The sequence below is a fragment of the Haladaptatus sp. HS23 genome, from assembly GCF_056892285.1.
In genome coordinates this window covers 286615-343389 of record NZ_JBXGLH010000005.1, presented here as the reverse complement: position 1 = coordinate 343389, position 56775 = coordinate 286615, and the positions used below count along the sequence as shown (strand labels likewise).

The following is a 56775-nucleotide window of genomic DNA, read 5'->3' as shown; positions in this document are numbered from 1 at the left end:
GGTCCGCGGCTTTCGCCGCGATGGCGTCGATAGCGGGACCCGGAATCGTTTGTGCCGCCTCGATTCGCTCCTCGCCGACGGTTCGTCGGTGGAGCATCTGTTCCGGGAAACTGACGAAGTCCGGGTTCCAACGTGCGGCCCTGTCGAGGCTTTCCAAAACGTTGTTCAAATTGTATCCGACCCTGTCTTCCGGCGGTTCCCCGAGTTCGTCGTCGGTCGGCACTTCGAGTGCGACCGAGAGGATGCGTGCGGTTCGCATGGTTTCCGATTCCGCGAAAACGAGTTATAGTTTCCGACGGGACGCCGTTCAGTCGGAGGGCTCCGACGGCGACGATACCGACTCCGGGAGCGGCGTCTCGTACCCACCGCCGTCGTTCCGTTCGAACTCTTCACGCACCGCGCGAAGCGTTTCGGGGTCCGAGAGGAGTTCCGCGGCCGTTCCCGCGAGGACTTTCGCGGCGTAGACCATCCCCTTGGACGCGAAACTCCCGTTGGCGGCGACTGCCTGCCACGAGTGAGCGTTCGTTCCGACGGGCCACGTCGCCGCCCAGAACTGCCCGAGCGGGACGATTCGACTGACATCGCCGACATCCGTGGACCCCGAACGCGTCGTGCCGGCGTCGTACGCGGGGAGGGGTTCGGTGTATAACGCGTGTGAATTCACCTCCTCGAACACGTCCGACGGGAGGTCAGCGAGTTGACCGTCTATCGTCTCCCGCGAGAGCGATTCCTTGAGGTCGGCGGCGAACGCGTGGTCGTCGTCCGTGTACGGAATCGCGTCGAGTCCCTCCATCCGTTCGGACATGACCTCGCCGATGGTCTCGTTCGGGAGGACGCCGTGACATCCGGTGAGGAACTCGCGCTCCACGTCGGTTCGCGTCATCGTCGCCGCGGACTCCGCGATGTCGTCCAGCCACGTCTGGATGTCCTCGACAGTCTCCCGCTCCGGAGCGCGGACGAAGTACCAGACCGTCGCGTTCGCGGGAACGACGTTCGGCGCGTCCCCGCCATCGACTATCGAATAGTGTACCCGTGCGTCGTCCGGGACGTGTTCGCGCATGTACTCCACGCCGGTGTTACACAACTGGACCGCATCGAGGGCGCTCCGACCCGATTCGGGGGACGCCGCGGCGTGTGCTGACTCGCCGCTGAACTCGTATCGGACCGAGTTGAGCGAGAGCGTACTCGACATGAAGGGGGAGTTGTATCGTCCCGGATGCCACGTCAGTGCCGCATCGAGGGCGTCGAAGACGCCCTCGCGGGCCATGAACACCTTTCCGACGAGCGTCTCCTCCGCCGGACAGCCGTAGTACGCGACGGACCCGTCGAGTTCCCCGTCGGCGATGGCGTCTTTGAGCGCGATTGCAGCGCCGACGCCCGCGACGCCTAACAGGTTGTGGCCGCATCCGTGCCCCGGTTCCCCTTCCTCTATCGGTTTTCGCTCCGCGGCCACCTCCTGTGACAGTCCGGGGAGGGCATCGAACTCCCCGAGGATTCCCACGGTCGGTTCGCCGTCACCGTAGCGAGCGACGAACGCCGTCGGCATCTCGCTGATATCTGTGGTGACTTCGAACCCTTCTCCCCGAAGCGCCTCGCGGAGTCGCTCGGACGATTCGTGTTCCGCTAACCCGAGTTCGGGTCGATTCCACAGGTCCCTCGAAAGTTCGGTCAGAAAGTCGCGTTGCTGTTCCACTCGTCGAACGACTGCGTCCGATTCCATGGGATGCAATGACACGACCGGCGAATAAGCCTTCTCCTACCTGCCCACCCACCGACAGAAAGTTTAATTCGACCGGGTGTGGGTATTCGTTCGTCGATGATAGACAGTCACTTTCACCTGTGGACGCAGGACGAGTCTACGCCGGAGAAACGAGCGGAACGAGCGGAACAGATACGCGGCGAGATGGACGCGCTCGGCGTGGATAAGATATGTCTGATAGGGAACGTCGGGACGACTATCGAGGAGTGTTACGAGTCCAACCGAATCGTCGCAAAGTACGTCGAGGAGTATCCAGACCTGTTCTACGGATGGGCGCGGGTGGACCCCGAACTCGGCGAGGAGGCGGTACGGGAGTTTCGCCGGGCAGTCGAGGAGGACGGCCTCCTGGGACTGAAACACCACTTCATGCCGACGACCACCTCGATTTCCGACCCGGCGTTCTTCCCGCTCGCCGAGGCCGCGGTGGACATGGACGTTCCCATCATCGCCCACGTGATGCAACGCCTCGACGTGGACAAGGAAAACTGGGACGAGAGCGAGGCGCACACCGAGGACGTGATGGCGCTCGCACAGCGGTATCCCGACCTGAAACTCATCTCCGCCCACATCGTCGCCGGCGGTGACGCGGAGTACCGAATCAAGAACGTCGAACATCAGGACAACGTCATCCTCGATATCTCGGGCAGCAACTGCGAGACGGACATGATAGAGATGGCCGCCGAGTACGTCGGCGTCGACCGCCTCGTCCACGGGACCGACACGTGGCTCCTCCCCGGCGTCGGGAAAATCGACGGTATCGATTTGACCCCCGAGGAGAAGGCGACCATCGCGTACAACATGGAGAACCTCCTGCCCGATTCCGTCCCCAACAAATACGACGAGGAAGAACTGGCAGAGCGTCGGGAGCAGGCTAAAATCCGGTTCGAAGAACGCGCCCAACCGCGCGAGGAGACCATCGTCACCGTGAACTCCTGCGTCGGCCACTGGCCGTTCCGCTCCCTCGATTCCTCGCCCGACGACCTCGTCTCGCTGATGGACCGAAAAGGGGTGGACCAGTCGCTCGTCTCCTCGTTCGAAAGCGTCCTCTACCGCAACTGCCACGAGGGAAACCGCGAACTCGCGGCGTCACTTCGTGGCTACGAGGACCGACTGATTCCCGTCGCGACCATCAACCCCGACTACACCGCTTGGCGACAGGACTTGGACGAATGTGTGAACGACTTCGGTATGCGCGCCGTGAAACTACTGCCGAACTACCACGACTACGACCTCGACGACCCGGAGACGAAGGCGCTGTTGGACCGCTGTGCCGAACTGGACGTCCCCGTCATCATCACCGCCGTCCTCGAAGACCAGCGCGGCCGTCATCCGCGAGTCCTGTTACGCGGGTACGAAGACGGCGGGTCAAGGTATTTCACGGAGGACCACATCGACGCCCTCATCGACTTGCTCATGTCGTGTCCCGAGACCGACGTCATCGTCGCCGACCTCTGGTCGAACGTCGAGCGCGTCCACCGCGAAACCTGCACGAAACGAAAGGAGGGCGTTCGATTGAAGAACGCGGTTCGAACCGGTCGGACGCTGTTCACCATCGACGACCTCTTCCTCTACTTCACCCATCAAGTGGCCGAAGTCGCGGCAACGGTCGGGCCGGACCATCTCGTCGTGGGGCCGAAACTCCCGCTCAGGATTTTCGACTCCTATTACAACTACGTCGAACATCTCCCCCTGGACGAAGCGGAGACCGACTTGGTGCGGAGCGAAAACGTCCGGTCGCTGCTCGAATGACGGTCGGTCGTGGGTGCGTTCGAATGCTGGTCCGTCGTCCGGTCGCTATTCGAACGACGCTCGGTCATCGAGGAGTCGTCCGAACGACGCTCAGTCGTCCGTCCTGATTTCGTCCAATCGCGGTCCTAACACCGACCGCACCGCGGAAACCTCGTCGCCGATTCGGAGTATCCGATAGCCGTCTTCGATAGCATTCCGCGCCTCTTTGACCCCGTTTCTGATGCCGCCCAGTGGGACGTTTTCGCCGATCGCGGCCGCTCGAACCGTCTCTATCGCGTCAAGTACGGTCGGGTGGGTCGTCTCGAACGGGTGGCCGAGCGAAATGGACAGATCGCTCGGCCCGACGAAGACGAAGCCGAGGTCCGGCACCGCGAGGATGTCGTCCACGTTTTCGACAGCAGTTTCGTTTTCCAGCATGACGCCGATACGGACGGTCTCGTCCTCCCGCGTCGGATACCCGTCCGGCGGGTTCCCCCACCGGGACGAATACCCGGCCGCCGCGCCGCGGTCGCCCGGCCCGCCGTCGTACGCGAACCGCCCCGCTCGGACGACGGCGCGGACCTCCCCTGCCGTTTCGACCCGCGGGACGAGGACGGTTCGAACGCCCGCGTCGAGGACCTTGCGGACGGTGTGTGGCTCCCGTCCAGGGATACGGACGAGTAACTCGGTTTCGGCGAGGTCGGCGGCGCGCACGAGGTGTTCGAGCGCCGCCGCGTCGTCCGCGCTCGGGCCGGTGTGTTCGAGGTCGACCCACACGAAATCGAACCCCAACTGTCCATACACTTCGACCAACGTCGGCGAGATGGCGGTCGCGCGCGCGCCGAGGGCGGCGTCGTTCGATTCCAAACGGTCGTGAATCCGGGTACGGGTACCCATGACACACACAGGCATGGAATGGTCCTAAAGATTGGTTTCTCCTTCGTGTCGTTCGACCAGTACGAAGGGCTAAATGGTGTGGTTTCCCACGTATCCCAATGACCGAGCCAGTGGAAATTCGTTCGGCGAGCGGCTGGGACGAAGTGGAGGAAACCGCCGCCCGTGCCGGACGCGCGTTCCCCGACGAGACGTTCGAACTCTTCCGACGGCGCACGATTGGCGCCCCGTCGTTGCCCCTCGAAAACACCTTGCTGTTGCTGGTCGACGGCGAAATCGCCAGTTCGCTCCAAATCTACCAGCGCCAGTGTTTCCTCGGTGGACGGCTCGAACACGCGGGGGCCATCGGCAACGTGATGACGATTCCGGAATACCGTGGGGAAGGCCACGCCAGTACGCTTCTGCGGTCGGCCGTTTCCTTTCTCGTCGAACGCGGCGTACCGGTTTCGTTCCTCATCGGCGACCCGGGATTCTACTCGCACCTCGGGTGGCGACGGCTTCCGTCCACGAAACGCGTCGCCACCGACCCGCCGACCCTTCCGTCACGCTCCGACGCAGACGCGACGTGGATTCCGTTCAACGAGGACTGTCTCTCCGAACTCGTGGACCTGTACCGTCGGTCGTTCGGCCAACGGGACGGGACGTTCGCCCGCCCGTCCGCGCTCTGGAACGGATGGATATTCCACGAACTGGTGGACCGAGACGACGTTCTGCTCTACGAGGAGGGCGGCGAGGTCCGCGGCTACCTCGCATACTCCGTGACCGAAGGGGCCGCCGTCTGTCACGAAACCGGGTATCTCGGCGCGGACGAGGAACGGTTCCGTGTCGACTGTTGGAACGCGCTCTCCGAGCGCGAGCAGGGACGCATCGTGTGGGAACCACCGCTCGGCGTCCTCTCTGACTCGCTCAACGACGCCGGTGTGTCGCGCTCCGAGGAAACGATGCTCGAGGCCACCGGCGAGGCCCCCATGGTCCGCCTCCACGACGGGTGTTCACTCGACGGAGGGAGAGTCGATTCGACGGGTGAACTGGCGAGTCGGGTCGCCCGCCCGGACTGGTTCTGGTCGACGCTCGATAAGTTCTAACCCTTCCACGTGACGCCGTTCGACCCTCTCACGCCTACATCTATTTATCCGCGCCGTGCACAGTGTCCTCATGGTCAATCGACCGAACATACTGTTCATCATGACCGACCAGCACCGAGGCGACTCCATCGGTGCCGATCCCGCGAGTCCGGTCGACGGTGATGGCAGACCGCTGATTCATACCCCGAACCTCGACAGTTTCATCGGCGACGGCGCGATGTTCACGCGCAACTACTCCCCGTCGCCGTCGTCCATCCCGGCGCGTCGAAGCCTCCTCACGGGTCAAACGGCATACGGAAACGGCTGTCCCGGGTGGAAGACGACCCCGTGGACGTTCGAGACGACGCTGCCCGGCGAACTGTCGAAGGCAGGGTATCAGACGAAACTCACCGGGAAACTCCACTCCATCCCGAACCGCAACCACTGTGGCTTTCAGGACATCGAACAACACGAGGGGTTGTTCGACTTCCCCGACGACGACTACACGAAGTGGATGGAACGCGAGAGCGACGGGAAGTTCGACGAGACGTCCCACGGATTGGGACGAAACTCGTGGGACCCCCGCCCGTGGCACCTTCCCGAACACTACCACCCGACGAACTGGACGACGAACCGCGCCCTCGACTTCCTGGACGAACGCGACCCGACCCGTCCGTTCTTCCTCAACCTCTCCTACGTCCGTCCGCACACGCCGTTCGACCCACCACAACCGTACTGGGACATGTACGCCGACCGCGACATTCCCGGTCCGTATCGGGGCGACTGGGCTGACGAGTTCTACGGCGAGAAGATTCCGACGTATCCGATGGCCCAAGCGTGGGTCGCCGACCTCTCTCCCACCATCGAACACAGGGCGCGAGCGGGATACTACGGCCTCATCACCCACATCGACCAGCAGATAAAACGCGTCCTCGACAAACTGCGGATTCGGGACGAACTCGAGGACACGTTCATCCTCATGTGCGCCGACCACGGCGAGATGCTGGGCGACCACTACCTCTGGCGGAAATCGTACGGCTACGAGGGGTCGGCCCGCGTGCCGATGCTGATGAAGTTTCACGAGTCGATGGATGCCGACCGCGAACAGGTCATCGGCCGGCCGACCGGATTAGAGGACATCATGCCTACCCTGTTGTCGGTGGCGGGTGCGGACGTCCCCGATTCGGTCGAGGGCCGCAACCTGCTCGAACTCGTGGAGAACCCGGACCGAACCGACTGGCGGGAGTGGTACCACGGCGAACACACGCCCGGAACCTACGACGTGGAAAACGCGAACCAGTACATCGTGGACGAGGGGATGAAGTATATCTACTATCCCGTGACGGGCGACGAACTGCTCTTCGACCTCACGACGGACCCCGGCGAGACGGTCGATTTGAGCGCCGACCCGGACGACGAGTCGGTAGTCGAGGAGTGGCGTGGACGGATGGTCGAACAGCTCCGGGGGCGGCCGGAAGGGTTCGTGAAAAACGACGAACTACAGACCGTCGCGCCGGAGACCATGGAAGACGAGTGGATAAACTAGTCAGGAAACCAAATCGAATCCCGCGTCGCGGAATTCGAGTATCGCTTCCGGCGCGATTTTCGCCATCCGAACTTCGTACCCGATGTTCTCCAACTCGGCGAGCGTCGGCACGTAGCCGACGTAGCCGTCCGCGTATCCGGCCAACACGAGCGTTTCGGCCGTCGCGCACGCGGCGAATCGGCGGCCGTGTTCGAGGAGTATCTCCCCCGGAATCCCCAGAATTCCGACCGGACCGACTTCGACGTATCCCACGCTCGCCGGGAGCCGTTTCGCATCCCAGTCGGCGATGGCGAGCAACGACTGGACGTATCGCTGGTTCCACCGCCGACTCGTGATGGCGTCGTCGTTCCCGTCGGCTTCGAGTCGGTCGATTTCGGCTTCGAGGTCGGCTAATCGCACCTCGATTTCCTCGCGCGGCGGGACCGACTTCAGCGGGAGGCGGAGTTCCCGACGGTCGGCGAGGAGTTGCGGGGTGACGATGGCGTCCGACTTCCCTGCTCTCGCGCGTGCGCGAATGACATCTTCTCCGACCGAGGCACCGACCTCCTCCATGTACGAGTACACCACCTCGCCCTCTCGTGGTTCGGACGAGTCTCGCGGGTTGATGTCGCCCGCCGCACCGTTGACGAACAGCACCCGTTCGGCCCCCGTCTTCGCGGCGACGTGGGCGCAGGCGTAGCCCGGCCAATCCGCGGAGAGAAGCGTCTCTCCCGGTGTCGTGCAGACGGGATGGCAGGCGAAGTTGAACAGGACCGTCTCGGTTCCCGATTCGGTCGTCACCACGAGCGCCGTGACCGTCGGGTCGACGGGACCGTGTGGCATCCGAACGTTCCCACCGACACCACCGGCGGCGCGGCGGTTGACCGGTACGTCCGTGTTTTCCGCGCACCCGACGGACATGGTGGCGGGTTCGAGTGCGCCGTGGGCGTCCGTCACGCTCCCGACGATGCCGTTCTCGATTTTCCGGACGGTTTCCGAAACGTCCGCTTCGACCGAAAGCAGCGGGTCGCGGTCGATGACCGGCGCTGGGACGTAGGGTCCGGCGTGGGTGTGGGTCGCGGTCAGGACGAGTTCGTCGAGGTCGATTCCGGCGGCGGACACTCGTCTCCGAACGCGAATCGAGAGTTCGCGGGAGACGTTGAGGAGGTCGACGCAAACGATGCCGACCGTCGTCGCGCCGTCGGACAGAACCAACGCCTTCGCCGACAGCGGGTCGTGAACTCCGGTCGAGAGACCGTCTCTGGCCCCGTAGCCGCTCATCGGGACCGGCGAATCGGGCGTGATATCGCGAGTCGCGCTTCCGGCACGGAACGTCATCGAGAAATCAATCCCACGAGCGCAGTTCGTCGGTGTTTGCCTGTATCTTGCGAATCGCGTCGGCGATGGAGCGGATTCCCGCCTCGTCGGCGAGGAGGACCGTGTGCGAGAAGGCGACGTTCTCCCGGCAGAGGCGCTCCGCGCCGGGGAGGTGGAGCGTCCGGTAGTTCGGGAGCACGGTATCCCGGGGCAACAGCGCCCGAACCTGTTCGCGGTAGAACGCCGGTTGTCGGTAAATCGGCATCTCGTAGCCGTCGCCCACGGGGACGCCCTCCGTGTTCATCGCCTCGATGAACGCGTCACGGCTCACCCCGTCGAAGGCGTCCTCGTCGTATCGGAAGTTGAACAGGCAGTATCCCCGTGCCGTGATTCGCTCGTCCCGCGGCTTGGTGGTGATGCCGTCGATGGAGTCGAGTTCCTCCCGCAGTATCGCCTCGTTTCGCTCCCGTCTCTCGTTTTCCTCGGGGAGCGTTTCGAGTTGGGCGAGCGCGAGCGCCGCCGCCATCTCCGAGAGGCGACCGTTCGAGGAGAGGGTTCGGTGGTGGTACCGCGTCTCGCCCTGCAAGCGACCGATGTTGTGCATCAAGCGGATGCGGTCGGCGATGACGTCGTCGTCGGTGACGACGATACCGCCCTCGCCGCTCGGCAGGGACTTGCTCTCTTGGAAGGAGAAGGTGCCCACGTCACCGATGGCACCGACCTTCCGTCCCTTCCATTCGCTTCCCTGTGCGTGTGCCGCGTCCTCTATCAGGAAGAGGTCGTTGTCCTCGATTATCGGGAGGATTTCGTCGAAATCCATGGGATAGCCGGCGAAGTGAACGCCGACGACGCCGACCGTCCGGTCGGTGATTACATCCTCCAGCGACTCGGGGTCGATGTTGTACGTCTCCGGGTCCGTATCGACGAACCGCGGGACGGCACCGACGTAGGGAACCGCGCTCGCGCTGGCGATGAACGAGTAGGACGGAACGATTACTTCGTCGCCGGGTTGGACGCCGCACGCGCGGAGGGCCAACTCGATGGCGATGGTTCCGTTGCTCACCGCGATGGCGTGTTCGGCGTCGTGATAGTCCGCGAATTCGGCTTCCAACCGGTCGCAGTACGTTCCGCCGCCGTTTCGGCACCAGTTCCCGCTTTCGAGCGCGTCGTTGACGTACTCCCTGCACGTGTCGGTTATCTGTGGCCATTCCGGAATCTGCAACGGTTCGGCCGCTCTCGGCCCACCGTTAAGCGCTAGCTCTGACATCGGACAGATGGACCTCAAAGGGCAACACGATAAAGATTGCCTCGGAAACGGTTTTGTACCCCTCCGCGAGAGGTAGATTCGATGCCAAAATTCGACGTTTCAGTTCCGACGTTCGACGTCTCGGTCCCCGAGGACCGACTCCGTATCCTGATCATCGGCGCGCACATGGACGACCCGGACCTGCGCGCTGGCGGCACGGCGGCGAAGTACAGCGCGCTCGGCCACGACGTGTTGTTCGTCTCGCTCACCAACGGCGAGGCGGGCCACCACGAAATCGGCGGCATCGAACTCACCCGCCGCCGCCGGGCCGAGGCGCAGAACTCCGCCGACGTCATCGGCGTCGAGTACGTCACCTACGACATCCACGAGGGCGAACTCACGCCGTCCATCGAGAACCGAAACACGGTGATTCGACTGATTCGGGAGTACGAACCCGATTTGGTCGTCACCCACCGCCCGAACGACTACCATCCCGACCACCGCTACACCGCCGATTTGGTGCAGGACGCCGCCTACATGGTCACCGTCCCCAACATCTGTACCGGGACGCCGCACCTCACGTACAACCCCGTCATCGCCCATCTCCCAGACGACTTCCGGAAACCGACGCCGTTCGACCCGGACGTCGTCGTTTCCATCGACGACGTCATCGACGAGAAGATGGAGATGCTCCACTGCCACGAGTCACAGATGTACGAGTGGCTCCCGTACAACATCGGAAAGGCGGACGAAGTGCCGGACGACGAGGAAGGACGCCGCGAGTGGTTGCGAAACCGCTACCTGCCCGAGTTCGCCGCCGTCGCGGACCGCTACCGCGACCTGCTCATCGAACAGTACGGAGAGGAGCGAGGACGGGAGGTTCAGTACGCGGAAGCGTTCGAACACTGTGAGTACGGCGGGCAGTTGACGGACGAGAACAAACCGGTGCTGTTTCCGTTCGGCCTCTGAACGGGACTCGGATTCCAGAAAAGCGGCTTACTCAACGGCGACCCACTCGTTCGTCTCAGCGGACTCGTAGGCGGCGTCGAGGATTTTCAATACGTCCAAGGCGGCGTCGAGGCCGACGGGCGGTTCGTCGCCCGACTCGCAGGCGTCGAAGAACTCCTCCATGAACTCCCGTCCAGGACGGCCGCCGTATCCGGGTGCCGGGTCGTAATCGTGGACGATGGTTCGGTGGGGCGTGCTTCCCCACTCGTCGCCGAACGAGTCGAGTTCGACGGTCGTCTCGCCGTCGAAGCCGAACTCGCGCCCCATCGGGTCCCAGATGCTCCGCCCGCGGGTTCCGTAGAGGTTCAGTTGCGTGTCGTACAGTTCCTCGCCGAGGTAATAGCCGCATTGGAGCGTCCCGAGCGCGCCGGACGCGGATTCGAGTTGAACGGCCGCGCCGTCCTCCACCGAGACGCCGGGAGCCCCGTGTGACATTCGTGCGTTCACGCGGATAATCGGCTCTTCGAGGAGCCACGTGAGCAGCTGTATCCAGTGGATTCCGAGCCATTGGAGGATTCCACCGCGACTCGCGTCCGCGTCGAAGATGAAATGCGACGTGTCGCGGTAGTCGAGCTTCGACGCCATGAAACGCGCCTCGAACGCCCGAAGGTCGCCGTAGAACCCGGTTTCGAGGAGTTCGTCCAACTGCTCCGTGATGGGGTGGCCCTGCCACGTGTAGGAGACGCCGACCGTCACGTCCGCGTCCGCGACGTGTTCGATGAGCGATTCGAGTTCGGCGGCGGTGCGCGCGACCGGTTTTTCGGTGTAAACGTGAACCCCTGCCTCGACGGCCGATTCGATGACGCCCGGCGTCTCCCGGTTCGAGAGGCTGATGACGACGGCGTCCACGTCCTCCTCGGCGAGCAGCGTCTCGGGGTCGTTGTAGACGGGGACGTCCCCGAGTCCGACCACGCTCTCCGGGTCGAACATCGGGTCCGGTTCGCACGCGCAGGTCACGTCGACGGGAAGGGTTTCGAGCGTCGCGAGGTATGGTTCGCAGTGGTGGTGGTTCAGCCCGATGTAACCGACGGTTTCGACGCTCATGCGAACGACGGAATGACCTCCTCGCCGAACCGTTCGAGGCAGTCGAGGGTGAGGTCCTGTGGCTGGCCGGGGAACTGACATCGGATGTACACCTGGTCCACGCCGAGGTCCTCGTACGTTCGGAGCTTCTCGACGCAGTCGTCGGGGGTTCCGATGACGAACTTCTCCTCTAATTCGTCGTAGTCGACCTCGACTTCGTGTTCGTCCATGTACGTCTGGCCCCAGCGGGCGTACATCCGGTAGAGCGTCAGCAGGTACGGTTCGATGGTGTCGCGCGCTTGCTCGACGGAGTCGCCGATGAAGCAGTCCCGCATCAGTATCACGTCGTTCTCCGAGCGGTCCATTCCGAACTCGTCCAACGCGTCCTCGTACACGCCGATTTGGTGTTTCAGGTCCTCCGTCGTGGAGGAGGCGCTGGCAATCCACCCGTCGCCGCGGTACGCCGCGCGTTTGATGGCGATGTCTGCGTGGCCGCCTATCCAGAGCGGGATGCCGTTCGCGGGCCGCGGGCTGATGAACACGTCGTCGAACGACCACTGTTTCCCGTCGTGGGTGACGCTTTCCTCCGACCAGAGGCGTTTCAGCAGGTGGAGCGACTCGATGAAGACCTTGCTTCGCCCCTTCGTCGGAACGCCGAACGGTTCGAGTTCGCGCTCGCGGTAGCCGATGGCGGCACCGAAGCGCATCCGTCCGCCGGACAGTTCGTCTATCATGGCGACGTACTCAGCGAGGTGAATCGGGTTGTAGAGCGCGGGCAACATGGCCATCGTGGACAGTTCCAGCGACTCGGTGCGCGCCGCGAGCGCCGACAGCGCCGTGATGGGTTCCACGAACCCCTCCTCGTGGATATGTCGCTCCCCGAGCGATGCACCGTCGAACCCGACTTCCTCCATCAGTTCGGCCTGTTCGTAGAGGTCCGTCGCGTCGAACTTGCTTTCCGGCGTGTAATACTGGTTCAGGAAGACGCCGAACTTCATGGCGACCCTACCGTGTTCGTGAGGGTGCCGACGCCTTCCACTTCGACTTCCACCGTGTCGCCCGGAACCATCTCGCCGACCCCGGCGGGCGTGCCGGTGAGAACCACATCGCCCGGCGCGAGTGTCACGAAGTGAGAGACGTACGACAGGGCCTCGCCCACGTCGAAAACGAGGTCGTCCGTGTTGGACGACTGGACGACGCTTCCGTTCAGCCGCGTTGCGATGCTCACGTTGTCGGGGGCGACCCCCTCGCCGACCGGCGTCACCCACGGACCGAGCGGCGTGAACGTCGCCATGCTCTTCGACCGATACCACGGGTTCGCGGCGTCGAGGTCGTCGTACTGGATGTCTCGCGCCGTCACGTCGTTTCCGGCCGTGAACCCGAAGATGCCGTCCCGCGCTTCCTCTGGACTCGCACGGGAGAGAGCGTCGCCGACGACCACCCCGAACTCGCCCTCGTAGTGGAGGTTTTCGACCTCCGGGTGTTTGACCACGGTCGATTCGTGAGCGGTGAGACTGGTGGGTGACTTGGCGAAGAATACCGGTTCCTCCGGGACGTCGAACCCGCCCTCCTCGGCGTGGCCGACGTAGTTCAACCCGATGCCCACGAGGTTCGTCGGCCGTTCGACGGGCGATTCGAGCGTGACCTCGTCCACCGAAAACTCCGCTCCGGTCGCGCGTTCGAGGAGCGAGTCCCAACCGTCGCCGTCGGCGAGGGCGGCGTCCAGCGACGCCGATTCGGTTTCTATCGTGCTGACGATTCCGTCGTCTACCACACCCAACTGCGTAGTCGACGCAGCTGCGTGCCGAAAGCTACAGATGTGCATGCCGTTCGACTCACCCGAGGAACCCATCGCTAATGTACCTTGTGATGGGTTCGAATACCACGGTCGAAAGAATCAGTTCCTGACCGGTCGGTCGTCGGCGTCGTAGATGGCCGTCTGGAACGTCGAATCCAATCCGGCGGTCAGGCCCCCATCGACTACGAGGTTCGTTCCGGAGACGAATCCCGACCGGTCCGACGCCAGAAACAGCGTGGCTTCCGCGATCTCCCTCGGACGCCCGAACCGACCGAGCGGGTACTGGTCTATCCACTCCTCCCGCGCCGTCTTTTCGTCCTCCTGTTTTTCCTCCGTTTCGGTCATCTCGTCCTCCCGGTTTTGGGTCTCGATGGTGCCCGGCGAGATGACGTTCGACCGAATCCCGTATCGTCCGTACTGCGTCGCGATGTTCCGCGACAACGACAGAATCCCGCTCTTGGCCGCGGAATACGCCGTGAGGCCGATTCCGAAGATTCCGTTCACGGACCCCATGTGAACCATCGACCCGCCGCCGTTTTCGACCATCACCGGGAGGAGTTCGCTCGCGACGAGGTACTGTCCCTTCAGGTTCACCTCGATGTTTCGGTCGAAAACGTCCTCGTCGATTCGGTGGAGGTTGTCGTCCCGAATCATGCCCCCCGCATTGTTCACGAGAACGTCGACGGTGCCGAACTCGCCCAGCGCGGCGTCGACCATCGCCTCGACAGCGGCCGAGTCCGTCACATCGCACTCGACGCCGAATGCGTCTCCGCCGTCATCTTCGGAGATTGCCGCCGCCACCTCGTCGATGTCTTCCTGTTTGCGCGAGCAGATAACGACGTTCGCGCCCGCCGCGGCGAAGTGTTCCGCTATCGCCCGTCCGATACCTTTCGATGCACCCGTGATTACCGCGGTTTTTCCCGCGAGTTCGTGGTCGCTCATGATTCTCATCTGATACAGCCAGGAGCGAGCTAATAACCGTTTCGCACCCCACGGAAAAACGAATCGCGGTTCAGATACGGTACGCGTCGAGTTTGTCGCGGTCGATTTCGACGCCGAGTCCCGGTGCGTCGGGAACGGTCATCGAACCGTCTCCGATGACGAACGGGTCTTCGATGATGTCATCCTCCCAGCCGTAGTAGACGGTGTCCGGCGGGAGCGAAAACCCGGGAATGCCGTACACTGCGTGGAGAATCGCCGCAGTGCGGACCCCGAGGTCGAACGCGCAGTGATGCGTGTACGGCAGTCCGGCGTCCTCCGCGATGCTCGCGGCCTGTCGTAGTCCCGCGATTCCGCCTAACGGCGTCATGTCGAGGACGGCCACGTCCACCGCACCGGTCTCTATCAACCCGCGGAGGTTGTGCGGGATGTAGGTGTCCTCGTTCGGGCCAATGGGTTGATCGATGCGTTCGCGCAGTCGCGCCAGCGAAGTGTGGGAATCGACGCGAATCGGTTGTTCCATGTACTGAAGGTAGATTCCGGCGTCCGACAGCGCCGCGCCGACCCGCACTGCTTGGTCGAGCGTCCATCCCTGGTTGGGGTCGAGTCGGAACTCCAATTCGCCGTCCACCTCGTCGTGCATCGCCTCGATTCGCGCCACGTCCTGTTTCCAGTCCCGTCCTGCCTTCGTTTTCAGGACGCTGTACCCCTCGTCCAATGCTTGGGCCGCCTTCGCCCGCGACTCCTCCGGGGGGAGGATGCCGAGGCAGTAGGCGAACTCGACCGTCCCGGCGCTGTCGTACTCGGTCACGTGATTTCGGTGTTTCCGCGAGGCCGAGTCCGGTGCCGTCCATCCGCCGAGCAGTTCGTAGACCGGCTTTCCGAGCGATTTTCCGACGATGTCCCAGCAGGCGAGTTCGATGGGAGTGAAAAACAGGTCGACGTTCGTGTACTCGATGAACAGGAGACGACGGAGCGATTCGGTTTCGAACGGCGAGTGACCTTCGACCATGGGCGCGATGCCGTCTTCGAGGACGGAGATGGTCGCCTCCGGGGAGAGGAACACGCGCATCTCGCCCCAACCCGAGATGCCTTCATCCGTATCGACGCGGACGAGGATGCGGTCCATGTCGGTCAGTTCGTTGTGGTTCGTCACGTACGGGGCGATGCCACCGTCTTCGAGGTCCACGAGTGGAACGTTCACGGCGAACGCCTCCACACCGGTGATTTCCATGGTTCCGAATGAGCGATAAGGGTCTTAAAACCCGTGGTCGCCACGACCGAGAGCTTCTTTTAACCCCGGCTGAGTACCCTGTACTGACGATGTTTGACTGTCACATACACACGGGGTTGAGCCCCGTTACGCTGACACCGACCAGTCCGCGGGAAGACCGCGATCGGTTCGCCGACTGGCTTCGTGACCTCGCACCGACGCTCGGAATCGACCGATTCTGTGCTATCATGCAGATGATGGGGACCGACGTCGAAACCTGCCGGAAATCGAATCGGACGATGGCGGCACTCGTCCGCGAAAACCCGGATTTGCTACACGGGTGGGCGCGGGTGAACCCCGAATGGGAAGACGCCGCGAGGGAGTTTCGCCGCGCTATCGAGGATGACGGTCTCCTCGGACTGAAACTCACCTACGAGGTGAAATGCGACGACCCGCGGGTGTTCCCGCTGGCCGAGGCGGCCATCGACATGGACGTCCCCGTCAAGATTCACACGATGCAGCGCGTCGAACGGCGCGAGGAACTGCCGAACGAATCGTTCAGCGACGAGGTGTTGGCGCTGGCAGAGGAGTACCTGGACCTGAAGATACTCGCCAGTCACATCGGCGGTGGCGGCGACTGGGAGTATCGAATCAAGAACATCCAGCATCAGGACAACGTCTTCCTCGACATCAGCGGAAGCGTGTGTGACGCCGGGATGGTCGAGATGGCCGCCGAGTACCTCGGAACCGACCGTCTCGTGTTCGGCACGGACAACTCGCTCTACAGTTGCGTCGGGAAACTCCACGGCAGCGACCTGACTCCCGAGGAGAAAGCGACCATCGCGTACAACATGGCGTCGCTCCTCCGCGACGACGACCCGTACGGCTATTCCGACGGCGAACTGGCCGACCTGCGGGAGGAAGCGGTCGAACGATTCCGGGAGTCGGACCGGGAGCGGGCGAGCGGCGACGTCGTGGACGCGAACGCGTTTCTCGGCCACTGGCCGTTCCGCGAACTCGACGCTTCGGTCGAGAGCGTGGTAGAAACGATGGACGAGACGGGAATCGACACGGCGGTGGTGTCGTCGTTGGAGAGCGTCTGTTACCGCGACGTTCACCCCGGAAACCGGACGTTGGCGGCGGCGATAGACGGCCACGAGGACCGGTTCGTCCCGTTCGCGACGGTCAACCCGCGGTACTCGGCGTGGGAGGAGGATTTGGAGGAGTGCGTCGAGGAACTCGGCATGCAAGGGGTGAAACTGCTCCCGAACTACCACGACTACGACCTCGACGGCCCGGCGGCCATCGAACTCGGCCGTCGCTGTGAAGACCTCGGCGTGCCCGTGATGCTCGTGGCGACGCTCGAAGACCAACGGGGTCGCCACCCTCGATTCGAACTCCGGGGATTCGAGGACTTCCGCGGCAAACCCGCACGGTGGCGGGACGAGCAGGTGGACGCCATCGTTTCGTTCCTCCTCGCGTGCCCTCGAACCGACGTCGTCGTCGCGGACGCGTGGCAGGACGCCTATCGAATCAAGACGGAAACGCTCCACGAGCGGCGTGCGATGGTGTCAGACGGCGAGTCCGGCGACCTGCTGTTCGTTCTCGGCGACCTGTTCATCGACCATCCCGGCCAGTTGGCGAAGGTCGTGAGCGAAATCGGGACCGACCACCTCGTCAGCGGACCGGGCGTCCCGTTAACCGTCTTCGAATCGGGTTACGTCGTCCCGTATCTGCCGGTGGACGACGACGCGGCCGACGCCGTCCGAGGTGGCAACCTCAGGTCGTTGCTGGGCTGAGTCCGGGACGCACGTTTATTATCCATGCCCGTCACGGTACGCTGACGACCATGACCCATGCAGACAGCGGTGCGGCGAGCGAGACGAGCAGTCACCCGTGGCGGGTCGGAACCGCGACGGCGACCATCACGCCCGGCGACGAATCGTTGCCGCTCGCGGGTTTCGCGGCCCGCGACGGCCCGATGGAAGGAATCGACCAGGACGTCCACGCGAAGGCCGTCGCTATCGAGGATGCGACGGGAACGCGACAAGTGATGGTGAGCGTCGAGATACTCTCGGTGCGGCCGTCGCTCCGTCGTTGGTTGGCCGAGCGATGTGCCGAGGAGTTCGACCTCCCGCCGGAATCGCTCCTTCTGACCGTGACTCACACGCACTACGCTCCCGCGTACGGCGTTCGGGAGGACGAGTTGGTCGAGGACGCGAACAACGAATCGCTCGAGGACGCTGACGAGGAGTCGCGACGAATCGCCGCGTATCGTGCCGAACTCGAAACGGCGCTCTTGGATGTAGTGGAACGGGCACTTTCGGACCTCGAACCGGCCGAACTCTCCCACACCCGCGGTCGGTGTTCCATCGCCATGAGTCGCCGTCGGCCGACGGAAGACGGCATCGCCTTCTCTCCCTATCCCGACGGCCCGACGAACCACGAGGTTCCGGTCCTCGCCGCCGAAACGGACGACGGGTTGAAGGCAATCGTCTTCGGCTACGCCTGCCATCCGACGTCGGTGAACGTCCACAACCGCGTCACCGGCGACTGGCCGGGGTACGCGATGGAGTTCCTCGAATCGGACCATCCCGACGCGACGGCCGTCTTCCTCATCGGGTGTGCCGGCGACCAGAAGGCGTACCCGCAGGGGTCGCTCACCCTCACGAAACAGCACGGCCGGACGATGGCGAACGCCGTGAACGCGGTCCTCGACGCACCGAGGAAACCCGTCGGCGGACCGCTCGAACGCTGTTTGGAGGCGACCACGCTGTCGTTCACGTCTCCCGACGCGGAGGGGAACGGCGGGGATAAAACGGTGGCGACGAAACCCTACCCGGTTCAGGCCGTCGGGTTCGGGTCGGACCTGACGTTAGTGGCGCTCGCGGGGGAGGCAGTCGTCGGCTACTCCCACCTCGTCGCGGACGAACTGTCGGGGGACGTCTGGGTCTCCGCGTACGCGAACGACGGTTTCGGGTACGTGCCAACCGTCCGCGTCCTGCACGAAGGCGGATACGAGGCCAATCGAGCGTGGGGTAATCCGGGCGATTTCGACCCGTCCGTCGAGGAGCGCGTCGTGGAACACGCCTGCGCGCTGGCCCAACGCGTCGGCGCACGTCGGGAGTAGGGTTCGGCGAGCGGTTTGTGTTCCATGTGAACGAAGCACTTATCATCACGGAACGGGCAATCCACCTACTAATGTCCGGAGATCCCTCGGTAGCGCCGGGTACTCGGTCGGTAGAACGGTCGCGAGAACTGCAAGAGCGGGCCAATCGGGTCGTTCCCGGTGGTTCACAAACCGGGAGCAAGAGTCCGACACAGTTCGTCCAAGGCGTCTCGCCGACCCACCTCGAACGCGGGAAGGGTTGTCGCGTCTGGGACGTGGATGGAAACGAGTACATCGACCACACGATGTCACTCGGGCCGGTGACGCTCGGCCACGATTACCCCGCAGTGACGCGCGCCGTCGAGCGCCAGTTGGCTGACGGAACGATGTTCACGCTGGAACACCCCCTCCACGTGGAAGTCGCGGAACTGTTCACCGAAGTCGTCCCGTGTGCCGAGATGGTCCAGTTCGCGAAGAACGGGAACGACGTGACCACCCTCGCCGCGAAACTGGCTCGGGCGCACACGGGCCGAGACGTCGTCGCGACGTTCGGCTACCACGGCTGGCCGGACGTCTGGATGTCGAGCCATTCGAACCTCGACAGAGGGATTCCGGACGCCGTCGGCGAGTACACGGAGCGGTTCGAGTACAACGACATCGCCAGTTTAGAACGGATTTTCGACGCGCACCCGGACGACGTCGCGGCGGTCGTGATGGTCGCGGCGCACCTCGAAGCGCCGCGGGGCGACTTTTTGGAACGGGTTCGAGAGCTATGTGACGAACACGACACGATACTCGTCTACGATGAGGTTCTGACGGGGTTCCGGTTCTCGCTCGGCGGCGCACAGGAGTACTTCGGCGTCACCCCGGACCTCGCCTGCTTCGCCAAAGGAATGGCGAACGGCTACCCCATCGCCGCGCTCGCGGGGCGGGAGGACGTGATGACGACGCTCGGCGACGACGACTTCATGTTCTCGACGACGTACTCCGGAGAAGCCCTCTCTTTGGCCGCGGCGAAGGCGGCCATCACGGTTCAGCGGTCGGAATCCGTCCACGAACACCTCTGGGAGCAGGGCGAGAAGATACAGAACGGAATCGGTGAGATGACGGAGTCGCTCGGCCTCGACTCCCGCGTTTCGGTCCCCGGATTCGCGCCCCACTCGACAATCGCATTCACGGACGAAAACGGCGACGCGGACACGATGGCGAAGAGCATCTTCATGCAGGAGTGTCACGAACGCGGCGTTCTCTTCGCAGGCAGCCACCTTCCCTGCTACAGTCACGCCGACGAGGACATCGAGGAAACGCTGTCGGTGTACGAGGCAGCGTTGACGACGCTGGCCGACGCCATCGATACGGACGACGTAGCGTCACGCCTCGACGGGTCGCCAGTGGGGGCGACGCTCCGTCAGCGAACCGGCGAAGAGGACTGAATCGGTTCGTCCCGTTGACCACCACGGGTCACACATCAGCGAATTCGTTTCACGATTTTCTGTCGGGGAAGCGTACAAAAAACATATTAATGCGTTTGTGAGTATCTCTCACCGGATTCATGAACTATTACGCTCGCCGTATCGGACAAGCGATTCTCACCCTCATCACCGTGATAACCATCACGTTCGTGATGTACCGGATCCTCCCCGGAGGACCGATGGACGTGATGCGGGCACAACTCATGTCGGCAGGTGGTCTCGGACTCCAGAAATCTTCCCGCAGTATCGAGGAAGTGAATCGACTCGTCCAGATTTACACGAACGTCGAACCGGACGTCCCGATTTACGTGGCGTACGTTCAATATCTGAAATCGATACTCTTCCACTTCGACTTCGGACGTTCGATATTCCTCAACGAACCCGTCTTCGACATCCTCTTTCGGGCGATGCCGTGGTCCGTGTTCGTCAGCGTTTACGGGTTGCTGTCGGGTATCACGATGACTATCATCATCGGCGCGCTGATGGCGTACAAAGAGGGCGGGCGCTTCGACAAGGCGATGACCACCGTCATCATCGTCATGCACTCGATTCCGTACTACGTCGGTGCCATCCTCATGCTGTCGTTCTTGGCGTACGACCTCGGGTGGTTCCCGACCGGCGGGCGGATGAACCCGGCGACGACACCCGGGATGAACGTCCCGTTCATGCTCGGTGTCGTCCATCACGGCGCGCTCCCGATACTTACAGGGTTCATCCTCGGGTTCGGGGGCGGTGCGCTCGGCATGCGCGGGAACAGCATCCGCATCATCGGCGAGGACTTCGTCCGCGTCGCACGACTCCGCGGCATCAGTAGCAACCGAATCGCGACGCGCTACGTCGGTCGGAACGCGCTCTTGCCCATGTACACCGGGTTCATGATGAGCATCGCGAGCATCTTCGGGAGTTCCATCATCATGGAGACCATCTTCCGATACCCCGGCGTCGGGTGGTACACGTTCGACGCGGTGATGAAACGGGATTACCCGCTGATGATGGGGGCGTTCATCTTCTTCACCGTCATTACCATTATCGGGATTCTCGTGGCCGACTTCACCTACGGGTTAGTGGATCCCCGTGTGAACGAAAAAGGAAAGGAGAGTTACTAAAAGATGACTGACAAACCAGAAATTCGATGCGACGGCGGGGAGACGACCGACAACTCCATCTTCGAACTGATAGACGACACGAATACGGAACCGCCGTCGGTTTCGGAACGCGTCTCTCGCATGTTCTACGAGTACGTCGTCGTCACCGGGAAGATCGTCCTCAGCGACGTTCGAACGGTTATCGGACTGTCGATAATCATGGCGATTATCCTGATGGGAACCGTCGGCCCGCATTTTGTGACCAAACCCCTAATCGGCATGTATCCCAGCGACATCGGGCCGTTCCAGAGCACGAAGTTCATACTCGGCACGGACAAGAACGGCCAATCCATCGCTGCTCAGATCGTTTACGCGACGCCTGCCATGTTGAAGATGGCGTTAAGTGGTGCAGTGGTTGCCACCGGAATCGGCGTCCTCATCGGTACCACGGCAGGCTACAAGGGTGGTAAAGTCGATACCGTTCTGATGACGTTCACCGATATCGTGCTGACGATGCCGGGTCTTCCGCTGATAATCCTCCTCGCGGCCATCTACCAGCCGAAAAACCCGTTCGTGGTCGGATTCATTCTCGCCATCGACAACTGGCCGGGACTCGCGCGGAAACTCCGTTCCCAAGTGCTGACCATCCGCGAGGAGTCCTACGTCGAGGCGTCCCGGACGATGGGGTTCTCTTCGAAGGAAATCCTTCGGGGCGACATCGTCCCCCAACTGATGCCGTACATCACCATCAACAGCGCGAACGCGGCCCGTGGCGTCATCTTCGAATCCGTCGGGTTGTACTACATCGGCGTGCTCCCGTTCACGACGGTTAATTGGGGCGTCATGATGAAAATGGCGTACGATAACTTTGCGGTGACCAACTGGCACCTCCGCGGTCACTGGCTGTGGTTCCCGATGCTCACGCTCCTATTGCTCTCGATAGGGCTCATCCTGTTCTCGCAGGGGATGGACCGGGTGTTCAACCCGCGTCTCCGGGCGCGTCACTCGTCCAAATCGCCGGACGATGACGGGGACGAACCGAGTAGCATCGCGCCCTGACGCTTCCCCCCTGGAACGGACTCGTTCTCTTCACCAAACCGACGGGTTTTCGGTACGCGACCGGGTATTCGTTGGTATGTTCGCTGTAGCCACCCCACAATCCGACACTCTTCACCCCCGTTCGCCACGGTGTGCGACCCTCGGGAGGCGACGGACGTGACGACGGACGGTAGTGCCGACGAGTTCTTCGACATCGAGGAGGAGGACAGTTTTCTCTTCCATCTCTGCGAGTACCGGCCACAATTCATCATGCTGTTGGGAATCTGTCTGGTCTTCCTCGCCCTCTCCGCCGTCTCCCTGGTAGTCGTCCGGCCGGGAACGGCCGCCTACGCCGTCACACTGTTGAACATCGCAGCGCTGCTCGTCTTCTCGGCGCTGTTCGGCGGCATGGTTCTCCTCTGCAACCGGATGTAGAAACAACGCCTTTCGATGGCTGTCGTGGTACGGTCGGAATGAAAAGGGATATCGAGTTCGAAACGTGGTGCAGATTACGGCTAACCCATGCAGGGGGATTCCCAGTCGGACTTCGCGCCACCGACCAGTATCACGCCACACATGGAGTACTGGCCCGCGTTGAGGTCGTAGTACTGGTACACGCCCCGCTTGGTGAACGTCTTCGAGACGGATTCTCCGCTCGGTACCTCCTCACTGAACGACCAATCTTCCGCGTCTCCGGTGTACGTGGTACTCTCGATTTGGTGTGCGGAGTCACTCGTGTTCTCCCAGTGGACCGTCCCTTCGACGTTCACTTCGATTTTTCCGGGGGAGAACGCTTCGGCTTGAATTTCGACCGTCTCCTCGCCGCCCTTCTGTTGAGGAACGTCCTCGTTCACCGTCTCCGTCGTTCTGACTTCGTCGAGACTCCGGCCGACACAGCCGGAGAGCGGAAACGCGAGCGCTGTCGCAGCGAGTAACCTCCGTCGATTCATACGGGTATCGTGGTATGATAGCACATTAAGCTTGTGTTCCGCTGGGTGCCGGGTGACTCGCGGCCGACCGGGTCGCACATCATCTCGTGGTCCTACCGGAAGGAGCACGCTCGATGGAGGCATCTTCGCGGGGTAGAAACGTTTATAGGTACCAACTCGGTTGGTTCGGTGTAGCATGAACAACTTAGTCATCGTATCGGCGTTCGGTGCCCTCTTGCTGCTCATCGGCGTGGTAGTAGAGCAAATATTCCACAACGGCATCCTCGCGGGCATGTTCGGAATTTGGGGTGCCACCGCTATCGGAGCGAGTATCCTCGTCTTCGCTGGGTTGCGGCTCGCCCAACTGTACGAGGACCGAACAGCACTCGATTTTCAGTGATAGAATCGTTTACACAAATCCCCGGGGATTGTCTTTCTCAATTGGTATCTCAGTAGAAACATGGTAGATGGATTGAGAAAACCTTATTAATGAGGAACATTATCCATGACTGAGGATGTCAAACAAACCCGCCGGTTCGGGGAAGAGTACGTCTCTCTCCCGACGGCAAATCTTAGCAGCTAGCTCCGGTATCGCAGTCGGCCTCGCCGGATGCTCGGGCAACGAATCGGAAGGGACGTCGACGAACGACGCCACCAGTACGAGCGAAACGAACGACGGGACGACGAACGGTACGACGTCCGGTTCGGGCAAGTTGGTGGACGCGTCGCCGACGCTCACGGTCACCAAACTTCCCGACGAAATCAACTTCAATCGTTACGCACAGAACATCGAGTTCTCGAACTGGCAGTGGGACTACCTTCAGTCGAACTACTACACCAACGAAACCTACAACTGGCTACTCGAGGATTTCAGTTACGACCCGGACTCCTTGGAGATGACGTACAAGTTCAAGGAGGACTTCTACTGGCAGGACGGCACGCAGGTCACGGCGGAAGACTACTACAACCAGCAGGAAATCGCCCGCCTCATGGACCCCGGGGCGAGCGACATCGAGAAGCACGTACTCGAAGACGACTTCACGATGGTGTCGAAGCGGAAGGAGTCGCTCAATCCGATCCTCATCAACGTCGAGGAGGGGCGACTCTGGACGCGGCGTGACCAGAACCGGGAATGGCTCGAAAAGTTCCAGGACGCATCCAGCGACGACAAACGAAAGAGCGTCACCAGTGAACTCATCGAGTCCAAAATCGGCATCAAAGAGTTCGCCGATAAGGGTCTCTCGAACTCCGTGTGGAAGCTGAAGGACTGGAACGAACAGGAGTACGTCTTCGAGAAGTTCGACAAACACCCGCACGCAAAGGACGTCGAGTTCGACGAACTCAACTTCATCGTCTCGAAGGGTGGTTCGACCAATCAGCTCCTGAAGAACGACAAAATCGATTTCGGCTCGGGCATCTTCCCACCGGACCTCGAGGACGTCGCCCCCGACTACCTGAAGACCGTTATCAACTCGCGGGCGATTCAGTCGCAAACCATGGTCTTCAACTACAAGAACGAGCACGTCGGCCGTCGGGGCGTTCGCCGCGCCATCACCGCGGCGCTCGACTTCCCCGCGATGGGCAAGCGTCACCTCGACGCGAAGTTCATAAAGAAACACCAGTCGGGACTCCCTCAAAATCTGGAAAACAAGTGGCTCGGCAGCGATTACGTCGATTCGCTCATCCCGTACTCGATGAAAGCCGACAAGGAGCAAGCCGCGAAGTTCATGCAGGAGGAAGGCTACAAGAAAGAGGGCGGGAAGTGGAAGGACGAGGACGGCAACACGGTGAAGTTCACGTACACCACGCAAACCGCCTCGGCGTTCGCGGCGTTCGGAAAGGAAATCCAGCAACAGTTGAACGGGTTCGGCTTCGACATGGAGATGCAGACCATGGACAACGTCACCTGGTACAAGGACTTCCTCAACGTGGACAAGTGGGACGTGACCACGTTCGGCCACGGGTGGGCGTCGAACGAACCGCTCAACTTCTACAACTACGACAACCACTACAAGATGCGCATCGGCACCGGTGGGCAGATAGAAGGCTGGTTGGACGACGGAGAGACGAACTCGCAACTCAACGGTCGACCCATCATCGCCACCGTTCCCAACTCGGTGGGAGCGACGACGGTCAGCGGTAGTGGGGAGGAGGTCAACCTCTACGAGATCATCAACGAATTGAAAACGGTCCAGTCGAAGGACCGAACCGAGGAAATCGTGAAGACGCTGGCGTGGTACTTCAACTACGACCTTCCGCTCATCGACACGTACCCGTACACGCTGTCGTTCTGGGCCGACACGAAACACTTCAAGATGCCCAAAAAGAGCGAATCGGCGTACTACCAGAAGTTCGGCGGTTACTACAAGATGCTCCGCCGCGGCCTCATCAAGGGCGTGCACGAGTAATTTCCCCAAACGTAGACGACGGACATCCTCCCGAAAACGGGAGTCGATAGCCTACCGTTTCGAGTTTTATGACACGTCTCAGTTGAGGAGTGACATCGCCGGATACGGTATCCGCATCCCCGTTTTCACGACACTCGTTCTCCAACCATCCTTCGAGATGACCAGTGTGACCGCTTTCGGGGATACGCAACAACACGTCTCTTCGACTCGATCGATCACGACCAGCGATGGATTCAAACGCCCAATTAAAAATGCTACAACAGTATCGTAAAACAATTGCAAGAAAGAGTTAAATACTGTGCGTTAGTTCGAAAATACGTACGTCAATGAGGCATACGTTAGCAAGCAACAGTGCAGAAACAGCCGACGGCTCGGACGAACCGTCGAGAACGACCACACGGGACGGGACACCGATAGAACGTCGAAAGTTCCTACAGGCGGCAGGTGTGACGACGACGGGGCTCGCGCTGGCCAGCGGAGGGACCAGCGCGAGAGAACGCGACGTCGACGTGGTGAACATCGTCACGGATTACGGTGCCGACCCCACCGGCGAGGAGCCGATAAACGACGCGATGGACGCAGCACTCGGTGACGGTGCGTCGAACGTCAGAGTGATTTTCCCGTCGGGAACGTACTGGGTCGACGGGACGCTCGCCTACAGCGACCTCGATTCAGTATCGTTGGTGGGCCACGGAGACGTCAGCATCGTCCCGACCGAGGGATACGTCGGTCACACGTTCATCCTCGTCGGGTCGGACGTCACCGTCCGCGGGTTCGTGTTCGACTATCGCAAACCGGAAACCAAAGCGAGCCTCCTTCTCACTTGCGACGACGGGTTACTCCTCAGGGACGTGCTGTTCCGTGGCGTCAGGGACGTTCGCACGGGAATGAATCACTGTTTCTACACAACGGTGACCGACCCGGACGGCAGCGGTCTCGTCGAAAACGTCCACTGTCCCGACGGCGTGAAGAACTTGGTTCGACAGGGCGGAACGTGGGTTCCGAACGCACATGCGGGCGAACTCCTGTTCCGGCACTGCTCGTTCGAGCGGTTCTCGGACAACGCCATCTACGCGTCGGGCGTCTCGAACGACGGGCAGGGCGGCCAACACGGCGCGGTGAAAGTCGAACACTGCTACTTCCGCAACAACAACATCTCCTCGATACGCCTCGGGTCGCCGGGAAGTCACGCGAAGAACTGTACGGTCGTCATCGACGACGCGGACGGCGGGCCGCCGGCGCTCTATCCGGACCTCGCCCCGGGCGGCATCGTCAACGCCCGCGCCGTCTGGCTCTGGTACGATTTCGACGGGACCATCGAGAACTGCGACATCGTCATCGACCACCCGAAGGGAAGCGGCATTCTCTGGTACGAGCGGGACAACGCGGGCAAGTCGGCGACGGTGAAGAACACCCGAATCAAAATCGACGCGGACGCGCCGAGCGGCGACGAGTACGCTGGCGAACCCATCTACCTCTGGGGTATCTGGGCGCGCGCCGAGGGCGACCCCCTCGAATTCAAAAACGTCTCCATCACGGGGAGTGCACCCGGTTACACGACGGTGAAGGTGGCCGACCGCAACGCCACGTTCAGAAACTGCTGTATTCACCAAACCGGCAAGGAGCGGGACGGAATCACGTTCGAGAACGCGAGCGGCCTCGTCCGCAACACGACGGTGAACGTCACCGGCGACCCCCTCGTCACGGAAAACAGCGACGTGGAGACGCGGCATCTCCGAACACACGGTTCCTGTCCGCGACCGACTGAACGCCACCGTCGTCACGACCACCGCCGTAACCGTCACCAACACTGAACGATACTACCCCGCTGACAAATCCTCTCCAAGTCACAGACATCCCTCACTGAGATACCCAACCCGAATCAATCGACGTACGTCGCGAACTGCTTCGCGCTGTAATCGAGCGATTCGACGGGCGTCTCGGTCCTCCCGTTTTCGTAGATGAGCCACTCGGCACCGTTTTGCCGTGCGAGGTCGGCGCACGCTTCGAGGGCGACGATACCCCTGCCCGGGTCCACGTGAAGCGTTTCGTCGCCGTCCAACGTCGTATCGGTGAGATGGACGAGCGGCGCACGCTCCCCCACCTGCTCGAGGAGAGCGAGCGGGTCGTAGCCCGCGTGGCGCGCGAGGGCGGTATCCGGTTCGAACCCGAACGAACCGTCCGCGGCCTCAACGAACGATTCGAGTGCCGGTCGCCCGTCCACCGCGTCGAACTCGAAGGTGTGATTGTGGTACAGCAGTTCGACGTTCTCCGTCGCCAACTCGTCCGAGAGCGTCGCCAACCGTGTCGCGGCCTCCTCGATACCCTCCCTCGAGGCGAACGCGGTTTGCTCGTAGGTTGGAATCACGAGACGACCGACATCGAGCGTTCGACACGTCGATAGCGTCTCCTCCAACTCGGTTTCGAGGCGTTCAATACGGACGTGTCCGCCGACCGCTTCGATTCCCGTCTCGTCGAGGGCGCTCCGACACGGTTTCGCGTCGTCCGCCGCGAGGGTATCGAACTGCGGGTCGTACAGTTCGACCCCTCGAAATTCGGTGTCCGCGACCCGCCGGACGAGTTCGCTCGGTCGTTCGTGGAGGTCCCTGAGCGTGAACAGCTGAATGCCGGTTTCGGCCATGCCAAGCGTCATCACTGCAACTGTATAGCCGTTTCTCTCGGGGCAACCACACGGCACCGACTCGGAGCGAGGTTTATCGTGGCTCACCCGAGATGGAGAACGATGCGTGAAACACGAGTGCTCTCGTTCGCGTTGGACCCGCCGATAGAGGCGAGCGAGCGAGTGGAAACCAACCTGCGTCTCATCCTCGGCCTGCTCAACGAAGCGGAGTCGTACGACCCGGACTTCGTCTGCTTTCCAGAATTTGCCCTCCAGTTGCGGTACGCGGGCGACGGCGAATCTCGGGACTCGGTCGCTCGACCGGTGCCATCGCCGGAGACGGACGCCGTCGCCGAGAAGGCGGCCGCCCTCGACAGCTACGTCTGGTTGCCGATGCTGGAACGCGACGGTGAGACGTGTGCCAATTCGGCCGTCCTCATCGGACCGGACGGCGAGATACGAGGAAAAACCCGGAAGTTCGTCCCCACGCTCGGCGAGTTGGACGACGGCGTCCGACCGGGAACCGAAATCGACGTCTGGGATACGCCGTTCGGACGCGTCGGAGCGCTCGTCTGCTGGGACGAACGCTATCCGGAACTCGGGGTGCAGTTCGCACGACGGGGCGTCGACCTGCTGTTTCACCCCACGACGTCGCGCGCGACCCGCCGGTTCGAGACGTGGGCGGCCTACTACGGCTACCACGTCGTCGTCTGTGACAAACACCGGGCGACGACCATCACGCCGGCCACCGGACCGGTGGCGGTGACGTCTCCGAACGCGGGGAACCCGTCCATCGACCTCGGTAACGGAGCCACCGCCCGCGTCTCGTTCGCTTCGGTGAACACCGACTGTGGGTCGTACGGGAGTTTCCAGAATCGGACGCGGATGGACGAAATCCGGGAGCGCTACGGCGGGTCGGTGGTCTTCCACGAACTCCCCGACGTCGGCACCATCGTCATCGAATGTATCGGCGATTCGGTGACGGTGGCCGACCTCGAACCCATGTTCGACTACGAGGACCGCACTCGAACACGGGCGTACGAGGCCGTCGACGGCAGTCCGCTCCTTCCACCGCGTGACGGGAAACGTGGCCGAAAATAGCTGGTTTGTTACCGGCGACTACGCCAAATCCCGCTCGTCTATGAAGTCGTTCGCGCCGGACTGGTCGGCCAACGATTCGCCCTGCTTCAACCGTTCGATGCGCTCTGCCTCCCGGTCCTTCTTGTCCCCACAGAGGTCGATGGCCTCGTCGATTCGGTCCTGTGGTAGCACGAGGACGCCGTCCTCGTTACCGACGAGGGCGTCACCCGGATTCACGACGGCGCTCCCGATTTGAACGCGGCCGTTTATCTCGCCACCCTGCCCGAGGATTCGACACGTCCGCGTGCTCTGCTCCCTGGCGTACACCGGAAAATCGAGCGCCGCGATATCGCGCGTGTCCGTCACGCTTCCGTCGATGACCACACCCGCGACGCCGCTCGCGATAGCGGCGTGGGTCGTGAGTTCGCCCCAGCACGCGTTCGTTCCGTGCCCCTGCATATCGATGACCAGTACGTCGCCCGGTTCCGCGATTTCCGTCGCCTTGTGAACCATCGTGGCGTCCTCCGGCGGGATGCGAACGGTCAGTGCGGACCCGACGAGCGTCACTTCGTCCGACATGCCCATGTAGTCGATGCCGAAGGCGTGACCGAAGTCGACGTAGTGACCGAGGTCGTTCGGCGAGATGTTCGACAGCGTCGAGAGTTGGTCGTCGCTGGGACGCACGATGTCTCTGCGTATCATGGTACCACCTCACAGTCATCCGTAATAACTGCACCGAGGATTCCGTCAGTCGGCGTCGTTCGCGTTCCCGATACGTTCGAGATGCCGTGGTTCGAGTTCGATTCGCGTCGCGCCGACGCTCTCTTCGAGTTCGTCCGTCTCCGTTCCGAACCGCCACCCAAACAGAGTTCCGAAACCTTCGTCCCCGTGAACCCGAGGTTGACGTAATCCATGCCCTGCGTTCACACGCACCACCGAAGCAGTGCTGGTCGAGGAAGTCGGAAGTCACTCCGCCGCGAACGTCGACGCGACCCACTCCAACTGCGCCTCGGTCGCGAGACCGTGATGGTAGACGAACATCTCGCCGTCGGTTTCGTCTCGAATCGCGCTCACGAGGTCGTGAAGTTGCCCTTGGCTCTCGATGAGTGACGGGTCGAGCGTGACGCCCACATCGACCGGAAGGTCCACGGTTCGCCCGAACGTTCGAACCCGCTCCCGCGCGATGGACGGGTCGGCGACGTAACAGATGGCAGTGATGCGGTCGAGGGAGGGTTCGAGACGGGAGAGTTCGACCCCCGCGGGCCACCCGCTCCCCGGTTCGACGCCCGTGTGGGCCTCCATCGCGTAGTAGTTGAGCGGCACTTCGGAAGCCGTGGCTAATCCACCGACGAACTCGGTCACTATCTCGGCGCGGAAGTCGAACAGTTCGCGGAGCGTTTCGTTTTCGTCCACGAGCGAATCGAGCGAGGGCGGTTCCTCGTCGGGGTGGTCGAACGAGTTCTGCACCATTCCTCGAACGCGCTCGCGCGCCGCGTCCATGTCGACCGGATGGTCCCGCGCTGCGTTCCGACACCCGTCGCAGAAACACTGGGAGAGCAACACTTCCTCCGTCGTGGTCGTGACGGTCTGTCGTTTGTCGTGGCCGAATTTCGTCCCGTGTTCGTGGAACGCGCTCTGGAACCCGACCGATTCCAGTTGGATTTCGGCGACGCCGCGGTTCGATATCGCGGCGACGACGTCGGCGAAGTAGTTCCGAACCTCGGGGTTCGACGGACAGAACGCGTGGTCGTGGGCGTCACCGAACGCGCTCTCGATGCGGTACTCGGGGTGTGCCGCGCCGAGCGCGGTGTTGTGGAGACACACCGTCCACGCGTTCACGTCGAGTCCGTGTTCGCCCGCCGTTCCGACCAGTTCCGCGAGCGGGTCGTCCATTCCGTTCACGGCGATCGGACGCGGGTCTATCGGAGTGTCGTCGAACGCCGATTCCTCGGGGTCGAAGTAACAGCCGCCGGAATGACGTTCGAACAGGTTTTCCGGAGTGCGGGGGTTCATCGACCGGACCGAGTGATAGTGGCTCGCGAGGTTTATCGCGTCGATACCGCGTGCGGCGATGGCTTCGCACGCGTCGTCGGGTCCCTCCGCGGCGAGGTTCCACGGATACGTCCAGAGTGCGGGCATACTCCGAGCGAGGGAGACCGGTAGTAAATAGGTTTCCCGGCACGGCCGTAACCGAACCCCTTTCCACGGAAACAACTAAATCCGCGCCCTTCGGTTTGTGTGCTATGGTATTCGAAACCATCGGCTCATCACCGTGGTCGTGGGCCGGTCGGACGGCACCCGAGATTCGTGAGATCGCCGAACGAGACGGCTCCATCCTCGTCGTCCCCGTCGGTAGCATCGAACAGCACGGGGACCACCTCCCGGTTTCGACCGACACGATTCTCGTGGATGCGGTCACGCAGCTCGGGGCAGAGCGCGTACACGATGATATTCCGCTCTTAGTCACACCGCCCGTCTGGTCGGGCTACTCGCCACATCACCTTCCGTTCGGCGGCACCATCACGCTGGAGTACGACGACCTCCTCCACACGCTGGAGGACATCGCCGATTCGGCGCTCGAAAACGGGTTCGACGCCCTCCTGCTCGTCAACGGCCACGGCGGTAACGCCTCGCTCATCAGCAGCGCCGTGAGTACCATCGGCGTGGACCATCCCGACCGGTCCCTCCTCGGCGTCACCTACTTCCAACTCGCCGCGCCGTTCATAGACGAGGTTCGGGAGAGCGAGGTAGGGGGAATGTCCCACGGCGGCGAGTTCGAGACGTCGCTCATGCTCCACCTCCGCCCGGACCTCGTTCACGAGGAGCGGTTCGCGGGAACCCCCCACGAGGAACCCTACGACCGGAGTTTGGACGACATGTTCCACGGTGGCCCGCTCTCGGTGTATCGCTCGTTCGACGGGTACTCCGAGTCGGGAGCCATCGGGGACCCGACTCTCGCGAGCGCCGAGAAGGGCGAACGAATCTACGACCTGTTGGGCGACGAACTCGAAGCGATACTGCGCCAGATTCACGACGAGTCCGCCTGACACGTCGATACAGCTATTACCCGTTCCATTCGACTGCACCCATGCGAATCCTTATCGTAGATATCGACTCGCTTCGCCCCGACCACCTCGGCTGTTACGGCTACGAGCGCGACACCTCCCCGACCATCGACGCCGTCGCGGAAACGGGCGTTCGCTTCGAGGAGTGTTACGCCTCCGATACGCCCTGCCTCCCCAGTCGGACGGCGCTCGCGACCTGCCGGTTCGGGGCGAAGACGGGCGTCGTCACGCACTTCGGGGACGGGCAGCACTACGACGACCCCGGTGACGGCCACGACCCGGACCCGGAGCGGAATCTCGCCTTCCGGCAGTTGTTGGAACACGGAATCCACACGGCCACCATCACGAGTTTCGCTCAGCGTCACTTGGCGTATCACTTCACCGGGTCGTTTCAGGAGCACGTCCAACCCTCCGCGATGAGCGGCCTCGTCGCGGACGAGGACGCCGACGATGTAACTCCCGTCGCGGTCGATTGGCTCGAACGGCACGCGGACGAGGACGATTGGCTGTTGCACGTCAATTACTGGGACGCCCACCACCCGTATTCCGGAATCGAACCGTTCGTCGACGCGGTACGGGAGTCCGGTTCACCGGCATCGTGGCCCGACCAAGACGCCATCGACGCACAGCGGGGAGTGACCGGTCCCCGAACGGCCGACCTGTGGCCGACACCCGAGGCGTACGACAATCCGACGTTCGACCCGCTCTACGAGGACTGGTCGTTTCCAGACGACATCCCGGACCGAGAGACGGTCGAACACCTCCTCGACGGCTACGATGCGGGTATTCGGAAGGTCGATGCAGAAGTCGGCAAACTGCTCGCCGTCCTGGAACGGGAGGGAATCCGCGAGGAGACGGCAATCGTCATCACGGGCGACCACGGCGAGGCCTTCGGCGAACACGGAATCTACGTCGAACACGCGATGCCGCACACGGCGTGTCAGCGCGTTCCGCTCGTCGTTTCGTGGCCGAGCGTGACGGACGGGAACGAAGGTGTCGTGGACGAGTTCGTCCACCAGTTCGACCTCGTGCCGACGATATGCGAACTCTGTGACGTTCCCGTTCCGGAACGATGGGACGCGGACGCGTTCACCCCCGCGCTCCTCGGCGAGGCGTTCGAGGGTCGCGAGTACGTCGTTTGCGGGCACGGAATCTACACGTTCGGTCGGGCGCTATACACGGACGACTGGGTGTACATCCGCCTCCTTCACCCCGGCGCGTTCTCCCACCCCGGCCTCTACAACGACCCCGAGATGCCCGGCGGGGGACTCGAACTGCTTCACGACCGAAACCGAGAGGCCCCAACCGCGACCAACCTCGTGGACGAGCGTCCGGACGTCGTCAGCGACCTCCGCGCGAAGATGGCGGCGTGGCAGGCACGGATGGTCGACACCGACGCGGCGGACGGCGGCGGAACCGACCCCCTCGCCGAGATGGTCGCAACTGCGGACCCGTTTCTCTACTACGACCCGGACGCACTGTACGACCTGTACCGCGAACTCGGTCGGTCGGACGAGCAACTCGCCGCGGTCCAACGCTGTCGCTCCTTTCCACGGGAGTGACGGCGATGGGAACGACGTGAAAAGTATGCGAACGAGGTGAAAATCGGTCGGCGGTAGTTACTCCTCGCCGAGTACGCTCTCGAAGTGACTCGTCACGATTCCGACGTCGGAGCCGTACACGACGAACGCGGCGCGGTCCCGGTACCGTTCGATATCTTCCGGCGACCCGACGAAGATTCCGACGGCGCAGTCGTTCTCGGCCGCGATGTCGAACACGTGGTCGATGGCGTCCTGATGGGCCTCGCTCCCGAAGGGAACGTCGAGCGACCACGCGAGGTCGCCCGGCCCGATGGCGATGGCGGTGACCGCGTCCAACCGCGCGATTTCGTCCACCGCCTCCAACCCTGTCACCGTCTCTATCATGGGGAGTAACGCGAGTTCGTCGTTTACATACTCCGTGTACTCTCCCTTAGGGACGTTACCGAACTTCGCCGCCCGAGTGGTCGACCCGAGGCTTCGTCCGTCCTCGTATCGGACGTGCGTACTCGCCTCCCGGACGGTCGCCGCGCTTTCGACCTGCGGGAGCATCACTCCACGGACCCCGAAATCGAACAGATACGTTATCATGTCCATCCCGTTTCGCGGGACGCGGACGATGACTGGCGTGTCGCTCAAATCGGCACTTCGGACGAGGGTCTCCAACCCCTCCGTGGTGGGCGACCCGTGTTGGCGGTCCACGAACAGGAAGTCGAGCGGCGTGTATCCCAGCGCTTCGGCGACGTTCGGGGACACGCTACTCAGGACGGTTCCGACGGCTAACTCCTCGTCGAGGAGGCTGTTTGCTAACGATGAACGCGGCTGCATAGGAAGAGTCAGACAACCATCCGTATTAAATCGATAGGTCGCGGTTTCACGTTCGTATCGGTGTTTTCACGTCGTGAACGCCCCGGCAATCCTTTCACCGAGACGTAGCCTTATATCGAATGACGCGTAATGAACAACATGACTAGAGATACTTCTTTAGACTTGTCAGACGGGGAAATCCGTGACGCCGAGCGACTGCACGCGGACGCGACCGTCATCGACGGACTCGTCCCGACCACCGCGTACATCGCCGACCCGGAGTACCGAACTCATCTCGAGCGAGGTGGCGTCACTGCCGGGAACGTTACCGTCGCCAGTCGGTCGCGCTTCGCGGACGCGACCGAACGAGTTCAGCGATGTCGAAGCCTCGTTGGTGCAAACGACGACGCGTTCGCGCTCGTCGAAACCGCCGACGATATTCGGGATGCGAACGATTCCGGGAAGACCGGCGTCATCCTCGGGTTTCAGGACACGATGCCCATCGAACCGAGCGAGCGAATGCAGGTCGATGGCGGGTTCGAGTTCCTCCGCGCGTTTCACGACATGGGTGTCAGGGTCGTCCAACTCACCTACAACTCGATGAACTACGTCGGTGCGGGGTGTTGTGAACGAACCGACCCGGGACTGTCGAACTTCGGTCGAACCGTCGTGTCGGAGATGAACCGACTCGGAGTTCTCATCGACCTGTCCCACTGTGGCGACCGGACGACGATGGAGGCCATCGAACACTCGGAGAAACCGGTCGCCATCTCGCACGCGGGTGCGAGAGCGCTCAGCAACGTCACGCGGAACAAGACCGACGAACAGTTACGAGCTATCGCCGACAACGGCGGCGTCGTCGGTGTGAGCGTCTTTCCGCCCACGGTGAAGACGGACCCGGACACGCACGAAGTGCAGACGGCGACCATCCACGACGTTCTCGACCACATCGACCACGTCGTCGACGTCGCGGGTATCGACCACGTCGGCTTCGGCAGCGACATGAACGATAAGGCGCTCGACGACGGCGTCACCCCGCCGTACGCCGCGTACCGGAACTTCCGCCCGGAGTTCTCCGACGTCTACGGTCGCGGTCCCATCGAGGAGTACGAACCGTTTCCCCGAGGCCTCCACCGCCACACCGAACTCCCGAATTTGACCAGCGGCCTCCTCGCCCGCGGCTATTCGGAACCGGAGATTCGAAAAATCCTCGGCGAAAACTTCCTCCGCGTGTTCGAAGCGAACTGGGACCGGTAACGGAGATATCGAGTCTTCCCACCCGCCTTACCGGTCTTCAGTGGTGATTACCGAGACGATACCCGAGAAGTTCAGGATTACCGATTGCGTCGCGTCGCCGAAAACGGCTTTTCCGGTCGGCGAGCGCTTCTTTCCCGACATGAAGACGTGGTCGCAGTCTTTCTCCTCGGCCGTCTTCAGAATCTGGTCCGTTCGGTTCCCGATTGCACCGACGGTGGAAACGTCGACGTTCAGGTCACCGAGTACGTCGTGCCCGATGTTCTCGGCGAACTGGCGTGCTCCTTCGCGGGTCTGCTCGATTCCGTACTGGTTCTCGAAATCGGTAATGTTCGAGAGCCGTTCCCGGTTGGACTCCCACTCCTCTACGGTCGTGACGTGGAGGAGGACGAGTTCGGCCCCGACGCCCGAAGCGAGGTCCCCGGCTTCTTCGACGAGCGTTTTCGAGCCATCCGTCGGTTCCACGACGACGAGTGCGCGTTTCATAGCGACACCTCGAAAACGGTCCACAAATACGTTTCTACTGCTGTGTGGGTCTAGATACCGAAGGACGGCGGCCCCCACGATAGGGAAAGGCGTTACTCGCCTTTCGAGAGTTTGTAGATTTCGAGAACGTCGGCGAGGGTGACGTCGCCGTCGCCGTTGACGTCGAACCGGCCGGGGACGTGGCGTGTACTGCCAACACTCCGGGTTTTCCGGACGTTGAGCGTGGTCGTCATGTCGCTACCCGGCTCGACGGTCAGCGTGTACTCTCCCTCCTCGACGACTTTCGGGTCCAGCGCCGGGATGTCGCCCGGGACGACCTCTAGGGCCTCCATGTCGAGTTCGACCGAAACGGTCCGTTTCTCGCCGGAATCGAGGTGGACGCGCTCGTAGCCGACGACGCGGCTGTCGCGCCTGATGACCGAGCCGTAGGATTCCGTGTTGAACACCTCCACGATGTGGTCGCCCGCTACGTTACCCGTATTTTCGACGTCGACCGTGACCGTCACGGCGCGGCACGCGCGGGGATTGCCGACGTTCGACGGCGAAACGGAGAGGTTCGAATACTCGAAGCTCGTATAACTCAATCCGTAGCCGTACGGATACAGCGGTTCGTGTCGGCTCGACGGCCACGCGTTGTGGTAGTTCGGGACGTGGCCAACCTCTTGGGGCCACGTGAATCCGAGCTTTCCGGAGGGGTTGTTCTCCCCGAGGAGCGTCTCGACGATTGCCTTGCCGCCGCCGCTGCCGGGTTGGCCGGCGAACAGCATCGCATCGAGGTACTGAAAGGTCCCGTCGTTGCCGCGCGGACTGCCCGCATACTCCACGCCGACGATGGTCGTGTCGTCGCTGCTGTTCTCGACCACCGTCCGGAGGATTTCGCGTTGCGTCTCCGGAAGACGGAGCGTGTCACGGTCGCCAAATCCCTCGTTGTGCGGCCCCTCTCCGAGAACGACGACGACGACGTCGGCGTCGGGGGCCGTGCTCTCGACGGCGCTGCGCTGGTCGTCGGTGAAGCCGTACTCGCCGTTCTCGTCGGCGGAATCTTCGGGAATCGAATACCACTGCGAGCGGTCGAAGTCAGTCGGGACGTGGGAGACGTGGGCGCTTCCGAGCGCGCTCTCCAGTTCCTCCACCATCGTCGTCCCGTTGGGGCGAGGACCGCCGTCCGTGAGCGACGCACCTTCGATTCCCTGCCAACCGAGGGTCCAGCCGCCGTACTGCATCAGGATGCGGTTCTGGATACCCGTCTCGGGATCGATTCCCGGACCCGTCACCAAGACGTTTTCGTCACCCGAAAGCGGCAACGCCGCACCGCCGCCCTCGGTTACCGAATCGTTCTTCAGCAGGACCATCGACTCGCGGGCGATATCGGTCGCTATCTCCATCGATTCGTCGTTGCCGACGAGGGAAGGGAGGTCGGAGGAATCGGCGTAGGGACTCTCGAACAGGCCGAGGTCGCGCTTGAGTTCGAGAATCCGCCGGACGGACTGGTCGATGCGCTCCTCGGAGAGTTCGCCGTCGGAGACGAGCGTTTCGACGTGCGAGACGAACTCCGGGGGAGTGAGACCGCCGCCGCCGAGCATCACCATGTCTAATCCCGCCTCGATGGCGGCTTTGACGGCACCTCGTCGGCCTTTCTCGGTGTTCGGAAGGTAGTGATGGCGGTCGATTAAGCGGAAGAGGTCGTTCCAGTCGGAGATGGCCACGCCGTCGAAACCGTACTCCTCCCGGAGGACTTCGGTCAACAGCCACCGTGAAGCGTGGGCCGGGACGCCGTTCACGGAACCGCTGTTGACCATGACCATTCCGGGACCTTCCTCGATGGCGACCTCGAACGGCGGGAGGAGCGTCTCGCGAAGGTCGCGCATCGAGACGTTGGCGGCCGCCCGGTCGTTGCCGTTGTGGGGGACTTCGTAGCCGGCGAAGTGTTTGACAGTGGACGTGACGCGGTCGTTGCTTTCGAGGGCCCGCGTCCGGGCCGCCGAGATGTCGGCGAGCACCTTGGGGTCCTCGCTGATTCCTTCAAAGAATCGACCCCATCGCGGGTCGCGCTGGAGTTCGAGCGTCGGCGCGAACGTCTCGTGACAACTGGTGGCCGAGAGCACCGAAGCGGTGTGTCGTTCGGCCCGTTCGATGGTTTCGGGGTCGCGCGTCGCTCCCATGTTGAGTCGGTGTGGGAACACGGTCGCACCGTCGAGGTAGCAGGCCCCGTGGACGGCGTCGACGCCGTAGAAAAACGGAATTCCGTGAGGGGAGTTGTCTATCATGTACTCCTGGAGCGCGTTGACCCCCTCGACTAACTCCTGTGGGTCCGTGGTCGGAGGGAGCGATCCCCCGGAGAGCAGCGACCCCGCGCCCACTTCGGAGATGAGGTCGCCGATTTTGGAGACGTCTTCGAAGGTCGAATCCGCCTCCGGGTCGAGACTGTTGACGACGGATTGTATCATCTGCCCGGCCTTCTCGGCGACGGACATGTCCTCCATCATCGTATCGACCGTGTGTTCCTCTGCCGCCACGCTTTGTGCGCTCAAACCGACCGTCGTCGCGGCAGTCGCCGCACCGGTCGCCTTCATGAACGTCCGTCGCGAGTGTCCTTCACTACGATTATTGTTAGTTTCTTCCATCGTCCCTTTATCGAGTGGGTTGAATATTAATTAATGTTGTCCGATTTACAACTATTATTATATATTATAGATAAAAAGTATTTTTTGAATCAGCATCTATAACTACGGAATATCGCGTACAACGTCCTCTACGCGGGTGAAACGCCGTTTCCGAGGTTCGTCTCGTAGAAACAATAACGTCGTTTGACACCATATGCGAGTGTATGGATGGGTTACTGGAGGATAAGACGGCAGTCGTAACGGGGGCCGCGAGCGGAATCGGTCGGGCGATAGCACACCGATTCGCCGAACAAGGGGCGGACGTCGTCGTTGCAGACGTTCGCGAAGACCCTCGCGAAGACGGGGCGACGACACACGAACGTATCAACGAGGAAACCGACGCACAGGCGGTATTCGCGCCGTGTGACGTTTCCGACCCGGCGGCGGTGGAGGCGACCGTCGAAACGGCCGTCGACGAGTTCGGGGGTATCGACGTGATGGTGAACAACGCGGGTATCGTCGGCCCGAACGGCCCGGTGACGGACATCGACCCGACGGAGTACCAACGACTGCTCGACGTCAACCTCAACGGCGCGTTCTTCGGGTCGCAAGCGGCGGCACGACGCATGCCGGAGAACGACGGGGGAAGCATCGTGAACGTCTCCAGTATCGCGGGAATCCAAGGATACAGCGACCTTGCACCCTACTGCGTCTCGAAGGGAGGAATCCGACTCCTCACGTACTCGCTCGCCGCGGAACTCGGTGGCGACGGGATTCGAGTGAACGCCATCCATCCGGGCGTCATCGAGACGGCGATGACCACCGGCGACGTTCCGATAGTCGGGACGGAGACGGGAGAGCAGATGCGCCAATCGATACCGCTCGGACGGTTCGGAACGCCCGAGGACGTCGCCAAGACGGCGCTGTATCTGGCGAGCGACCTCGCGAGTTACGTGACCGCGGAATCGGTCGTCGTGGACGGTGGGATGGTAAACACGGCGTGAACTGTGGAGGAGTGTCACCGAGGGCGGCGCAGAATCAGGTCGGTACTGCCGCCCCAGTTGATGGCCGCTTGGTCGAGTTCCCAGCCTTCCTGTGCGAGGTAGTTGAGACGGCGTTCCATCTCCCGTCTATCCGTCGCCATTCCGAGCCATTTGGTGGGTGCTTTGATGACCTTGTATTCGTAGCGAGTCGTCATAGTAGTCTCCACCGTTGGTAGGCACTATCTTGACCGTATCCTTTCGTCGCGTGATCACGCGACTCGCTTCGCGGTCAGTACCGCGAGGACGCTGCCGCCGATAACGGTCGGAACCCAGTAGATGAGTCCGCGGAAGATGATGACCGCGGCCACGATGATAGCGGACTCGACGCTCGTCGTGGACGTGAGAAGCGCGACGAGGACCGTTTCGATTCCTCCCGCACCGCCGGGGAGCGGAGTGACGCCGGCGATTGCGCTGATCGGAATCGCGAACAGCACGACTGAGAAGGGGACCGTCGTCCCTATCGCGTAGAAAGCGAGCCACAATGCGCCCGCTTGGAACAACCACCCGGCACCCGAAAACCCGAGCGCAACGGCGAGTCGCGTCGGGTTCGTGGCGATGCGCTCTATCGTCCGAACGAAATGTGCGATCCGATCACGAATCACTGCCTGACTCGGCGCGGAAAAGCGAGGGATGACGCTAGCCACCCGACCGAGAAGGCCAGCGACCCCGGACGAGAGGCGTCGCTGTGCGGCCGTACGGGACCGCCAAAGGTAGTACCCGCCGCCGAAGATGACCACGCCGAGTCCGCCGAGAATCACGGCCGCATACTTCATGCGTGAGGTGAACGTCAGCACGACAGCGTAGTACCCGATTCCGATGACGGCGAACAGGAACGACGGGACGAAGTTGAGCGTATCGACGCTCGCAATCGCCGCTAAGCCGGTTTCGTATTTCGTGTTCGACGTTCGAGAAATCAGGTACGCGGTGATGGGTTCGCCGCCCGCCTGCCCGAACGGCGTGACGTTGTTCGAGAAGGTGGCACCTGAAAACAGGAAGAACGACCGCGGAACGGACACCGAGACGTCCAACGTTCGAAGGACGGTCCGGAGCGATTGACTCCACGCGAACAACCAGCAAATCGTCGTCAGAAGGACGAGCGCGAGAATCGTTCGCTGTGCCTGCTGGAGCGCGGCAAGAACCGGTTCGATATCGACGAACCAGAACAGAAGCCCGAACACGGGAAGGGTCAGAAGAAACCCAAAGAGGACTCTCCGGACGAGTGAACGGTCCATATATGAGGTAGAGCGAACCGTTCATATCATCTTTTCGGCTCACGGTTCGGTGATTTCTACGGGAGGGGAGTCCGTTACCGTTTCTCACACGCTCGCCATCGAACGTCGTTTGCCGTCGGTCTTCTCGGCGTTGTCCGCCTGCAACACGGTGACGAATCCGTCGAACTTGCGGGCGACCGCCGGACCGAGGTTTCGAACGAGGAATCGACGAAGTAGTGAGCGTCGTCGTTCGACGAGGAAGAGATGACCGCAGTCGTATCTCCGCGCGGCGGTGAGCAAACAATCCGTTTCGTCGCCGACCATCCCGACCGCGGTGTAGTCGATTCCGAGCGATTCGAGCGCGCGGTGACCGGTCCGGTGTGCACGCTGACGACGCGATTCCCTGGCTCGGTTCAACGTGTAGGTCGGAAGCGCGGAGATGGAAGCGTACGAGTGCTGTCGGTCCACGAACTCGTCCGAGGACAGCGTACTCACCAGTACGAGTTCGCCGCCCGACCCCGCCACGTATCGCCCCGCTTCGCGGACGAGTCGCTGGTCGGCGTCGGTTCCGGTGAGGTGAACCAGTACGTTACGCGAACAGTCGTCTGTGGTAACCGAGTTTGAAAGCGATTCGACGGCGACCGTTGGGGAGGACCGAGCCATATACTTTGAATCGACTGCACGCGGCATAATCGAGAGCCTTACCCGGAGTGAAAGTGGTCACATGACCCCTCAGAACCCGCGATTTGTAGCGGTAGAGTAGCATTCGGAGCACTTTCACGCGGGGGTCTCACGTCTACCGTTCCTCCTCGGAATACGAGGCCCTGTAGTAACCTCAACGGATGATACGAAGCACGTGCTAAATACGGAGGGTACGTATCTCAGATCGGTGTGAAACTATCGGGCAATAAGCAACACTCCGACAGCAGCGAATGCGAGACCGAGGATTTTTTTCGCCGTGACTTCGTCCCCGAGGACGGCCATCCCGATGAGCGCCGCCACGACGAAGTACATCGCGCTGACCGTCGAGACGGTCGTCGTCGTTCCCACGGAGAGACCCACGTACGTCGAGATGAGGCCGATTGCTACAAACACACCAGCAATGGCCGCGAGCAGTCCACCCCGCGGAGTGATGACGAGCGACGCATCAGAGGTGAAGACGTAGACTACGGTGAGCGTCGTCGCGACGACGTACGAAATAGCAGCGGCAGTTCTCGGGTCGATCGAGTCGGACGCAGCATTCCCGACGACCAGCCAGATACCCCACGCGACCATCGTAATTGCGCCGAAGAAGACACCCGGACCCACCTCTGAGAAGTCAATCACTGTAGAAGGCAGTTTATCGCTGTGAAGTAAGTAATTTCGTTTGCAGAGCGGTAGTTTGTCTAGATGCAACTGTGTCTCACTTCCTCCCGAAATTATCCCACAGAGCGTTAGACTTGCGCCCTGCATTCAGCACGGCTCCTGAAACCGATCACTTCCCGAGGTTTCAACAAGACCATACAAGGGGTTCATCGTAGTGGCCAATCTCTGACCACTCACGACCGGTGTTTTTCAGCGGAAGCGGACACCGATGTCCCAATCCTCGTCGTTTTCGGCGGTAGCTTTATGCCATTTACAAACACAGTATCTGTAGACGGCATCAACGAAATAATGACTATGAACGTCATAAATCCCGCAACCGGAGACCAGATCGACACGTACGAAGACGAGGATATCACCGAGGCCAAGGAAGCGCTCGACACCGCGACGGACGCGTTCGATTCGTGGCGCACCCGTCCGCTTCGGGAACGCGAGGAACTCCTCTCGGACGTCGCGGACATCCTCGGCGAGCGAAAACAGAAGTACGCAGAGCTGATGACACGCGAGATGGGAAAACCCGTCTCGCAGGCGAAAGGGGAAATCGAAAAGTGCGAATGGCTCTGTAATCACTACGCGGAACACGCGGACGCGTACCTCGCGGACGAGTTCCACCCGAGTCCCGCCGGTTCCGCCGTGAAAACGTCGTACGAGCCGTTGGGCTGTGTTCTCGCGGTGATGCCGTGGAACTTCCCGTTCTGGCAGGTGTTCCGCTTCGCGGCCCCGTACCTCACCGCGGGGAACGTCGGCATTCTGAAGCACGCCTCGAACGTGCCTGGATGCGCGCTGGCCATCGAGGAGATATTCCGCGACGCTGGATATCCCGAAGGAGTCTTCCAGTCGCTGCTCCTCCCGTCGTCGTCCGTCGAGGACCTGCTCGCCGACGACCGGGTGAAAGCGGCGACCCTCACCGGGAGCGGCCCCGCGGGTCGAGCCATCGCGTCGACGGCCGGGGAGAACCTCAAAAAGACCGTCCTCGAACTCGGCGGTAGCGACCCGTTCGTCGTCCTCGACGATGCGGATTTGGACGCAGCGGCCGAAACCGGTGCGTGGGCGCGCAACCAGAACAGCGGTCAGTCGTGCATCGCGGCCAAGCGGTTCATCGTCCACGACGAGATATACGACGAGTTCGTGGACCGCCTCGTCGACGAGTTCGACTCGCTGACCGTCGGCGACCCGATGGACGAGGACACCGACATCGGCCCGCAGGCCCGCGAGGACCTCATGGAGGAACTCCACGAGCAGGTTTCCGAAAGCGTCGATGCGGGTGCGACCGTCGAAATCGGCGGCGAACCCCTCGACCGCGAGGGCGCGTTCTATCCGCCGACTATGCTCACGGACATTCCCGAAGGCTGTCCCGCCGACACCGAAGAGCTGTTCGGACCCGTGGCGTCGGTGTACCGCGCCGCTGACGAGGAGGACGCGATTGCGAAGGCGAACGACACCGAGTTCGGTCTCGGCGCGAGCATCTGGACGGAAGACCGGGAACGCGGCGAACGGCTAACCCACGAAATCGATGCGGGCTGCGTGTACGTCAACCAACTCGTGAAATCCGACCCGCGGGTTCCGTTCGGCGGCGTCGAAGAATCGGGCTACGGGCGCGAACTCTCCGAAATCGGCATTCAGGAGTTCGTCAACCGGAAGACAATCTGGGTCGAATAGCGAGTCCCATCTTTCCCGTCGAATCATCGCTCGAACGGTCGTTTCTGCGCTCGGGATAGACGGACGAAGGGAGCCGTTTCTTCGGTTCGTGCACCTTCTACGGTGGATGTTCCCGTACGTAACTGTCAATGACTCGTGGGTATCGACTCGCGGTACGAAAATCGTGTGCGACTATCCGAGTTCGAATTTCGTTTATGGCGCATATAGAAATCGTGGACAACTTATTTATAATCCTTTCACATGGTATCCCATATGACGGCGAGTCCACCGATAGACGAACTCCACTTCGAGGACGCACCGGACGTCGGCACCGTTCCGGGACCGAGCACGCGGGAACTGTTGGACAAACAGCGCGACATCGACAGCAGCGCGGTTTCGTATCCGGAGGACATTCCGATAGCCTTCGAGTCGGGAAAAGGTGCGACGGTCCGCGACACGGACGGAAACACGTACATCGACATGTTCGCCGGAATCGGCGTGCTGAACGTCGGCCACGCCAATCCGTACGTTCTCGATGCGGTACACGAACAGGCGGACAAACTGGTCCACACGGTCGATTTCCCGACCGAAGCGCGTCTCGAACTCATCGAGAAACTCGACGAAATCGCTCCCGGCGCGCTGCAGGGGAACAACAAGTTCGTCTTCGGCGGGCCGACCGGAAGCGACGCCATCGAGGCCGCGATAAAGCTCGCCAAGTACAACACGGGCGGGGACGGCCTCATCGCATTTCGTGGGGCGTACCACGGCGCGACCAGCGGCGCGATGAGCCTCACCGGAAACAAGGGATTCAAGGGTCACTATACGCCGCTCCTCTCGGACGTCGTCCACGCCCCGTATCCGCACCCGTTCGGGCAGGACAAGACGTCGGAGGAGGCGGTCGACCACGCGCTCGAAGAGGTTCGAGCCATCCTCGAAGACCCGTACGGCGGGTTGGCGAACCCGGCGGGTATCTTCGTGGAACCGATTCAGGGCGAAGGCGGCATCATCACGCCGCCGGAAGGGTTCCTCACCGGGCTTCGGGAAATCGCCGACGACAACGACGTCGTCCTCGTTTTCGACGAGATTCAGAGCGGCCTCGGCCGCACCGGTCAGTGGTGGGCGAGCGAGTGGTACGACGTCACGCCGGACGTGATGACGACGGCCAAGGCGCTCGGCGGCGTCGGCTTCCCGCTCTCCGGGGCGATGTACCACGAGGACCTCGACACGTGGGGGTCGGGCGACCACGCAGGAACCTACCGCGGACACGTCGTCGCGATGCGCGCCGGAACGCGAGCCATCGAGTACATCCAAGACCACGACCTGCTTGCCCACGGGCGCGAACTCGGCGAGTACATCCGGGGGCGACTCCGCGAGGCAGCGACTGAAACCGGCAGTATCGGCGAGGTTCGCGGAAAAGGGCTGTTCGTCGGGGCCGAGTTCGTGGACGCGAACGGGAATCCGAACGGGGAAACCGTCGACGCGATTCAACAGTACTGCTACGAACGAGGCGTTCTCGTGTGGAAAGCCGGACGCCACGGAAACGTCCTCCGTCTCCTCCCGCCGTTAGTTCTCACCGAGGAACTGGCCGAAATCGCGATGGACGTCATCGGCGAGGCCATTCGGGAAGTGACCGCAGAGCGGCAGGCGACCGCGTAGAACGAACCTTCGAACGACTCTTCAAACGATTTCGAAACAGCATGAGTGATACCGACCGAATCATCACGGACGACGCACCGCGCAACGACAACCCGTACTCGCAAGGCGTTCACGCCGGCGACACGCTGTACATGTCCGGCTACGGCCCCGTCGACCCGGAAACGGGAGACGACGTCGAGGGCGACATCCGAACGCAAACCGAGCGCGTGTTGGACAACATCGCCGCCGTCGTCGACGAGGCTGGCGGCGACGGCCTCGACGATGTCGTGAAAGTGACCGTCTACCTGACGGACCTCGACGACTACAACGCGGTCAACGGCGCGTACGGCGCGAAGGTCGGCGATACGCCACCGGCGCGGGTCTGCGTCGAGGTTGCACGGCTTCCGGGGGACGTGCGGGTCGAGATGGACGCCATCGCGTACCTCGGGTGAGTCCTCAGTCGTTCAGTTCCCTGACGCGCTGGTCTCGCTGTTCCGCCGCGGCGTTCACCTTCTCGATGAACGTGTGCATCTGTTCTTTCATCTCGGAGCGCATGGAGGTGGCGGAGAACTCCTCGGATTCGGTGAGGAGGCGGATGAACGCACGAAGCTCCTCGTCGGTGATCTCCTCGAAGTCGCCGAATTCGAGTTTGTCGATGACCGCGTCCACGTCGATTTGTCCGACCGGTTCGACGTTGAAATCGACCGTTACCATGCGGTAATCCGACCCTGCCAATTCCTGCTCGGCCTCGTTGACGCCCTGTGCGAGCATGTCCTTGAACGGGGTGTAATAGCCCATCGTCCCGAGGTGGAGGAACGCGAGCATGTCGGTGATTCCCTGCGTGTAGGCGTCCCTCGCGTCGTCGTCGGGGTTGAACACCGTCTCGCGGTCACGGTCTTCGAGGTGTTCGAAGATGAGGGTGAAGTCGAGAATGGCGTTCCGAAGACGGCGGCGAATCCGGTTTCGCTTCTGCTTTTTCGAGTGTTCGGTGTAGTCGGATTTTCGTCCGATGAGGAACTCCCTATCGCTCGGCGTGAGGATGCCCCGTTCTCGGTCTGCAGAGTAGGCGAGGTCGTATCTCGGCTCGCGCTCGCCTGATTCGTCACTCATAAACAAAAACTGTGTACGAGAATGATTAAGAGTTACGAACGGACAGGTTTTCGAGTCCTCGATTCGAATCGGTGGGAAAGGAAGTTCTACCCACCGGTTTGTACAGGAGTAACCATCGTAGACTCTTCACCGAGATACGCTGTCGCCGGGAATGGAACCCTTGTAAAATTCCGTCATGCAGAACGGTCGACAACCATATCTCATGAGATGTGTTATACTATAGCGTGGTTGGCGACTGTTGTAGTCGTACACAGATTACGTTCTCCAAACGACCTTATAAACACATACTGTAGCCAATAACAACAATATCCGTAATATTTATCAGCGTCATTCACGATGCATGCTATGTATGCCACCATACACCATGGCTAATGCCATCAATTATCAGTCATGAGATACAAATCACACGCCCGTTACGGACAGGAGGAATCGACAACGGACTACCGAACCGTTCGAATTTCGAGGACGAGGGATAGGTCGCTCGGGGCGCAATCGTCGACCCGAGGGATGGGGGGTGGGTCCGTATGAGCAACTCCGACGACCAGGGTGCGATAGCCGAGTTCCGTGAAGAAATCGAACCGACCATCTTCGGGGCAGGTGCGGTGCTTACGCTCGTCTTCGTCGCCGCGTTCGTTCTGAACCCGACCGACTCGTACGATTTCGTACGGGGAATCCAGTACTGGATTTTGGAATACTTCAACTGGTACTTCCTCGCCGTGATGTTGGCCTTCGTCCTCTTCCTCGCGTTCCTCATCTTCGGTCCGTGGGGGAAACTCCGATTGGGAGACGAAGAACCGGAGTACAGCTATCTCTCGTACTTCGCCATGATGTATTCGGCTGGACTCGCGGCGGGCATCGTCTTCTGGGGCCCCGCCGAGGCGCTCACTCACTACGGGAGCGTTCCGCCGCTGTACGACGCTGCCGACAAATCAGCGGCCGCGATGCCAATCGCAGTACAGTACGCCATTTTCCACTGGAGTCTCACCCAGTGGTCGTGTTTCACTGTGATGGGACTCGCCATCGGTTACTTCGTCTACAACTACGACGCCCCGCTTCGGGTGTCGGCGGTGTTGACGCCGATACTCGGTGCAGACAACGTCGACGGACCCATCGGAAAAGTCGTCGACATCCTCGCGGTGTTCGCGACGCTGGGTGGCGTCGCCACGTCGTTGGGATTCGTCGGAAGTCAGTTCATCACGGGCCTCAGCTTCCAGTGGGGTATCGAACTCGGAGATGTCGGAACTATTCTGGTCATCACCGGCATGACGGTCATCTTCACTGCCTCGCTCGTGCTCGGGGTCAACAAGGGCATCAGGTGGCTCTCGAACTTCAACATGGTGTTGTTCTTCCTCGTGATGGTCGCCACGCTCATCTTCGGCCCGACGTTCCGCATCCTCGAACTCGGGACACAAGCGTTCGGTCGGTTCGTCACCGATTTCTTCAAAATGAGTCTGTATACTGAAGCGGCCCAACCGCACAGCTACGACAAGTGGGTGAACAGTTGGACCGTTTTCTACTGGCTGTGGCCCCTCGCGTGGTCACCGTTCGCCGGCCTGTTCATCGCTCGCATCTCGCGTGGCCGGAGCGTCCGCGAAGTCGCGTTCGCCGGAATCGGTGCGACGTCGATGGCGACCATTCCGTGGTTCATCATCGTCGGTGGAACGGCCGTCACGCTGCAGAACACGGGCGTCGCACAAATCCTCGGACCCATCAATCAGTACGACGCGTCGGTCGCTGGGTTCGTCCTGTTCAACGCGGTCCCGATTATCGGGCCGCTTCTCCTCGCCGCGTTCCTCATCCTCGTGACGACGTTCTTCGTCACGTCCGCCGACTCCTCGACGTTGGCGGTGTCGATGATAACGACCGGCGGGAAGGAACACCCCTCGTCCATCAACCGCATCTTCTGGGCGGTGCTTCAGGGAACCGTCGCGTCCATCCTCATGGTGGTCGGCGGCGTGGATGCGCTCCAATCCGCGTCCATCATCACGGGGGCGCCTTTCGCCGTCGTTTGTCTTCTCGCCATGCTCGGACTCGTGAAAACGTTCCAGGAGGAAACCGGTGGCGTCCTCCTACAGGACCGCACGAGACTCATCGGTGCGCCAACGGTACGGGAGGACACGACGGACGGGGCGAAGGTGGCCGGCCAAGACGACGACTGACCGGCCACCCGACCAGCGACGGTCGTCCGTTCCGTAACGACAACAAGTTTTAATAACGGGATATACGAACATTGTGTATGGATAGGGACACGGCGAATCCCGACGTGGTCACGCTGCCCGGTCCGAACGCACAGAAATGGATCGATTTTCATCACGAACACTCCGCACCGAGCGAGTTCTCACACGAATTCGTCTGGGACGTGACGGGCGAGGCGGACGGCCCGTTCGTCACCGACGTCGACGGCAACGTCCTGCTCGATTTTACCTGCCACATCGGCGCGGCACCGCTCGGCTACAACAACGAGAAGATACTCGGCAAACTGCGTGAGTTCTCGCTGGTCGAACCGATGAAAATCGCCGGACAGGACATGTACTTCGGCGCGGGGCCGGACCCGGAGACGGCGGAATTTCCCGCGTCGAGCCACCTCGTCGAGAAACTCGTCGACGTCTCCAGTCAGTACGGCATGGACACCGTCTTCCTCTCGAACTCCGGGGCCGAGGCCATGGAGAACGCGATGAAGATAACCCACGACCACAAGCCCGCCGCCAAGTACGCCTTCACGTTCGACGGGAGCTTTCACGGACGGACGCTCGGAACTCTCTCGCTGACCCGGTCGAACGAGGTGTACACGCGACATTACCCCGAAATCGGTGGTGTCCGTACGGTCCCGTTCTGCGAGGCGACGGGTGACACCGACGACGCCTGTGACTGTGGCTTCTTCACCGAGGACGGCTCACAGCTACGGAACGCGCTCCAACCGGAAGGCGGCCACGTCAACCCCGACGAAGTCGCGTTCGTCACCATCGAACCGGTTCAGGGCGTCGGGGGCTATCGGTTCCCGAACACCGAGTTCATGGCCGAGGTCGGAGACGTGTGTGAGACGTACGACATCCCGCTCGTCGTCGACGAAATCCAGTCCGGTGTGGGCCGCACCGGAAAGATGTGGGCGTCCGACCACTATCCCATCGAACCCGACGTCATCGCCAGCGCGAAGGCGCTTCGAACCGGCGCGACCATCTCGCGGTCCGACCTCTTCCCGTCCGAGAAGAACCGGTTGGGTTCGACGTTCGGCGGCGGCGACCTCCTCGCGTCGATGCAGGGCGCGTTCACGCTCGAAGCCATCGAGGAACACGACCTGCTCGCCAACGCGACGGAGCGCGGACGGCAAGCCAAGGAACTGCTCCGCGACGCCGCGCCGGAACACGTCGACGACGTGCGCGGCAAGGGACTCATGCTTGCCGTGGAGTTCGACTCCGCGAACCGCCGGGACGAGGTCGTTCACGAGGCGCTGAAACGCGGCCTCCTCACCCTCGGATGCGGGAAGAAAACCATCCGCCTCCTTCCGCCGCTCGATTCGACGGCGCGCGAAATCGAGATGGGTGTCGGCATCCTGAACGAAGCAATCGAGGCGGCGGGGACGCCCTCGGCGAAACCGGCCTGAGGAACGCGTAAACGAAACCCGGTGACGACGATTTCGGCCCCCTTCACCCGTCCAACGTACTGTTCTCCACCGCGATTCTCTCCCGGTCGTTCAACGCGTCCAATACCGAAGAGAGATGCTCCCGTCCGCCTCCCGCTACGCCGACCGTCACCGGGGTTCGATTCGGGTCGTCCGCGTCGGTTCGGCGCGCCCGCTCCAATTCCTCCAGTTCCGCGCCATGACGTTCGAGGGTTTCAGTCAGTGCGCCGAGTCCGTTCGGCCAGTCGGCGACGGAGAGACGGGCCTCCGCATATCGCCCGAGTCGCATCAGGCCGGTTCGGGTGCAATCGGCGTGTTCGGAGAGGTTCACGTTACCGCCGGAGACGACGACCGCGACGTGTTCGTCCTCCACGTCCACTGCGCCGGAGAGTAGCGCCGCGAGCGGCGCTGCCCCGGCGGTTTCAGCCACAGTCTTTGCCCGCTCCGCGAGGAGCGTGACGGCGACGCTCATCTCGCGGTCGCTGACGCTCACCACGTCGTCCACCCGTTCGCGGATGACGGCGAACGTCTTGTCGAGCAGTCGGGTGTCGGCGATACCCTCCGCCACGGTGTCCACGCCCGGCAGTTCGTGGATTTCGTCCCGTTCGAGCGACGGTTTGGCGTGGAACGCACCTTCGGGTTGGACGCCAATGACGCGGATATCCGGGTCGTGTGCCTTGAGCACCGTCGCGATACCCGAAATCAACCCGCCGCCGCCGATGGAGACGAGGACGGTGTCTATTTCGGGGTACTGGTCGAGGAGTTCGAGGCCGACGGTTCCCTGCCCCGCGATTATCTCCTCGTCGTTGAACGGATGCACGAACTGTAACCCCTCCTCGTCCGCGAGTTCGAGGGCGTACTCGTAGGAGCGTTCGTAGATGTCTCCCTCGACGACGACGTCCGCACCGTATCCGCGCGTCGCTTCTATCTTTGCGGAGGGGGTCACTTCCGGAACGACGATGGTCGTGTCGATATCGAGCAATCCACCCGCGAACGCGACGCCCTGTGCGTGATTACCCGCGCTCGAAGCGACGACCCCGCGTTCGCGCTCCGCCGAAGATAACCCCGCCATCGTGTTGTACGCGCCGCGACTCTTGAACGACCCCGTCCGCTGCATGTTCTCCAATTTGAGGCCGACGGAGGCCGCCCCGCTTCGCTCCGCGAACGTCGTGGACCGGTCCAACGGGGTCCGGTGAACCACGCCGTCGAGGCGGTCCTGTGCTGCCTTCACGTCGGCGACAGTGACGATATCGTCGGCAGTGGGTGCCTCGTCGTCCGTCCGTTCGGAACTCACGCGTCGGTCCCCGAGACGGAAAGGATTGATTCGACCAGCACGTCCACACCGATTTCGAGGCTCCGTTCGTCCACGTCGAACGTCGGCGTGTGATGGCTCGTCGGATGGTCGGTGCCGACGATGAGGTACGTCGCGAGGCCGCCGTTTTCCTGTACCCGCCGCATCAGGAAGGTCGCGTCCTCGCTCGCACCGAAGTCCGCGGACGGAAGGACAGATTCGACGCCCGCCGTCTCGTGGGCGACGCTCGCCACGACGTCGGCGAGTTCCGGGTCGCTGTCGGCGCGGGGGGATTTGCTCCGCACGTCGATATCCACGTCACAGCCGTGCATCTCGGCGGCGGTTTCGAGCGTCCGGTCCAGTCGCGATTGCATGTACTCCATGAGTTCGGTCGTCTCGCCGCGCGCCTCCGCTTCGACGTGTGCGAAGTCGGCGATGACGTTGCTCGACGTCCCCGCCTCCGCCCAACCGAGGTTGACGCGGGTCATCCCGTCTTCGTGCCGCGGAATCCCGTAGGCGTTCTGGATGGCGGTGCCGAGCGCCTGCATCGCGTTGTCGCCGTCCTGCGGCGCTTTCCCGGCGTGTGCGGAGGTTCCCTCGAACGTCACGTCGACGTGGCACATGGCGAGCGGTCGCTCGATTCCGGCGACGACTTCGCCGGTCGGGTGATCCAAACCGACGTGGACGGCGAAGAGGTAATCGAGGTCGTCGGCGAATCGGCTCTCCGCCATCGGATACCCACCGCCGGACACCTCCTCGGCGGGTTGGAAGAAGACGACGAGCGTTCCGTCGAAGTCGCTCTCCGCGATAGCTTCGAGCGTCGCCAACCCCCACGTCATGTGGGAGTCGTGACCGCAGGCGTGCATCGTCCCGTCCCCTTCCGACCTGAACTCCTCGGCGGCGGGCACGTGGTCGTCGTCCGTCGATTCCTCGATGAAGAGGCCGTCGATATCCACCCGCAGGCCGACCGTCGGTCCCGACCCGCGGTTCAGAACGGCGACGACCCCGGTGTTTCCACCCTCCATGCTGTCGAGAAGTTCGGGGTCGGCACCGCGTTCACGGGCGCGTTCGGACCACTCCCCGATGTCCTCGGCGTCGGGGACGGCCATCCTGTCGTCGCTGTCGTACGCCTCGGTTCCGACGGCGAGTTCGTCGACGCCGATTCCCCGAATCTCCTCGACGAGTCGGTGTGTCGTGTGGAATTCGCGCCACGCCGGTTCCGGATACCGATGGAACTCGCGTCGCACGTCGACGAGTCGGTCACGTATTGACTCTGCCATGTGTGGTACTGACACGCTCCAATCACTTAATTGTAAACGCAATCCGTTGACAGCGACTACACAAAAGGACTAAGTTGGGTCCCCACAATCCTTCGGCCATCTATTCGCGTCACCCGACGCGGTGGTGTACCATGAGTGAAAATCCGGATATCGCCGTCCTCCGCGAGGGGACCGAAGGACTGTCGATGGAATCGTACGCAGAGGCGTTGTGCGAACGCCTCCCCGACCGAACCGTCGTTCACGCCCGAACGCCGAAAGAGGAGCGCGAACTCGTCGCCGACGCGCGGGTCGTTACCGGCATCACCGTGGACGAATCCCTGCTCGCCCGCGCCGACAAACTCGAACTGTTCGCGTGTACCTTCGCGGGCACTGACCACGTCCCCACGGACGCCCTCGCGGAGCGCGGCGTCGCGGTGACGAACGCCGGCGGCATTCACGCACCGGGAATCGCCGAGCAGGCCGTCGGCAACATGCTCGTCTTCGCCCGCCGTCTCCACGAGGGATGGCGACGCAAGCAGCGCTCCGAGTGGCGGCACTTCCAGTCCGGCGAACTCACCGGCAGTACCGTGACGGTCATCGGCCTCGGGTCCATCGGACAGGCCGTCACACAGCGCCTTCAGGGATTCGACGTCGAAACCATCGGCGTCCGGTACACGCCCGAGAAGGGCGGTCCGACGGACGAGGTGGTCGGTTTCGACGAGGACGACATCCACGACGCGCTCTCCCGCAGTCGCTACGTCATCGTCGCCTGCCCGCTCACGGAGGCGACGCGCGGCCTCATCGGAACATCGGAGTTCGCGACGATGCCGACGGACGCCGTCCTCGTCAACACCGCTCGCGGTCCGATCGTCGATACCGACGCGCTCGTCGCCGCGCTCCAGTCGAACAAGATTCGAGGGGCGGCGCTCGACGTGACCGACCCCGAACCCCTCCCGGCCGACCATCCGCTCTGGGACTTGGAGAATTGCCTCATCACGCCGCACACCGGCGGCCACACGCCGCTACACTGGGACAGACTCGCCGACATCGTGGCGGAGAACGTGGAACGCCTCGAATCGGGCGAGACGCTGGACAATCAGGTTCTCGCGCCGTCCTCGGACTGAATTCTTCTCTCCCGGTCGACGGCACTCCCCTCGTTTATTCCGATTCCCGGGTTCAGGCCGGCCTGCGCGATTCTTCGATTACGCCGTGAAGAGACGGCGCGGGAAGTCGGCTAACACTTCGGCACCGTTCGACGTGACGCGGAACGTCTCGCTCAACTCGACGCCGAAGTCGTCGAACCAGAGGCCCGGAATCATGTGGAAGGTCATGTCCTCTTCCAGTCTCGTTTCGTCACCGGGCCGCATGCTGGCGGTGTGTTCGCCCCAGTCCGGCGGATAACCCAGCCCCATCGCGTAGGCGATGCGGTCCTCCTTTTCGAGGTCGTACTGGGCAATCGTGTCCCGCCAGACCTTCTCGACCGATTCGCAGGTGACGCCGGGTTCGACGGCGTCGATTGCGGCTTCCAGTCCCTCCACGACAACGTCGGCCGTCCGCTGAATCGCGTCCGGCGGGTCGCCGACGAACGTCGTGCGGGCGAGCGGCGAGTGATAGCGGTGCCGACAGCCCGAGAGTTCGATGATGACCGGGTCGCCGTCCTCGAACTCCCGGTCGGTCCACGTGAGGTGCGGCGTCCCCGTGTGGTCACCCGAGGGCATCAGCGGGACGATGGACGGGTAGTCGCCGCCGAAGTCGTCGGTACCGCGGATGAGGCCGTCGTAGATAGCGGCCGCCGCCTCGTACTCGGGGACGCCCTCCTCGATGGCGTCGAGTCCGGCCAGCATCGCTGCCTCCGAGATACGGGCCGCCTCGCGCATGTAGTCGAGTTCCTGGTCGCTCTTCTTGATTCTGAGCCAGTTGACGAGGAGCGTGGCGTCCTCGAAACTGGCTTCCGGGAGGTTCTTCTGGAGGCGCGTGTAGGATTTCGCGCTGAAGTAGTAGGCGTCCATCTCCAAGCCGATGTCACCGTCCTCCACGTCGAGGTCCTCCAACACCTCGCTCAGGTAATCCATCGGATGGAGGTCGTACGGCGAGTGGACGTAGTCGTCGCTGTACGCGCGGATGCTCTCCTCGCCGAGCCACGTGGTAGCGCGCGCTCCGTTGGCGTCCATACCGCGGCCCACCCACACCGGTTCGTCGCGTTCCTGCGTGACCACGACGGCCTGATGGACGTAAAACGACCAGCCGTCGTATCCCGCGAGGTAGTTCATGTTCGCGGGGTCGGCCACGACGAGCGCGTCGAGTTCCTCCTCGCGCAGTCGTTCTTTCGTCCGCTCTAAACGCCGCTCGTACTCGCTATCGTCGAAGATTGATCGTGGCATGTTAGCGACACTCACCTGCACAGTCGCGGAATAGCTGTTTAAGTTTTTTGTGTACGTAGAAAACGAAACTTGTGTACCAATCGGGAGTCACGTTGCCGGACTGTCCGAACATTTTGGTACGTGCTACCACGTCCCCCAGTAAAAATAATAGCGCGACATTCCTCAGCGCAGAGCATGCACGACTCGCCTCAATCGAAAGCAGAGCCGTCGATACGTACCGAATCCGAGACCACCGAGTCGCTCACTGCTACAGTGGTGAGAGCGGTGGCCGAGGCGAAGGATGCGGAGCCTGCAACGCCCCTTTACGAAGCTATCAACCCGGATGCGCTTGAGGACCTCTATCGGCGTGGTTCACCAGAAATCCGCTTCGAGTACGTAGGATACTCCGTTACGATTCATTCTGACCGATCCGTCACAGTGTCCGAACTCGGTGCGTAGGACCTCGCTTTCAACCGACGAACCGCCGTCGTGGTATCCGGCGACGTTCGACTGCAGTAACGGAACTGGTTCGTCCTTTCAGTGTTGAATTCGCGGTCACTCCTCTCGATTTCGCGTTTGTTCGTCGTCGGACGCATTTCAGCGCAGTCTGGACAGTTTCACCGGCTATCGAACCCTCACTGGTCGACGGAGAGGCCGTGAAAAAGCCCGATTTCGAAAGTGCGAGGGGATTCGAGCCGATTCGTGAACCGGAGCCGCGATTCTTTATCGACTCGGGAGATACGATACGTACGGATGGCAGAACCCAACTCGAACGAACGCGTGCTCGACTCACCGTCGCGGTACTGGCGTCGCTTCCGGGACACGCTCTGGGAGCGGCACGCAAACCCACGTAGTGGCTGGTCGCGCGTGCTCGTCCTTCCCGTTCTCGTGTGTGGAATTTACTTCCGACGACCGCGCGTCGTCGCGGGGGCAATCGGTTTCACCATCATCAATCCCGTTCTCTTCTCCCCGCCGACGGATGACGACGCGTGGATGACACGGGTCGTACTCGGCGAGCGGATGTACTATCGACATCGGGGACGACGACGACCCATCGAATTTCTCAACTACGCGAACGGATTCGTAACGGCATACGCCGTCCATTCAGCGTACCGGAAACGGCCCCTCAAGACCGTTTTCTTTACTGCGGCGGCGATGGCGATGAAGTTCCTGTTCGTCGGTTATGTGGCCAAATACTATCGGGAGAATCGCGAACGGTATCCGGCGGACGTCCCGGAC

The 56775-nt window shown here is 62.1% G+C and carries 52 protein-coding genes (2 of these 52 cut by a window edge); 26 read left to right on the top strand and 26 right to left on the bottom strand.

The annotated features are described in order from the left end of the window. Both AC1XDK_RS16355 and AC1XDK_RS16350 read right to left on the bottom strand, forming a co-directional pair. Window positions 1–259, bottom strand: the 5' end (the start) of a protein-coding gene (locus AC1XDK_RS16355; protein WP_483351019.1) for a carbon-nitrogen hydrolase family protein. 758 nt of this gene lie to the left of the window's left edge; the window shows 259 of its 1017 coding nt (coding positions 1–259); its start codon is at window positions 257–259; its stop codon lies off the left edge, out of view. Between the two features lie 48 nt (window positions 260–307). Then, window positions 308–1720, bottom strand: a complete 1413-nt coding sequence (locus tag AC1XDK_RS16350; protein WP_483351017.1) for an amidohydrolase — start codon at window positions 1718–1720, stop codon at window positions 308–310. Window positions 1721–1816: 96 nt separating this feature from the next. Here AC1XDK_RS16350 and AC1XDK_RS16345 point away from each other — a divergent pair, with 96 nt between their 5' ends. Continuing rightward, a complete protein-coding gene (locus AC1XDK_RS16345; RefSeq protein ID WP_483351015.1) occupies window positions 1817–3508 on the top strand; it encodes an amidohydrolase family protein in 1692 nt (563 codons plus the stop codon). Window positions 3509–3598: 90 nt separating this feature from the next. Here AC1XDK_RS16345 and AC1XDK_RS16340 read toward each other — a convergent pair whose 3' ends face one another. Further along, window positions 3599–4384, bottom strand: a complete 786-nt coding sequence (locus AC1XDK_RS16340; RefSeq protein WP_483351014.1) for an HpcH/HpaI aldolase family protein — start codon at window positions 4382–4384, stop codon at window positions 3599–3601. Between the two features lie 98 nt (window positions 4385–4482). On the opposite strand from AC1XDK_RS16340, the gene AC1XDK_RS16335 reads away from it, so the two are divergent. Beyond that, on the top strand, window positions 4483–5466 hold the full coding sequence (locus AC1XDK_RS16335; RefSeq protein ID WP_483351012.1) for a GNAT family N-acetyltransferase: 984 nt from the start codon (window positions 4483–4485) through the stop codon (window positions 5464–5466). A gap of 70 nt (window positions 5467–5536) precedes the next feature. Further along, window positions 5537–6991, top strand: a complete 1455-nt coding sequence (locus tag AC1XDK_RS16330; RefSeq protein WP_483351011.1) for an arylsulfatase — start codon at window positions 5537–5539, stop codon at window positions 6989–6991. On the opposite strand, the gene AC1XDK_RS16325 is transcribed toward AC1XDK_RS16330, so the two are convergent. Together AC1XDK_RS16325 and AC1XDK_RS16320 are read right to left on the bottom strand one after the other, a co-directional pair. Then, window positions 6992–8308, bottom strand: coding sequence for a neutral/alkaline non-lysosomal ceramidase N-terminal domain-containing protein (locus AC1XDK_RS16325; protein ID WP_483351009.1), 1317 nt, complete (start codon window positions 8306–8308; stop codon window positions 6992–6994). Window positions 8309–8315: 7 nt separating this feature from the next. Continuing rightward, entirely contained in the window at window positions 8316–9554 is a 1239-nt protein-coding gene (locus AC1XDK_RS16320) for a DegT/DnrJ/EryC1/StrS family aminotransferase (protein ID WP_483351007.1), read from the bottom strand. An 81-nt stretch (window positions 9555–9635) separates the two neighbouring features. Here AC1XDK_RS16320 and AC1XDK_RS16315 point away from each other — a divergent pair, with 81 nt between their 5' ends. Further along, complete coding sequence (locus AC1XDK_RS16315; RefSeq protein ID WP_483351006.1) at window positions 9636–10502, top strand: PIG-L deacetylase family protein; 867 nt, start codon at window positions 9636–9638, stop codon at window positions 10500–10502. 27 nt (window positions 10503–10529) lie between these two features. Here the strand turns inward: AC1XDK_RS16315 and AC1XDK_RS16310 are convergent, their stop codons facing one another. The 5 genes from AC1XDK_RS16310 to AC1XDK_RS16290 form a co-directional block, all read right to left on the bottom strand. Next, complete coding sequence (locus tag AC1XDK_RS16310) at window positions 10530–11585, bottom strand: Gfo/Idh/MocA family protein (protein ID WP_483351005.1); 1056 nt, start codon at window positions 11583–11585, stop codon at window positions 10530–10532. Then, the gene (locus AC1XDK_RS16305) at window positions 11582–12562 is read right to left on the bottom strand and encodes an LLM class flavin-dependent oxidoreductase (protein ID WP_483351003.1); all 981 of its coding nucleotides are present in this window, start codon (window positions 12560–12562) and stop codon (window positions 11582–11584) included. Before AC1XDK_RS16305 ends, AC1XDK_RS16310 begins: the two co-directional genes overlap by 4 nt. Beyond that, on the bottom strand, window positions 12559–13416 hold the full coding sequence (locus tag AC1XDK_RS16300; RefSeq protein WP_483351002.1) for a fumarylacetoacetate hydrolase family protein: 858 nt from the start codon (window positions 13414–13416) through the stop codon (window positions 12559–12561). The genes AC1XDK_RS16305 and AC1XDK_RS16300 overlap by 4 nt, the downstream gene beginning before the upstream one ends. A 45-nt stretch (window positions 13417–13461) precedes the next feature. Further along, window positions 13462–14304: an SDR family NAD(P)-dependent oxidoreductase gene (locus tag AC1XDK_RS16295; protein ID WP_483351000.1), complete on the bottom strand. Its 843-nt coding sequence runs from the start codon at window positions 14302–14304 to the stop codon at window positions 13462–13464. Window positions 14305–14374: 70 nt separating this feature from the next. After that, window positions 14375–15535 carry a mandelate racemase/muconate lactonizing enzyme family protein gene (locus AC1XDK_RS16290; RefSeq protein ID WP_483350999.1) on the bottom strand — a complete coding sequence of 387 codons (1161 nt, stop codon included), beginning with the start codon at window positions 15533–15535 and terminating at the stop codon, window positions 14375–14377. Window positions 15536–15624: 89 nt separating this feature from the next. Between AC1XDK_RS16290 and AC1XDK_RS16285 the strand changes: the two genes are divergently transcribed. From AC1XDK_RS16285 to AC1XDK_RS16260, 6 genes are all read left to right on the top strand, one after another. Continuing rightward, window positions 15625–17313, top strand: coding sequence for an amidohydrolase family protein (locus tag AC1XDK_RS16285; protein WP_483350997.1), 1689 nt, complete (start codon window positions 15625–15627; stop codon window positions 17311–17313). A gap of 50 nt (window positions 17314–17363) precedes the next feature. After that, window positions 17364–18644 (top strand): neutral/alkaline non-lysosomal ceramidase N-terminal domain-containing protein, encoded by a 1281-nt coding sequence (locus AC1XDK_RS16280; RefSeq protein WP_483350996.1) that lies wholly within the window; start codon window positions 17364–17366, stop codon window positions 18642–18644. A gap of 71 nt (window positions 18645–18715) precedes the next feature. Beyond that, a complete protein-coding gene (locus AC1XDK_RS16275) occupies window positions 18716–20056 on the top strand; it encodes an aminotransferase class III-fold pyridoxal phosphate-dependent enzyme (protein ID WP_483350994.1) in 1341 nt (446 codons plus the stop codon). Window positions 20057–20175: 119 nt separating this feature from the next. Continuing rightward, window positions 20176–21201 (top strand): ABC transporter permease, encoded by a 1026-nt coding sequence (locus AC1XDK_RS16270; protein WP_483350992.1) that lies wholly within the window; start codon window positions 20176–20178, stop codon window positions 21199–21201. Window positions 21202–21204: 3 nt separating this feature from the next. Beyond that, on the top strand, window positions 21205–22239 hold the full coding sequence (locus AC1XDK_RS16265; RefSeq protein ID WP_483350990.1) for an ABC transporter permease: 1035 nt from the start codon (window positions 21205–21207) through the stop codon (window positions 22237–22239). 156 nt (window positions 22240–22395) lie between these two features. Continuing rightward, window positions 22396–22653 (top strand): hypothetical protein, encoded by a 258-nt coding sequence (locus tag AC1XDK_RS16260; RefSeq protein ID WP_483350988.1) that lies wholly within the window; start codon window positions 22396–22398, stop codon window positions 22651–22653. Window positions 22654–22733: 80 nt separating this feature from the next. Here the strand turns inward: AC1XDK_RS16260 and AC1XDK_RS16255 are convergent, their stop codons facing one another. Further along, complete coding sequence (locus tag AC1XDK_RS16255) at window positions 22734–23168, bottom strand: cupredoxin domain-containing protein (RefSeq protein WP_483350986.1); 435 nt, start codon at window positions 23166–23168, stop codon at window positions 22734–22736. Between the two features lie 175 nt (window positions 23169–23343). On the opposite strand from AC1XDK_RS16255, the gene AC1XDK_RS16250 reads away from it, so the two are divergent. From AC1XDK_RS16250 to AC1XDK_RS16240, 3 genes are all read left to right on the top strand, one after another. After that, a complete protein-coding gene (locus AC1XDK_RS16250) occupies window positions 23344–23547 on the top strand; it encodes a hypothetical protein (RefSeq protein WP_483350984.1) in 204 nt (67 codons plus the stop codon). 115 nt (window positions 23548–23662) lie between these two features. After that, on the top strand, window positions 23663–25555 hold the full coding sequence (locus AC1XDK_RS16245) for an ABC transporter substrate-binding protein (protein ID WP_483350983.1): 1893 nt from the start codon (window positions 23663–23665) through the stop codon (window positions 25553–25555). A 326-nt stretch (window positions 25556–25881) separates the two neighbouring features. Next, window positions 25882–27369: a glycosyl hydrolase family 28-related protein gene (locus AC1XDK_RS16240; protein WP_483350981.1), complete on the top strand. Its 1488-nt coding sequence runs from the start codon at window positions 25882–25884 to the stop codon at window positions 27367–27369. Window positions 27370–27437: 68 nt separating this feature from the next. On the opposite strand, the gene AC1XDK_RS16235 is transcribed toward AC1XDK_RS16240, so the two are convergent. After that, the gene (locus AC1XDK_RS16235; RefSeq protein WP_483350980.1) at window positions 27438–28196 is read right to left on the bottom strand and encodes a sugar phosphate isomerase/epimerase family protein; all 759 of its coding nucleotides are present in this window, start codon (window positions 28194–28196) and stop codon (window positions 27438–27440) included. A gap of 102 nt (window positions 28197–28298) precedes the next feature. On the opposite strand from AC1XDK_RS16235, the gene AC1XDK_RS16230 reads away from it, so the two are divergent. Beyond that, window positions 28299–29276 carry a carbon-nitrogen hydrolase family protein gene (locus tag AC1XDK_RS16230; protein ID WP_483350978.1) on the top strand — a complete coding sequence of 326 codons (978 nt, stop codon included), beginning with the start codon at window positions 28299–28301 and terminating at the stop codon, window positions 29274–29276. 18 nt (window positions 29277–29294) lie between these two features. On the opposite strand, the gene AC1XDK_RS16225 is transcribed toward AC1XDK_RS16230, so the two are convergent. The 3 genes from AC1XDK_RS16225 to AC1XDK_RS16215 are packed head-to-tail and all read right to left on the bottom strand — an operon-like array spanning window position 29295 to window position 31394. Beyond that, a complete protein-coding gene (locus AC1XDK_RS16225; RefSeq protein ID WP_483350977.1) occupies window positions 29295–29957 on the bottom strand; it encodes an RraA family protein in 663 nt (220 codons plus the stop codon). 45 nt (window positions 29958–30002) lie between these two features. After that, window positions 30003–30182, bottom strand: coding sequence for a hypothetical protein (locus tag AC1XDK_RS16220; protein ID WP_483350975.1), 180 nt, complete (start codon window positions 30180–30182; stop codon window positions 30003–30005). A gap of 39 nt (window positions 30183–30221) precedes the next feature. Continuing rightward, the gene (locus tag AC1XDK_RS16215; protein WP_483350974.1) at window positions 30222–31394 is read right to left on the bottom strand and encodes a hypothetical protein; all 1173 of its coding nucleotides are present in this window, start codon (window positions 31392–31394) and stop codon (window positions 30222–30224) included. A 104-nt stretch (window positions 31395–31498) separates the two neighbouring features. Between AC1XDK_RS16215 and AC1XDK_RS16210 the strand changes: the two genes are divergently transcribed. Together AC1XDK_RS16210 and AC1XDK_RS16205 are read left to right on the top strand one after the other, a co-directional pair. Beyond that, window positions 31499–32302 (top strand): creatininase family protein, encoded by an 804-nt coding sequence (locus AC1XDK_RS16210; protein ID WP_483350973.1) that lies wholly within the window; start codon window positions 31499–31501, stop codon window positions 32300–32302. Between the two features lie 41 nt (window positions 32303–32343). Further along, entirely contained in the window at window positions 32344–33882 is a 1539-nt protein-coding gene (locus tag AC1XDK_RS16205; RefSeq protein ID WP_483350972.1) for a sulfatase, read from the top strand. Window positions 33883–33939: 57 nt separating this feature from the next. Here AC1XDK_RS16205 and AC1XDK_RS16200 read toward each other — a convergent pair whose 3' ends face one another. Beyond that, a complete protein-coding gene (locus AC1XDK_RS16200; protein ID WP_483350971.1) occupies window positions 33940–34686 on the bottom strand; it encodes an HpcH/HpaI aldolase family protein in 747 nt (248 codons plus the stop codon). Between the two features lie 138 nt (window positions 34687–34824). Between AC1XDK_RS16200 and AC1XDK_RS16195 the strand changes: the two genes are divergently transcribed. After that, the gene (locus AC1XDK_RS16195; protein ID WP_483350970.1) at window positions 34825–35922 is read left to right on the top strand and encodes a dipeptidase; all 1098 of its coding nucleotides are present in this window, start codon (window positions 34825–34827) and stop codon (window positions 35920–35922) included. A 27-nt stretch (window positions 35923–35949) separates the two neighbouring features. Here AC1XDK_RS16195 and AC1XDK_RS16190 read toward each other — a convergent pair whose 3' ends face one another. Together AC1XDK_RS16190 and AC1XDK_RS16185 are read right to left on the bottom strand one after the other, a co-directional pair. Beyond that, on the bottom strand, window positions 35950–36405 hold the full coding sequence (locus AC1XDK_RS16190) for a universal stress protein (RefSeq protein ID WP_483350969.1): 456 nt from the start codon (window positions 36403–36405) through the stop codon (window positions 35950–35952). Window positions 36406–36497: 92 nt separating this feature from the next. Then, entirely contained in the window at window positions 36498–39029 is a 2532-nt protein-coding gene (locus tag AC1XDK_RS16185; protein ID WP_483350968.1) for a glycoside hydrolase family 3 protein, read from the bottom strand. Window positions 39030–39232: 203 nt separating this feature from the next. Between AC1XDK_RS16185 and AC1XDK_RS16180 the strand changes: the two genes are divergently transcribed. Next, window positions 39233–40012 carry an SDR family oxidoreductase gene (locus tag AC1XDK_RS16180; RefSeq protein ID WP_483350967.1) on the top strand — a complete coding sequence of 260 codons (780 nt, stop codon included), beginning with the start codon at window positions 39233–39235 and terminating at the stop codon, window positions 40010–40012. Window positions 40013–40026: 14 nt separating this feature from the next. On the opposite strand, the gene AC1XDK_RS16175 is transcribed toward AC1XDK_RS16180, so the two are convergent. From AC1XDK_RS16175 to AC1XDK_RS16160, 4 genes are all read right to left on the bottom strand, one after another. Further along, window positions 40027–40206, bottom strand: coding sequence for a DUF4177 domain-containing protein (locus AC1XDK_RS16175; RefSeq protein ID WP_483350966.1), 180 nt, complete (start codon window positions 40204–40206; stop codon window positions 40027–40029). A 54-nt stretch (window positions 40207–40260) separates the two neighbouring features. Further along, window positions 40261–41283, bottom strand: coding sequence for a lysylphosphatidylglycerol synthase transmembrane domain-containing protein (locus AC1XDK_RS16170; RefSeq protein WP_483350965.1), 1023 nt, complete (start codon window positions 41281–41283; stop codon window positions 40261–40263). An 84-nt stretch (window positions 41284–41367) separates the two neighbouring features. Beyond that, window positions 41368–41925 carry a universal stress protein gene (locus AC1XDK_RS16165; RefSeq protein ID WP_483350964.1) on the bottom strand — a complete coding sequence of 186 codons (558 nt, stop codon included), beginning with the start codon at window positions 41923–41925 and terminating at the stop codon, window positions 41368–41370. 234 nt (window positions 41926–42159) lie between these two features. Next, complete coding sequence (locus AC1XDK_RS16160) at window positions 42160–42585, bottom strand: EamA family transporter (protein ID WP_483351067.1); 426 nt, start codon at window positions 42583–42585, stop codon at window positions 42160–42162. A gap of 336 nt (window positions 42586–42921) precedes the next feature. Here AC1XDK_RS16160 and AC1XDK_RS16155 point away from each other — a divergent pair, with 336 nt between their 5' ends. The 3 genes from AC1XDK_RS16155 (at window position 42922) to AC1XDK_RS16145 (ending at window position 46349) form a co-directional block, all read left to right on the top strand. Continuing rightward, window positions 42922–44283 carry an NAD-dependent succinate-semialdehyde dehydrogenase gene (locus tag AC1XDK_RS16155; protein WP_483350962.1) on the top strand — a complete coding sequence of 454 codons (1362 nt, stop codon included), beginning with the start codon at window positions 42922–42924 and terminating at the stop codon, window positions 44281–44283. A gap of 252 nt (window positions 44284–44535) precedes the next feature. Next, window positions 44536–45918, top strand: a complete 1383-nt coding sequence (locus AC1XDK_RS16150) for an aspartate aminotransferase family protein (protein ID WP_483350961.1) — start codon at window positions 44536–44538, stop codon at window positions 45916–45918. A 41-nt stretch (window positions 45919–45959) separates the two neighbouring features. Continuing rightward, the gene (locus AC1XDK_RS16145) at window positions 45960–46349 is read left to right on the top strand and encodes a Rid family detoxifying hydrolase (RefSeq protein WP_483350960.1); all 390 of its coding nucleotides are present in this window, start codon (window positions 45960–45962) and stop codon (window positions 46347–46349) included. 4 nt (window positions 46350–46353) lie between these two features. Here AC1XDK_RS16145 and AC1XDK_RS16140 read toward each other — a convergent pair whose 3' ends face one another. Beyond that, window positions 46354–47007, bottom strand: a complete 654-nt coding sequence (locus AC1XDK_RS16140) for a DUF8102 family protein (RefSeq protein WP_231188153.1) — start codon at window positions 47005–47007, stop codon at window positions 46354–46356. Window positions 47008–47531: 524 nt separating this feature from the next. Between AC1XDK_RS16140 and AC1XDK_RS16135 the strand changes: the two genes are divergently transcribed. Then, window positions 47532–49166: a BCCT family transporter gene (locus AC1XDK_RS16135; RefSeq protein WP_483350959.1), complete on the top strand. Its 1635-nt coding sequence runs from the start codon at window positions 47532–47534 to the stop codon at window positions 49164–49166. 77 nt (window positions 49167–49243) lie between these two features. Further along, window positions 49244–50608 (top strand): aminotransferase class III-fold pyridoxal phosphate-dependent enzyme, encoded by a 1365-nt coding sequence (locus AC1XDK_RS16130; protein ID WP_483350958.1) that lies wholly within the window; start codon window positions 49244–49246, stop codon window positions 50606–50608. Between the two features lie 43 nt (window positions 50609–50651). On the opposite strand, the gene ilvA is transcribed toward AC1XDK_RS16130, so the two are convergent. Together ilvA and AC1XDK_RS16120 are read right to left on the bottom strand one after the other, a co-directional pair. Continuing rightward, window positions 50652–51920, bottom strand: a complete 1269-nt coding sequence (gene ilvA / locus AC1XDK_RS16125; protein ID WP_483350957.1) for a threonine ammonia-lyase — start codon at window positions 51918–51920, stop codon at window positions 50652–50654. Further along, complete coding sequence (locus AC1XDK_RS16120; RefSeq protein WP_483350955.1) at window positions 51917–53197, bottom strand: amidohydrolase; 1281 nt, start codon at window positions 53195–53197, stop codon at window positions 51917–51919. The genes ilvA and AC1XDK_RS16120 overlap by 4 nt, the downstream gene beginning before the upstream one ends. A 131-nt stretch (window positions 53198–53328) precedes the next feature. On the opposite strand from AC1XDK_RS16120, the gene AC1XDK_RS16115 reads away from it, so the two are divergent. Next, complete coding sequence (locus AC1XDK_RS16115) at window positions 53329–54300, top strand: D-2-hydroxyacid dehydrogenase (RefSeq protein WP_483350954.1); 972 nt, start codon at window positions 53329–53331, stop codon at window positions 54298–54300. Between the two features lie 78 nt (window positions 54301–54378). Here the strand turns inward: AC1XDK_RS16115 and AC1XDK_RS16110 are convergent, their stop codons facing one another. Continuing rightward, on the bottom strand, window positions 54379–55557 hold the full coding sequence (locus AC1XDK_RS16110) for a M24 family metallopeptidase (protein WP_483350953.1): 1179 nt from the start codon (window positions 55555–55557) through the stop codon (window positions 54379–54381). Window positions 55558–55731: 174 nt separating this feature from the next. On the opposite strand from AC1XDK_RS16110, the gene AC1XDK_RS16105 reads away from it, so the two are divergent. Together AC1XDK_RS16105 and AC1XDK_RS16100 are read left to right on the top strand one after the other, a co-directional pair. After that, complete coding sequence (locus AC1XDK_RS16105) at window positions 55732–55995, top strand: HalOD1 output domain-containing protein (RefSeq protein ID WP_483350952.1); 264 nt, start codon at window positions 55732–55734, stop codon at window positions 55993–55995. Window positions 55996–56289: 294 nt separating this feature from the next. Then, window positions 56290–56775, top strand: the 5' portion of a protein-coding gene (locus AC1XDK_RS16100; protein WP_483350951.1) for a DUF6653 family protein. The gene runs 15 nt beyond the window's last position; the window shows 486 of its 501 coding nt (coding positions 1–486); the start codon lies at window positions 56290–56292; its stop codon lies beyond the right edge, outside the window.

Excerpts from the sequence above, each read along its gene's own strand:
- AC1XDK_RS16155 (WP_483350962.1), top strand. The coding sequence starts at position 42,922 with ATGAACGTCATAAATCCCGCAACCGGAGACCAGATCGACACGTACGAA.
- AC1XDK_RS16270 (WP_483350992.1), top strand. The coding sequence starts at position 20,176 with ATGAACTATTACGCTCGCCGTATCGGACAAGCGATTCTCACCCTCATC.
- AC1XDK_RS16250 (WP_483350984.1), top strand. The coding sequence starts at position 23,344 with ATGAACAACTTAGTCATCGTATCGGCGTTCGGTGCCCTCTTGCTGCTC.
- AC1XDK_RS16115 (WP_483350954.1), top strand. The coding sequence starts at position 53,329 with ATGAGTGAAAATCCGGATATCGCCGTCCTCCGCGAGGGGACCGAAGGA.
- AC1XDK_RS16230 (WP_483350978.1), top strand. The coding sequence starts at position 28,299 with ATGCGTGAAACACGAGTGCTCTCGTTCGCGTTGGACCCGCCGATAGAG.
- AC1XDK_RS16110 (WP_483350953.1), bottom strand. The coding sequence starts at position 55,557 with ATGCCACGATCAATCTTCGACGATAGCGAGTACGAGCGGCGTTTAGAG.
- AC1XDK_RS16310 (WP_483351005.1), bottom strand. The coding sequence starts at position 11,585 with ATGAGCGTCGAAACCGTCGGTTACATCGGGCTGAACCACCACCACTGC.
- AC1XDK_RS16345 (WP_483351015.1), top strand. The coding sequence starts at position 1,817 with ATGATAGACAGTCACTTTCACCTGTGGACGCAGGACGAGTCTACGCCG.
- AC1XDK_RS16135 (WP_483350959.1), top strand. The coding sequence starts at position 47,532 with ATGAGCAACTCCGACGACCAGGGTGCGATAGCCGAGTTCCGTGAAGAA.
- AC1XDK_RS16130 (WP_483350958.1), top strand. The coding sequence starts at position 49,244 with ATGGATAGGGACACGGCGAATCCCGACGTGGTCACGCTGCCCGGTCCG.
- AC1XDK_RS16340 (WP_483351014.1), bottom strand. The coding sequence starts at position 4,384 with ATGGGTACCCGTACCCGGATTCACGACCGTTTGGAATCGAACGACGCC.
- AC1XDK_RS16185 (WP_483350968.1), bottom strand. The coding sequence starts at position 39,029 with ATGGAAGAAACTAACAATAATCGTAGTGAAGGACACTCGCGACGGACG.
- AC1XDK_RS16120 (WP_483350955.1), bottom strand. The coding sequence starts at position 53,197 with ATGGCAGAGTCAATACGTGACCGACTCGTCGACGTGCGACGCGAGTTC.
- AC1XDK_RS16275 (WP_483350994.1), top strand. The coding sequence starts at position 18,716 with ATGTCCGGAGATCCCTCGGTAGCGCCGGGTACTCGGTCGGTAGAACGG.
- AC1XDK_RS16170 (WP_483350965.1), bottom strand. The coding sequence starts at position 41,283 with ATGGACCGTTCACTCGTCCGGAGAGTCCTCTTTGGGTTTCTTCTGACC.
- AC1XDK_RS16150 (WP_483350961.1), top strand. The coding sequence starts at position 44,536 with ATGACGGCGAGTCCACCGATAGACGAACTCCACTTCGAGGACGCACCG.
- AC1XDK_RS16215 (WP_483350974.1), bottom strand. The coding sequence starts at position 31,394 with ATGCCCGCACTCTGGACGTATCCGTGGAACCTCGCCGCGGAGGGACCC.
- AC1XDK_RS16180 (WP_483350967.1), top strand. The coding sequence starts at position 39,233 with ATGGATGGGTTACTGGAGGATAAGACGGCAGTCGTAACGGGGGCCGCG.
- AC1XDK_RS16335 (WP_483351012.1), top strand. The coding sequence starts at position 4,483 with ATGACCGAGCCAGTGGAAATTCGTTCGGCGAGCGGCTGGGACGAAGTG.
- AC1XDK_RS16280 (WP_483350996.1), top strand. The coding sequence starts at position 17,364 with ATGACCCATGCAGACAGCGGTGCGGCGAGCGAGACGAGCAGTCACCCG.
- AC1XDK_RS16320 (WP_483351007.1), bottom strand. The coding sequence starts at position 9,554 with ATGTCAGAGCTAGCGCTTAACGGTGGGCCGAGAGCGGCCGAACCGTTG.
- AC1XDK_RS16175 (WP_483350966.1), bottom strand. The coding sequence starts at position 40,206 with ATGACGACTCGCTACGAATACAAGGTCATCAAAGCACCCACCAAATGG.
- AC1XDK_RS16255 (WP_483350986.1), bottom strand. The coding sequence starts at position 23,168 with ATGAATCGACGGAGGTTACTCGCTGCGACAGCGCTCGCGTTTCCGCTC.
- AC1XDK_RS16105 (WP_483350952.1), top strand. The coding sequence starts at position 55,732 with ATGCACGACTCGCCTCAATCGAAAGCAGAGCCGTCGATACGTACCGAA.
- AC1XDK_RS16195 (WP_483350970.1), top strand. The coding sequence starts at position 34,825 with ATGACTAGAGATACTTCTTTAGACTTGTCAGACGGGGAAATCCGTGAC.
- AC1XDK_RS16330 (WP_483351011.1), top strand. The coding sequence starts at position 5,537 with ATGGTCAATCGACCGAACATACTGTTCATCATGACCGACCAGCACCGA.
- AC1XDK_RS16240 (WP_483350981.1), top strand. The coding sequence starts at position 25,882 with ATGAGGCATACGTTAGCAAGCAACAGTGCAGAAACAGCCGACGGCTCG.
- AC1XDK_RS16145 (WP_483350960.1), top strand. The coding sequence starts at position 45,960 with ATGAGTGATACCGACCGAATCATCACGGACGACGCACCGCGCAACGAC.
- AC1XDK_RS16350 (WP_483351017.1), bottom strand. The coding sequence starts at position 1,720 with ATGGAATCGGACGCAGTCGTTCGACGAGTGGAACAGCAACGCGACTTT.
- AC1XDK_RS16245 (WP_483350983.1), top strand. The coding sequence starts at position 23,663 with ATGTCAAACAAACCCGCCGGTTCGGGGAAGAGTACGTCTCTCTCCCGA.
- AC1XDK_RS16265 (WP_483350990.1), top strand. The coding sequence starts at position 21,205 with ATGACTGACAAACCAGAAATTCGATGCGACGGCGGGGAGACGACCGAC.
- AC1XDK_RS16210 (WP_483350973.1), top strand. The coding sequence starts at position 31,499 with ATGGTATTCGAAACCATCGGCTCATCACCGTGGTCGTGGGCCGGTCGG.
- AC1XDK_RS16300 (WP_483351002.1), bottom strand. The coding sequence starts at position 13,416 with ATGGGTTCCTCGGGTGAGTCGAACGGCATGCACATCTGTAGCTTTCGG.
- AC1XDK_RS16285 (WP_483350997.1), top strand. The coding sequence starts at position 15,625 with ATGTTTGACTGTCACATACACACGGGGTTGAGCCCCGTTACGCTGACA.
- AC1XDK_RS16200 (WP_483350971.1), bottom strand. The coding sequence starts at position 34,686 with ATGCAGCCGCGTTCATCGTTAGCAAACAGCCTCCTCGACGAGGAGTTA.
- AC1XDK_RS16165 (WP_483350964.1), bottom strand. The coding sequence starts at position 41,925 with ATGGCTCGGTCCTCCCCAACGGTCGCCGTCGAATCGCTTTCAAACTCG.
- AC1XDK_RS16290 (WP_483350999.1), bottom strand. The coding sequence starts at position 15,535 with ATGGAAATCACCGGTGTGGAGGCGTTCGCCGTGAACGTTCCACTCGTG.
- AC1XDK_RS16190 (WP_483350969.1), bottom strand. The coding sequence starts at position 36,405 with ATGAAACGCGCACTCGTCGTCGTGGAACCGACGGATGGCTCGAAAACG.
- AC1XDK_RS16140 (WP_231188153.1), bottom strand. The coding sequence starts at position 47,007 with ATGAGTGACGAATCAGGCGAGCGCGAGCCGAGATACGACCTCGCCTAC.
- AC1XDK_RS16305 (WP_483351003.1), bottom strand. The coding sequence starts at position 12,562 with ATGAAGTTCGGCGTCTTCCTGAACCAGTATTACACGCCGGAAAGCAAG.
- AC1XDK_RS16295 (WP_483351000.1), bottom strand. The coding sequence starts at position 14,304 with ATGAGCGACCACGAACTCGCGGGAAAAACCGCGGTAATCACGGGTGCA.
- AC1XDK_RS16235 (WP_483350980.1), bottom strand. The coding sequence starts at position 28,196 with ATGGCCGAAACCGGCATTCAGCTGTTCACGCTCAGGGACCTCCACGAA.
- AC1XDK_RS16225 (WP_483350977.1), bottom strand. The coding sequence starts at position 29,957 with ATGATACGCAGAGACATCGTGCGTCCCAGCGACGACCAACTCTCGACG.
- AC1XDK_RS16315 (WP_483351006.1), top strand. The coding sequence starts at position 9,636 with ATGCCAAAATTCGACGTTTCAGTTCCGACGTTCGACGTCTCGGTCCCC.
- AC1XDK_RS16325 (WP_483351009.1), bottom strand. The coding sequence starts at position 8,308 with ATGACGTTCCGTGCCGGAAGCGCGACTCGCGATATCACGCCCGATTCG.
- AC1XDK_RS16205 (WP_483350972.1), top strand. The coding sequence starts at position 32,344 with ATGCGAATCCTTATCGTAGATATCGACTCGCTTCGCCCCGACCACCTC.